Source organism: Bradyrhizobium neotropicale (assembly GCF_001641695.1).
GTDB lineage: Bacteria > Pseudomonadota > Alphaproteobacteria > Rhizobiales > Xanthobacteraceae > Bradyrhizobium > Bradyrhizobium neotropicale.
The window spans coordinates 56,441-99,313 of sequence record NZ_LSEF01000040.1; the positions used below are offsets into that span (position 1 = coordinate 56,441).

Here is a 42,873-nt window from a genome sequence, read left to right on the forward strand (position 1 = left end):
GATCTCGCGCATGCTGGAATTGAGACCGCCGGGCGTGTTCATTCTCAGAAGCACGATCTCGGCGTGCCGCTCACTTGCCTTGGCCAAGGCCTCCTTCACGTAGCTGGCCGATGCCGGACCAATGGCTCCGTCGATCGTGACAGTCAGTGCAAGACGGCCACCGCTCTCCTCCGCTGAGCCGGGAAGGAGGCAGAAGATCAAAGCCACGACGCCAATCGCCGCAACGAGGGTCGCCTTCATGGTCTGCACGGCAGGGGCTCCCTTGCCGAAGATATGGCGCTCCGTTCCGGAACCTCAATGCCAGGACAGCCACAAAGGGAATCATGGGCTTCGTTGTGCGATGCGATGAATGGAGGCGACCGAAGGGCGTTTGATGCGAGCGCGCCGCAGACAGCATTCACGACATCTTCTCAAGATCGGATTTGAGTGCGACCAAGAAGCGGGCAGCTTCACCGCCCGTCACGACGCGATGGTCAAAGGTGAGCGACAGCGGCAGCATGCGTCTTACGGCAGGCTGTCCCCGATGCGGGACGACGCCGGGCGAAATCCGTCCGGCACCAATGATGGCCGTCTGGGGCGGCACCACGATCAGATTTGCGAACCGGCCGCCGATCATCCCGAAGTTCGATAGGGTAATCGTCGCGCCACGCAACTCTTCAGGCGGTATCGAGCGCGCGATCGCGTCGGCCCGCAGCCGGTCAAGTCCCATCCGCAAATCCGACACGTTGCGCTCCGCGACATTGCGCAACACAGGAACAATCAGGCCGCCTTCGGTATCCACGGCAATGCCGAGATCGACACGCGCCATGAGGCGCCGTTCTCCTGCGCCGGGATTGTACCAGGCATTGAGCGCGGGCTCTGCCGTGCAGGCGGCAGCAATGGCCCGCACCAGACGGATCGTCACGTCCTCGCCCGTCGGCCAATCGTCGATGTCGGCTTCATCGGTCACCGAGGCGGGAACAACTTGCGCATGGGCTGTTGCCATGCGCTGGGCCATGGCACGCCGCGTGCCTCGCAGGGGCTCGGCGCAGCCGGCTTGGGACACAATCTTTGCAGCCCGCTCGACATCGGCCCGCGTGACGGTGCCGCCAGGTCCCGTGGGCACCACGCTCTCAAGATCGACGTCGAGCTTGCGCGCGAGTGCACGGACAGCCGGAAACACCTGCGGTCCAGTCGGGGGCTCGGAAGGCGTCCCTGGAGCAGGCCGATGTTCGCCGCCGCCGAGATCGCCAACGATGGTGCCGGTGTCCTGTTCGGCGCCCTCGGCAAATTCGACGAGCGGCGCGCCGACCTTGACGATATCGCCCTTGGCGCCAAACACGCGCGCGATGCGCCCGCTCGACGGAGACGGTATCTCAACCACCGCCTTGTCGGTCTCGACGGAAACGAGCGGTTGATCGGTGACGACGTGATCGCCCTCGCCAACGTACCAGCTCACGATCTCCGCCTCCTCGAGGCCTTCTCCGAGATCCGGCAACGTGAACTGGCGCATGGGCCCAAGTCCGATAAAATCCGGTCCGTCGACATCTAGCTGAACTGGCAGACCTTGCGGGCGGCAGTCATGATGCGTTCGACCGAAGGCATGTAGTATTGCTCCAGCCGTGCCATCGGAACGACTGTGTCGTAGCCTGTGACGCGGGTCACAGGCGCAAGCAGCGAGGACAGGCGGCGCTCGGCAATTGTCGCGGCTATCTCGGCGCCAAATCCGCCGGTCCGTGCTGCCTCGTGCACGATGACACAACGGCCGGTCTTGGCGACCGAACCGAGCACGGTGTCTTCGTCGTAGGGCTTGAGCGTGGCGAGATCGATGACCTCCGCCGCGATGCCTTCGGCGGACAGCGCCTTTGCCGCAGCCACGGTTTCCTTCAGCATGGCTCCCCAGCTAATCAGCGTGAGATCGCGACCTTCCCTCAGGACAAAAGCGGCATCCAGCGGCAAGGCTTCGCCATTGTCCTCTACCTCGCCTTTGGCCGCACGGTACAGGCGCGTCGGCTCCAGAAACACAACGGGATCTGGATCGCGGATGGCGGCAAGCAACAATCCATAGGCACGTTCGGGCGAGGAAGGCATGACGACGCGCAAGCCGGGAATATGGGCGAGCATTGCCTCGGTGCTTTCGGAATGATGCTCGGGCGCGCGGATGCCGGCGCCGTGCGGCGTGCGCAGAACCATGGGACAGGTGAGCCGTCCCTGGGTCCGATTGCGCAATCGGGACGCATGGTTCACGAGCTGATCCAGGCAGGGATAGATGAACCCCATGAACTGGATCTCGCCGACCGGTTTCAGTCCCTGCGCGGCCATGCCGACGCAGAGCCCAGAGATCAGGAGCTCGGCAAGCGGCGTATCGAGGACCCGCTCCGCCCCAAAGCGCTTCTGCAAGCCTGCGGTTGCGCGGAAGACGCCGCCGTTGGCGCCAACGTCCTCGCCAAGCACGACCACGTCAGGATCATCCTCCATCGCCCGAGCGAGCGCCAGGTTGATGGCTTCGACCAAAGTTACCTCAGGCATCGTGCTCTCCCGCAAGTTCGCGGCGTTGCGCGGCATAGGCCTCAGGCAGATCAGCAAAGAGATGATCGAATATGGTTTCGGGACGGCGCGGCACTGTCGCCAGGTAGCGTTCGGCCGCCGCCTCGACGCGCTCATGGCATTCGGCGGCGAGCCGCTCCTCGTCCGCCTTGCTCCACATTTTCTGGGCGACGAGATAGGTCCTCAGCCGCGCAATCGGCTCTTCCTTCCAATGCACCTGGACCTCCTCGGCCGGGCGATAGCGCGCCGCGTCATCGGATGTCGTGTGGTCGCCGAGCCGGTACGTGACCGCCTCGATGAACCGGGGTCCGTTGCCATCTCGCGCAGCGGCAACGGCCTCCTCAGCAGCGGCCCGCATCGCCACCACGTCACTGCCGTCGACCTGCTCACCGAGAAAGCCTGCGGCGATTGCCTTCTGTGCCAGCGTTTCGCAAGCGGTCTGCAGTCGCAACGGTACCGATATGGCCCATTGATTGTTTGCGACGACGAAGACGAGCGGCAGTTTGTGCACGCCGGCAAAATTCATCGCCTCGTAAACGTCGCCTTTCGAGGTGGCCCCATCGCCGAACAGGCACACGGCGACGCGCGGTTCCTTGCGCAGCTTGAGGGCGTAGGCGACACCAGCGGCATGTGGCGCCTGGGATCCGACGGGAACACAGAACGGGAAGTCATGGACAGGTCCAGAGAACTGGTTGCCGCGTTCGTCGCCGCCCCAAAACAGGAGGATCTCCTCCAGCTTGACGCCACGCCAGAGCAGCGCACCGTTGTCGCGATAGGAGGGCAACAGAACGTCCTCCTCACGCATCGCGCTTGCGATCCCGACCGACACAGCCTCCTGGCCGAGCGAAACGGCATAAGTCCCAAGCCGGCCCGTGCGCTGCAACGCAACAGCCTTCCGGTCAAACAGGCGCAGCAGCACCATCGACCGGTAAAGCTCAATCAGCAGCTTGGAATCGGAGGCGAAAGAAGGAAGCGGTCGCTGGATCGAACCATCTGGCGCGAGGTAATTGCGGTGACGCACCTCGAAGCGCGCGATGACGGGGAGATCCTGGTTTACCCTTCGGCTGGCCACGCCCTCACTCCCGGAGCGATTGTGCCATCTACAACTCATTTAGCTGGCGTTTGTGCCAAGACAGCGCAATAGCCCGGGAGGATTAGCTCTGGCGCGCCTGATCGTTGCTGCACCGCCGCTTTGGTGACGATCGATCGACACGATCGTGGAAAGGACGCGGCAACGGGGGTATAGGAGAGCATGGCAAATGGTCAGGTTGTCCTGGTTACAACTGAGCCGTTAGGCGGCGGCGCGCCCGTTCGCTCGGTTTTCTTTGTCGCCGAAGGAGATCCGGCAAGAGCCGCAGCAATCATCGCTACCATGATGGCTCCGAATGAACGGGTCGAAGCGTTCGGACCGCTTCCCGAAGCGGCCATCAAAGCACTCGGGTTGAAACCCGGTGACTTCACGCACGGGTGATGACGACGCGGAAGCGGACTCGCTCCGACTCCCCTCGTCTATCGAGGAGCGCTAAGCCGTCGCGCGCTGCCGTTCGACGAGCGCCTCGCCGAACGCCTCGAATATCTTCCGGTTGATCGGATTGCGCTGCGGGTCGTATTCGGCATGCCATTGCACGCCGAGCGCAAAGGTCGGAGCCTCAGCGATGCGGATCGCCTCGATGGTGCCGTCTTCGGCAACGCCTTCGATCATGACGCGCTTGCCCGGCTCCAAAATGCCCTGGCCGTGCAGCGAATTGACGCGGATCTTCTCGCAGCCGAGGATTTTGGCAAAGGCACCGCCCGGGGTGAGGTCTACCTCGTGGCGGTCGGCGAACACCACGGTCGGATCGGGATGGATCTCGCCGTTGTCCAGCCGCGGCATGCGGTGGTTCATGCGGCCGGGCAGCTCGCGTATCTCAGGGTGCAGCGAGCCGCCGAAGGCGACGTTCATCTCCTGCAGGCCCCGGCAGATGCCGAACAGCGGGATGCCGCGGGCGACGCAGGCGAGCGAGAGCGCCAGCGCCACCTCGTCGCGGTGAATGTCGTAGGGCTCGTGCTTCTCGCAGGGGTCGACGTTGAAGCGCGTCGGGTGGACGTTGGCGCGGGCGCCGGTGAGGATGACGCCGTCCACGGTATCGAGCAGCGCACTGATATCGGTGATGTCCGGCGAGCCCGCAAACATCAGCGGCAAGCCGCCGGAGACCTCGGCAATCGCGCGCAGATTGCGCTCACCGACCATCTGGACCTGAAATCGATTCTCGACGCGATGGGCATTCCCGATCACGCCGACGACCGGCTTTCTCATCTCCCGTTCCGACCTCCCCGCCGAAGAAGATTCTCTAAACATGCCCATCGGATGGAACAAATTCAACCGAGGAGACTGCGGGACGGCAATGCTATTTTCGCGTAAATGTCCCGCCCGACGGCAATCGAGGCCTTGGACACCCCTGCCGCCGGGCTGGGCGCGTCATCGCGGGACGTCGCGACCACCATCCCCGCTCCGGCCAGCATCCAACCGGCATCGGCGCCGGCTTGATCCCCGGCCGGATTTCGCGAAAGGTGCGTGCTGCCTTCTGACGAGGAAACGATGTGACCATGCCCGCAGACGAGCGTTCCCGGACCCGGAGCGATCTGGCCTGGGCGATCACGGTCGGCGGCATCGGCGTCGTGCTGTTTACCGCATCGCTCATCTTCACCTGGTATTTTGCCGCGACGCTGCTTCTGATCTTCACCGGCATGCTGCTCGGCGTCGGCCTCAACGCGCTGACCAACGCGCTCGGCCGGCGTGTTCATTGGCCACATCCGGTCCGGCTCGCGATCGTCTGCGTGGCGCTTGCGGTGATGCTCGCCGGGGTTGCCTATCTCGGCGGCGCGACCATCGCCGAACAGGCCTCGGCCCTCAGCAACACCATCAAGTCGCAGATCACGCATGTCCGGTCCTTCCTCGAGAACCACGGCATCGACACCAGCTTCTTCGACATCGGCAATGCGACGTCCACCGCCGCCAACGCGGCGTCGGACGCGCCGCCTGCCCCAAGCGCGGCCCCGCATGGCCAGTTGCCGGGCGCAGGCGCCCTCGCCTCCAGCGGCGGGGCGATCGTCAGCCAGACCTTCAAGCTGCTGCTCGGCACCATCAGTGCCGTCGGCAACATCTTCATCGTGCTGTTCCTGGGCCTTGCCTTCGCCGCCCAGCCCAGCATCTATCACGATGGCCTCTTGTTCCTCGCGCCGGCCAGGCAACGCACCCGTGCCGCCCTCATCATCGACCGCATCAGCGAGACGCTGGAACGCTGGCTGATCGCGCAGATCATCGTCATGATCGCAGTCGGCGTCGTCACCTGGATCGGGCTGGCCGTCATTGGCATCCCCGGCTCGTTCATCCTCGGCATTCAGGCCGGCCTGCTCGCCTTCATCCCGACGGTTGGCGCCATCATTGCCGGCGTCGTCGTCGTGCTGGCGAGTCTCGCCTCGGGCTGGATCCCGGCGCTATCGGCGCTGCTGCTGTTCCTCGGCGTGACGCGATGGAGAGCTATGTGCTGACGCCGATCCTCCAGCGCCAGGCGCTGGACATTCCGCCGGCCACGCTGTTCGCGTTCCAGATCCTGCTCGGCGTGGTCTTCGGAATCTGGGGCCTCGCGCTGGCGCTGCCGCTGGTCGCCATCGCCAAGGTGATGATCGACCATTTCAAGACCTATGAGACCGCGGCGCCCGCCCACGCCGAAGCGGCGTAAGGCCGCTCAGGTCGTCAGCACGGTCTCGGTGTGCTCGACCTCCGGAGGCGCAGCAAAGTACTGGCCGACCAGGCCGCGCCATTCGGTGAAATTCTCCGAGCCGCGGAAATCGACGGTGTGATTTTCCAGCGTCGCCCACTTCACCATCAGCCGGTAGCGCTGCGGCTTCTCGATCGACTTGTGCAGCTCGAAGCCGTGAAAGCCCTTGGCGCGGCCGAACGCGGCCTTGGCCTTGGCGACTGCAGCCTCGAAATCCTTCTCGCTGCCCGGCTTGACGTCGATTTGCGCGATCTCGGTGACCATCGGTTTCCACCCTTCTTGTTTGATGGGCCTGTCTACCGCAGCCAGCGACAAAGAAAAAGGCGCCGAAACGGCGCCCTCCTGACCGGAAAATGCAGCGCTCTCAGGCGAACAGGAGGACGGTGCCTGTCACGATGAGCGCGCAACCGGCGAACAGCGCGAGCGGCCAGTAGTTGCGGCTCTGGGTATAGCGCCCCTGCGCGCGGCGCTCGCTGATGACGGCGGTCTCGTATTCGTCGGCGGTGGAGAACAGACAGGCGAAACCGCCACGTGCCGAGGCCGCAGCGGCTTCGAGTGACATCAGGGCGGCCTGCGGATTCTGTCGACGGATCGATTCCATGACCGCAATGGTAGGGATCGAATGGTAAACAGGGGATTACCGCAGAACCTCCCGCGCTTCAGGCCGTGGCCGGCTGCGTCCGCGGCACACCGACGCGCGCTGCGCTCTGGCGGCGCCAGTTCTCCAGCGACAGCGGCAGCTCCTCCGCAGCCTCGACGCGGTTACGGCCGCCGCGCTTGGCCTGATAGAGCGCCGTGTCGGCGGCCGCCAGAAGCACTTCGAGCTCGGTGCCGGCCGGACCGCCGGCAACGCCGATGCTGACGGTGGTGTCGACCGGCCCCTCCTCGACCACGACGCCGGAGGTCTCGAACGCCTCGCGCACGCGCTCGGCGACCAGCACGCCCTCCTCCAGCGAGCACGGCAATAGCGCGGCGAACTCCTCGCCGCCGATGCGGCCCGAGAGATCCGAGATGCGCAGATTGCTGATGACGACGGTCGAGAACAGTTTCAGCATCTCGTCGCCGGCGGGATGGCCGAAGCGGTCATTGATCGACTTGAAGTGGTCGATGTCGAAGATCATCACGGTCACCGGGCGTCCGCCCTTGGCCTCACGTTCGATCACCCGCCCGCACGCCTCGGAGAAGCCGCGGCGGTTGAGCATGCCGGTCAGGGGATCGGTGGAGGCTGCGGTCCTGTGCGCCGTAACGGTACGCTCCGACACCAGCATGAAGATCACGAACACGGTGCCGACGGCATAGAGCACGAGTTCGACCGCGAAGACGGTGACCCAGATGCTGGCCGAGAAGCTCGCATCGTGCGGGCGCAGGAAGCCGCCGATCAGGATCGGCAGCATCAGCACGCAGCCATGCATCACCGGCACCACCAAGGCCGGCCAACGCCGTTGCAGGCTCTTGCGCCGCTCGACCCAGAGCTCGCTTGCGGTCAGCGCAGCATAGACCGAGACGATGCCGGCGCCGATCACCATGCGCAGCGTGGACGCGGCGGGATCGAGCAGCGTGACTGCCGCGACCCAGGCCAGCGCACCGATCAGCAGGCCCGGCCAGCTCGGCTTGCGGCCATGGAAAACCCGCGCAGCGTTCCACACCATGCCGCAGGCGACGAAGCCGACCGCATTTAACGCGAGATAGACTTGCGGACCTACCTTGTCGCCAGCCGCCGTCCACAACGCCACCGAGGCCGCACCGAGCAGGTATGCCGTGCCCCACCATTTCAGCGCGGGGCTGTTCTCCTGCTTGCCGAAAAACACCATCATGGCGCCGAGCAGTGCGGCAACCATGGTGGCGACCAAATAGAGCGTGATGCTATCGAGCGACATCATGTCGGCCCCCTTCAAAACATAGCAGTTACGCGATCGGCCCAGCCGACTTGCGCGCCCTTCCAGATGCGACGCTATGTCCCGCGAGTTCCATTCAGGTTTTCATCCAGGGCCAAGTTTTCGCGAAAGACTCCATGAATTTGCATACAAACGAACAACAAAAAGGGCGCTGAAATCAGCGCCCTTTTGCATCTCATTGAAGCCGCTTTCGCGACGAATGTTACCGAAGCGATTAACGCTTGGAGAACTGGAAGGACCGGCGGGCCTTGGCCTTGCCGTACTTCTTGCGCTCGACCACGCGGGAGTCGCGGGTGAGGAAGCCGCCCTTCTTGAGCACGGTGCGCAGCTCCGGCTCGAAATAGGTGAGCGCCTTGGAGATGCCGTGACGGACGGCGCCGGCCTGGCCGGACAGACCGCCGCCGGCGACGGTGCAGATCACGTCGTACTGGCCGGCACGCGCGGCCGCAACGAAGGGCTGCTGGATCATCATGCGCAGCACGGGACGAGCGAAATAGACCTCGACCTCACGCGAGTTGACCATGACCTTGCCGGCACCCGGCTTGATCCACACGCGGGCGACCGCGTCCTTGCGCTTGCCGGTGGCATAGGCGCGGTTGAGCTTGTCGACCTTCTTCTCGTGCTTCGGCGCATCGGGCGCGGCCGTCTTGAGCTGCGCGAGCTGGTCGAGCGACTGGATGGATTCGGCCATGTTATGCGGCCCTCGTGTTCTTGCGGTTCAACTTGGCGATGTCGATCTTCTCGGGCTGCTGCGCCTCGTGCGGATGATCGGCCCCGCCATAGACACGGAGGTTGCCCATCTGGACGCGACCGAGCGGACCACGCGGGATCATGCGCTCGACGGCCTTCTCGAGCACGCGCTCGGGATGACGGCCCTCGAGGATCTGGCGCGCGGTGCGCTCCTTGACGTGGCCGACATAGCCGGTGTGCTTGTAGTAGGTCTTCTGCTCACGCTTGCGGCCGGTGAGGACCGCATGCTGGGCGTTGATGATGATGACGTTGTCGCCGCAATCAACGTGCGGGGTGTAGGTCGGGAGGTGCTTGCCGCGGAGCCGCATGGCGACGATGGTGGCGAGACGGCCGACGACCAGACCCTTGGCGTCGATCAGCACCCACTTCTTCGTCACCTCGGCCGGCTTTGCCGAAAAGGTTTTCATGTCAGAATTTCCGTGGAGGGAGACATCGGCGCGAACACCGCACCGGACTGCGCGGCTTTCTAGAGAAGCGACGCGCAACGGTCAATGCCCGACAACGGAAATTAGATAAGTAAATTCAATAGTTTAAAAATATGGTATTTTGATACCTGCGAAAAGCTCAAATATTTGGAATGGAATAGGTCGACGTGACGTGCGCGATCGGATCGGGTGAGGTCCCAGACAACAGGTTCACCTCGCCCACCGCTAGGCGCTTGCCGAGCTTGAGCAGCCGGGCTTCGGCGAGCACGTCCTGCCCCGGCTGGCCTTTGCGCAGGAAATTGATGTTGAGATTGGTGGTGACCGCGAGCCCGACCGGGCCGATGGCGGACAGCAGCACCACATACATGGCGAAATCGGCAAGCGCCATCAGCGTCGGGCCCGACACGGTTCCACCCGGCCGCAGCATCCTTTCGCTGTAGCGCTGGCGCAGGAGGCAGGTCTGGCCGTCCGCGCTTTCGATCGTGATGTCGTCGCCGCTGAACGCCTGGGGAAACTCGTCGCGAAGAAACCGTTCGACCTCCGCCACGCTCATTTTCGCCAATGCCATGCTGTTCCCACCCTCGCTTCACTTCGCCTGTTACATTAAGTTATCTGCATCATCCAACTGGAATATCCGATGTCCGTCCAGCCCGCCCACACCCCTTCGCCGGAACCGCCGATTCTCTTGCGCGAAATCGTCGACACCGTTGCCGTGCTCACGCTGAACCGCCCCGCTGCGCGCAACAGCCTCTCGGAGGCGATGATTGGACAGCTGCATGCGAGCCTCAACGCGATCGCGGAGGACAAGCGCATCCGTGCGGCCGTCATCGCAGCCAATGGCCCCGCATTCTCCGCCGGCCACGACATGAAAGAGCTCACCGCGCGCCGCACCGATCCGGATCGTGGCCGCGCCTATTTTGCGCAGATCATGAACGCCTGTAGCGCGATGATGCAGGCGGTGGTGCGCCTGCCCAAGCCTGTGGTCGCTGCCGTGCAGGGCATCGCAACCGCGGCCGGCTGCCAGCTCGTCGCCAGCTGCGATCTCGCGATCGCCTCCGAAGCGGCCAGCTTCGCCACGCCCGGCGTCGACATCGGCTTGTTCTGCTCGACGCCGATGGTGGCGCTGTCGCGCAACGTGCCGCGCAAGCAGGCGATGGAGATGCTGCTGACGGGCGAGCCGATCCCGGCCGCGCGCGCCCGCGAGATCGGCCTCGTCAATCGCGTGGTCGCTGCGGGTGCCGAGCGCGACGCCGCGATCGCGCTGGCGCAGCAGGTCGCGCTGAAATCCGCCTACACCGTCAAGCTCGGCAAGGAGGCGTTCTATCGCCAGGCCGAGATGAGCCTTGCCGAGGCCTATCGCTATGCGGCAGGGGTGATGACCGAGAACATGATGGCGCGCGACGCCGAGGAAGGTATCGGCGCGTTCATCGAGAAGCGCGCGCCGAAATGGCGGGATGAATGAAATCGTCATTGCGAGCCAACGAGTCCGCGCGAAGCGCGGCCCGATGACAGGCTTCGCGAAGCAATCCAGGAATCCTACCGAGAAAACTAGACTGGATTGCTTCGTCGCTTCGCTCCTCGCAATGACAAGGAAAAAGACGAGATATGAACCACGACGCCTATCCCGACAATTACATCCGCGCCATCCTCAACAGCGTGAAGTCGATCGCGATGGTCGGCGCCTCGCCGGTCAACGTGCGGCCGAGCTATTTCGCGTTCAAATATCTGGCCCAGCGCGGCTACGACATGATCCCGGTCAATCCCGGCCATGTCGGCAAGGAGCTGCTCGGCAGGCCGTTCGTCGCCTCGCTGCGTGATCTCGGCCGCCCCGTCGACATGATCGACATCTTCCGCAACTCCAGCCACATCATGCCCGTGGTCGAGGAGGCGCTGACGCTCGATCCGCTGCCGAAGGTGATCTGGATGCAGCTCGGGGCGCGTGACGATGCGGCCGCGGAGAAGGCCGAGGCCGCCGGCATCAAGGTGGTGATGAACCGCTGCCCCAAGATCGAATATGGCCGCCTGTCGTCGGAGATCTCCTGGATGGGCGTCAACTCGCGCACGCTGAGCTCCAAGCGTCCGCCGGCACCGACGCAGGGCATGCGGCTATCCCTCAATCGGATGAGCGTCGGCGGCGGCGACACCGCCGCATCGGATCGTGCCGCCAAAAACAAGAGCGAGCAAAGCTGACGCACGCGCGAAGCATTCATTTCGCGAACGCGACAATGCGTAGCAAGTTCATCCTGATGTGACGCCCTGCCTTGACGGCAGGCGCGGCGCCGATCAGCATGCCGCGCGATTTCAGACCACAAGAAACAGGACGCCACGAATGAGCGATCGCCTTCCGGGATTTTCAACCCTCGCCGTGCATGCCGGTGCACAGCCCGATCCCACCACCGGTGCGCGCGCGACCCCGATTTATCAAACGACTTCTTTCGTCTTCAACGACGCGGACCACGCCGCCTCGCTGTTCGGGTTGCAGGCGTTCGGCAACATCTATACCCGCATCGGCAATCCCACCAATGCCGTGCTCGAGGAGCGCGTCGCCGCGCTCGAAGGCGGCACGGCGGCGCTCGCGGTGTCTTCGGGCCATGCCGCGCAGGTCGTGGTATTGCAGCAATTGCTCCAGCCCGGCGACGAATTCATTGCCGCGCGAAAACTCTATGGCGGCTCGATCAACCAGTTCACGCATGCGTTCAAGAGCTTTGGTTGGAACGTGGTGTGGGCCGATCCCGACGACATCGCAAGCTTCGAGCGCGCGGTCACCCCGCGCACCAAGGCGATCTTCATCGAGTCCATCGCCAATCCCGGCGGCAGCATCACCGACATCGAGGCGATCTCGACGGTGGCGCGCAAGGCGGGCGTGCCGCTGATCGTCGACAACACGCTGGCCTCGCCCTATCTGATCCGCCCGATCGATCACGGCGCCGACATCGTCGTGCACTCGCTGACGAAGTTTCTGGGCGGCCACGGCAATTCGCTCGGCGGCATCATCGTCGATGCCGGCACCTTCGACTGGTCCACGGGCGGCAAATATCCGATGCTGTCGGAGCCGCGGCCCGAATATCACGGCATCCGCCTGCAGGAGACCTTTGGCAATTTCGCCTTCGCGATCGCCTGCCGGGTACTTGGCCTGCGCGACCTTGGACCGGCGCTGTCGCCCTTCAACGCATTCATGATCCTCACCGGCATCGAGACGCTGCCGCTGCGCATGCAGAAGCACTGCGACAATGCGAAAGCGATCGCCGAATTCCTCTCCGGCCATCCGGCGGTGGCCTCGGTGAGCTATGCGGGTCTGGCGAACGACAAGTACAACCAGCTCGCACGCAAATACGCGCCGAAGGGCGCAGGTGCCGTGTTCACCTTCAGCCTCAAGGGCGGCTATGACGCCGGCGTCAGCCTGGTGTCGAAGCTGCAACTGTTCTCGCATCTTGCGAATGTCGGCGACACCCGCTCGCTCGTCATCCACCCCGCCTCGACCACGCACAGCCAGCTCGACGACGCCGCCAAGACCAAGTCCGGCGCCGGCCCCGACGTGGTGCGGCTCTCGGTCGGCATCGAGGACGAGGAAGACTTGATTGCTGACCTGGAGCAGGCGCTGAGCGCGTAAAATCCAGCGTCAATCCGGGGCGCGCGCAAGCGCGAACCCGGAATGACGGAGCCAGTTAACAGTCCTTAACCATATCTGCCGCATACATAGTCGCTGGATCGCCCCCTTTGATTCGGAGCCGACGATGCTGCGCTGGATAGTACCCGCCCTTGCGGCGATGCTGACGGTTTCGAGCGTCAGTGCAGCCGATCTCGCCGCCACACCGAGGCGGCGGGCGGTCGCGCCGCCACCACCGCCACAGGTCTATGTCGAGACCGATCCGGACGCGCTGATCTCGCCGGCCTATGGCGTCGGCAGCTACATCCGCAACCTGCCGGGCACGCCGCTGCTGCCGGGCTCGAGCACCCTGCCAGGTTATTACGGCCGCCCCTGGGACTACGACTATCAGGGCGCGTATTACGGCGGACCGCAGGTCGATTATTTCTGGCGACTGCCCTACGCCTGCGGCATCTACGGCTATTGTTAGCCGGGCTGAAAGTGTTCAGCCGGCCTGACCGAGCGGAACCGCGCGCGGCTGCGCCTCCGCCGATTGCCGCGAGGCCAGCCGCTCCGCCTGCATCACCGCAAGCGTCAGCACTACGATCGCGACCGTCTGGTGTGCGAGCGCCAGCCCAATCGGCACCTGATTGATCAGCGTCAGGATGCCGAGCACCGCCTGCAGGCTCACGGCCGCAAACAGCCACAGCGCCCCGCCTGCAGCCGCACCGGCGCGCGACCGCACCGCATCGAACGCATGCAGCGCCGCCAGCGCGAACAGCGCATAGGCAGTCATGCGGTGCTCGAACTGCACCGTCAGCACATTGTCGAACAAATTGCGCCACCACGGCGTCTCGAACCACAGGCGGTCCGCCGACGGAATGAACGCGCCGTCGATCGCGGGCCAGGTATTGTAGGCGCGCCCGGCGCGCAGGCCCGCAACGAGCGCGCCGAAATAGATCTGCACGAAGGTCGCGACCACGAGCAGCGCGCTCGTCAGCCGCAGCCGCGCGGGAGCCGTGATCTGCGGCCGGTCGGCAAGCCGCCGCACGGTCCAGACGATGCCGGCAAAGATCAGGAGCGCGAGTATCAGGTGCGTCGCCAGCCGATACTGCGACACCTCGACACGTTCTGTCAGGCCCGAGGCCACCATCCACCAGCCGACCGCGCCCTGTAGCCCGCCAAGTCCGAACAACAGCCACAGCCGCCGCTTCAGCTCGCCGGACAGGCCGCCGCGCCACAGGAAGAACAGGAACGGCAGGAGATAGGCGACGCCGATGAAGCGGCCGAGCAGCCGGTGGCTCCATTCCCACCAGAATATCTCCTTGAACTCGGAGAGTGTCATGCCCGCATTGAGCTCGCGATATTGCGGGATCTTCTTGTAGGCCTCGAACGCGTCGGTCCACTGCGCCTCCGTGAGCGGCGGCACGGTGCCCGTAACCGGCTTCCATTCGACGATCGAGAGCCCGGATTCGGTCAGGCGTGTCGCACCGCCGACCAGCACCATCAGCGCGATCAGCGCGGCCACGGAAACGAGCCACCAGCGCACGGCGCGATGCGGCTTGGTCGAGGCGGAAATCGTCGTCATTTCAGGAGCAAAACCAAGGCTTGAACCGGACTGCGTGCCCCTTATAGTCCCCCGCTCCCGCAGCGCAAGTTACGCAAGAAGCCGCAAAGCTCGCCTCATGACGATCCGCACCCGCAAGTTCCTCGGTACCATCCTGCTTCTGGTGCTGGCCGCCGTCTGGGCCCTGCTCGGCATGGCGCTGGCGCAGATGCCGTGGATCGCCGAATCCGGCTGGCGGCAGGCGATCTACTACGTGGTGGCGGGCATGGGCTGGGTCTTGCCGGCGATGCCGATCGTGAGCTGGATGCAGCGGCCCGACCGCGCCTAACCGGCTTGCGCGCTGCCGGTCGGTCTCACCGGGGCAAAGGCGACACCCGACACCAGCACCCGGAGAATGCGCAGCGAGCGCACCCGGCCATCCCAGGAAATCCGCGGCAGCGCGCGCAGATTGGTGCGCCCCTCGGCATCCACGATGCCCGGAATGGTCGACACCGCGCTGGCAAACCCCGCCTCCTCCGCCATCATGACGTGGCTGCGGCGGAACGATGAGCGATCGCCGAACGGGAATGCGAGGTGCCGGATCTCGCGGCGAAAGGCGGCTTCCGCCACCGCCTTGCCCATCGTCATCTCGCGCAGGGCCGCCGGATCCTTCATGTTGGCAAGAACCGGATAATTGACGGTCGCACTGCCGATCGTGACATTCGGATCGGCCGCGAGCTTCGCCAGGTCCTCCCAATTCATCGAGGCCTCGCGCGAGATGGCGGCGAGATCGACCCGGTGGCGTGTGCAGAGATCGTTGATCGCGACGGTCAGGTCCGCCGGCGACAGCGTGCGCAGCCAGCGCTCGATGAACGTGAACAGCGCCTGCTTGTCGGCGCTGCTGGTGACAACGAAGCGCTGCTCCCTCTCGCCCATCATGAAGCTGAAGCGGCTTTCGCGCGCGATCATCTGTTCGAGGGCGAGCCACCAGGCTTCGCCGACACCATCGGGAAAGGCGGTGGGAACGTAGACCGTGAAGGGCACGCCATGGCGCGCCAGCACCGGACAGGCGAAGTTGATCAGGTCCTTGCCGGCCCCGTCGAAGGTCAGCGCCACGAAGCGCCGCTTTTCCGGCAGCGTGACGGCGCGCCGACAGACGTCGTCCATGCCGAGGAAATCGTACTCCCAGCGCTTCAGCGCACGAATGGCACGGTCGAGGAATTGCGGGGTGACCTCGCTTGCACGCAGTGGCTGGAACGCCCCACTCCGCCGCGGCCGCACGCGCTCGAAGCGCAGGATCGCGCCAACGCCGCGCCCGCGCAGCAGGGGTTGGCCGGTGAACCAGGCCAGTTCAAGGCGCAGCCGCTGCAGCCATCTGTCGTCGGATGCCAATGTCCCACCTTCCCGCGCGTTCGCCGGCGGCGCCTCTCTGCCATTGTCCTTACCCTTTGTTGACATTTGTTTGCAAAGGTCGGCCAAGGGCCGAACTACGCATTTTTTGTTTCTCGACAGGTTTCGCGAATGACCATGGCTGCGGCGATGCAAAGCCGGACGGCAGAAGCGCCAGCGCGGTCGAAAGCGAGTCGCATCGCTCATGTCGGCGTCGTCAGTGACCTTGGAGAGGCCGAGCCGGTTTGGCGCGCCTTCGAGGAGCCGGGCCACCTCTCGACGCCCTATCAACGCTTCGATCTGTTGAGCCCGTGGCAGCGGCTGGTCGGCGAACACGAAGCCGCCCGCCCTTTCATCGTGATCGCCTACGACGCCGAGCACCGGCCGCTGGTGCTGCTCCCGCTCTCACTCCGCCAAAGCCATGGCGTGCGCACCGCCTGCTTCATGGGCGGCAAGCATACGACCTTCAACATGGGCCTGTGGAACGCCGAGTTCGCCGCGCAGGCCGTCGCAGCCGATCTCGACGCAATGTTTGCGCCACTGGGCCAACATGTCGACGTGCTGGCGCTGACGCAGCAGCCGCTGCGCTGGCACGACCAGCAGAACCCGTTTGCGCTGTTGCAGCGGCAGGGCTCGATCAACGGCTGCCCTCGGCTCGTGATGGAGCCGGGTGGCCCGCCGGCGTCGCGGATCAGCAACTCCTTGCGCCGCCGCCTGAAGAGCAAGGAAAAGAAGCTCCAGGCGCTCGCGGGCTATCGCTATCACCTCGCCTCTACCGACGAGGACGTCACCCGCCTGCTCGACTGGTTCTTCCGTATCAAGCCGGCGCGGATGGCGGAACAGAAGCTGCCGAACGTGTTCGCCGAGCCGGGCGTCGAGGAGTTCATCCGCGGCGCATGCCTGATGCCGCGCGGCGAAGGCCGCATCATCGACATCCACGCGCTCGAATGCGACGACGAGGTGATCGCGATCTTCGCGGGCGTAGCCGACGGCCAGCGCTTCTCGATGATGTTCAACACCTACACGCTGTCCGAAAACGCTCGCTACAGCCCCGGCCTGATCCTGATGCGCTACATCATCGACCGCTACGACGAGCGCGGCTACCACGCACTCGACCTCGGCATCGGCTCGGACGACTACAAGCGCATGTTCTGCAAGGACGACGAAGAGATCTTCGACAGCTTTGTCCCGCTGACTTCGCGCGGCAAGCTCGCGGCGATGGCGATATCATCGCTGAGCCATGGCAAGCGGCTGGTGAAACAGAACCAGATGCTGTTCGATGTCGCACGGAAACTGCGACGGGCGTTCGGGTAGCGCGCATCAGCGATCCAGGGCTATTGATAGGCTTGCACGGTTCTCGGAAGCCTGGCGCGGCGTGGATTGAACCGCACTTGTCGCGAAATATCGCGACATGACTTCTGACGGATTATTGAAGGTCAGGTTTTTCCAGGCTCATTCACAAAAATGAGACTGGTTTTCGTAGGCAAGAAGGTACAAGCTCCAACGCAGTAGCATCACGTCAGCCAGCATTCCAAAGTTGCAATCGCCATCCACTCGCTGGAGCAGCGTCATGCGACACGCTTTTGGGCCGACAGTATCTCCTCAAGACCAGCTCGCGAAATTCGCGAGGGAGCGCCGCGAGCAGGCGAAGACAATGCCTGGCCGGGAGCGGGAGGAGTTGTTGAGAAAGGCCAGCCAAGCTGACACGGCAGCTCATATCGACGAGTGGATAAACTCTCCCGGACTTCAACGGCCAACCTAGGTAACATGCTGTCTCAAGCCGCTTGCTCGCCGCGAAACGCCTGGCGCGCGTCGGCTTCTGGTTATTCCCAATGAACCTCATTCGTTCGGCTTCGACCGAACCTTGATGGGTTCGTCAATGAATTATTGTGCGCGACGGCAATGGGACCATCTGCGGATATCCCAACCCTGCCATTGTGATCGCGCTTGACCGACCATCGCCGGCCGTTCGCGATTGTTCGTACAACGCTACTCCACGGAACGGTACTCCATTCCGGCCCCGATCCTTGCCGGCGGGGACTCGTCGCAAGCAGAGTCGGTTCCAGCACGCGTCGCGGACGGGACGTGTGGTCCTTGGAAGCGTCAAAAGAGTCGCATGGACGGGGAACTCTTTGCACTATGTCGACATTCTTGGACGTAGACGGACACTTGCCACGTTAAGTTGCCCCTTCAACAACTTCCAAGGACGCGACTATGCCACGGGTAAATCAAACTGCGAAACAAGGGTCTGCAGCCGCGGCCGCCACCGTGACGGCACTGGCCGGACTAGGTCTGTCGCTGACTGGGAGCGCATCCGCAGCCACGACACCCACCGCGGCCAGCCCTCAATCTGATGATACATCGCCTAACCAGCGCTTCGTTCTTGGCGAAGAGGAAATGGCGGACGTCAGTCTCGCCACGTTCCATCTCTTCGACAAGGAAAGCGTCGGCGGCAACATGCAAATGGCCGTCGTTGTTGTTCGGGGCTGCCGGGGCTGCCGAGGTTGTGGCGGTTGCCGCGGCTGCCGGGTTTGGCGTGGCTGCGGTGGCTGCGGCTGTGGAGGGTGCGGTGGTTGCTGCGCGCGCTGGGGACGGTGCCGCTGGTGCTAAGTTCCGCAACTGGCGGATGAACAATAAGACCGACGAATGGCGCGAGCAGAGGTTCAGCGCGACCGCTCTTCCTTGCCAGAAATTAACAAGGCTTCGGCGCCCGGCCCGGATAGAAGGGCGAGGGCGGGGCCTCCTCTAATCCAAGACGACGATCGTGAAGTTTGACGAACAGGAGCGCGGTGTACTGAGGCGCGCTGGCTTTTCCGTTGCTGACGACCACGAAGCGGCTTACCTCGAAGGTCTCGTTGTGATCGGCGCGCATGACGACGAAACGTTGTGGCTGACGATCACGCTGCGAAATGACTATCGGGTCGTGTGTGCCCTGCCGCGCGACGAGACCATCGTCGCCATAACCGAGAACGACTGACGTCCGCGCAAGCGAACGCGCCCTCTTGGCATTGCCGCAATTTAACTGGCGGAGCCTGTCGGGTTGGGCAACACCCGGGTTCGCTGAGACTGCATTTCCATTCAAGCGATGCCGGATATCGAAATAACCGAGGAGTGTCGGGCCCTGATCGCGAGCGTCATCGAGCCGCCGACCGGACGACGCTTGCCGAACGGCAACTGGCGAACCGAGATCGACGCAGCAACGTGGCAGTGGCTGCAGCGGCTGCGACGGCAGGGCGAATCGATATCAGACTGCATCATCCGTATGGTGATCATCAGCCTGCACAAGCGCGGCTTGCAATGAGGCTTGCAGCGCGCGCGAACGACCCGTCTCGACAATTTGTGCTTCACCCGACGCGCGATCATCCGCGCCGCGCAGCTTCGGCGACGCTTCGCGGCAATGCTGGCGGCATTTCGGCGTAAGAATGCCTATGCCGCCACGACGCGCGGCGCCGCTTCCGGCGCATCCGACGGCTGCACGGGCTTGCTCAGCATCGTCACTTCGCTGAACCCCACCGCCCTGAGCTGCTCGCACATCAGCGTGCGCGCGTCCGCGGCCATCGATGCGTCTGGCACCACGACGGCGCGCGCATTGGTCGTCAAGAGTTCCGCCGGCAGGTCCGAGGCGCTGCCCGCGTCGAGCAGCACGTGATCGTAGACCCGGAGCAGCGCATCGATCGCGAGCGTCACCCGCGGCGACTGCAGCAGGCTGCGGTCGAAGCCGGGACGGCCGGCCATGACGAGGTGCAGCCGGGACAGCTTGTCCTTGGTGATGATCTGCGCAAACGATGCTTCGCCCTGCATCAGCTCGGCAAGGCCGGGCGCCGAGGCATCGACGGACACGGCGGCAATCGTCGGCGAGGATGCAGCAAGATCGACTACGACGACGCGGGCGTCGCGCGCCAGGTGCCGGGCAAGCGTCAACGTCGACAGCGTGATGGCCTCGCCCGCGGCGGTACCGAGCACCGTGACCTTCTTCGCCGCCGCGCCCGCGGCACGCAGGCGCTCGGCCAGTTGCTCGATCTCGGCAAATTCGGTGACGTCCGCTTCGGGGATCATTTCCGGCTGCAGCGGCGAGGGCTCAACAACCACGAAATCGTCCGCCACTATGGAATCGTCAGCCAATACGGGATCGATGACCGGCTCATGGCGCACCGGCTCCGGCGCCGGCGCCGATGGAGTGAGCGCGGCGATGGCGCGCGGCGCGGTCTGGCGCAGCAGCTCGCCGGTGACGACGATGCCGGAAGAGAGCAGCAGCGTTGCCAGCGTCGCGATCAGAACGATCGGCAGCTTCTTCGGATAGGCCGGCGTGTTCGACACGATGCCGCGCGAGATGATGCGGCCCTCCGCCGGCGCAGTGTCGATGGTCTCGCGGGTGTTGGCCTCGCGGTACTTGGCGAGATAGGTCTCGAGCAGGTCGCGCTGCGCCTTGGCCTCGCGATCGAGCGCGCGGAGCTGGACGTCCTGGCCGTTGGTCGAGGTCGCCTGCTTCTTGAGCTGCTCGAGGCTTGCGGTGAGGCTGTCGACCCGGCCGCCAGCGATACGCGCGTCATTCTCCAGCGAGCGCGAGATCTTGCCGGCCTCGTCGCGAATCTGAGTATCGAGATCGCCGAGCTGTGCCTTCAATTCCTTGATGCGCGGATGGTTACCAAGCAGCGTCGAGGATTGCTCGGCAAGCTGGGCGCGCAGGGTCACGCGCTGCTCGGACAGCCGCCGCATGAGTTCGGAGTTGAGCACTTCGGATGCCTCGATCGGCTTGCCGCTCTGGAGCATCTCGCGGATCAGGCGCGCCTTGGCCTCGGCATCGGCCTTCAGCGCGCGGGCATTGTTGAGCTGGGTGTTGACTTCGCCCATCTGCTGGTTTGACAGCGTCGTATTGTTGGTGCCGACGAACAGGCTCGACTTCGAGCGGAAGTCCTCTACCTTGACCTCGGCGTCGGAAACCTTCTTGCGCAAGCTCTCGATCTCGCCCGCGAGCCACTGGCTCGCATTGCGCGCCTGGTCCTGGCGCGCATTCTGCTGCAGCACGAGGTAGCCTTCGGCGATCGAATTGGCGACGCGCGCGGCGAGCTCCGGATCGGCCGATTGGAATTCGACCACGATCACGCGGGACTTGTCGACCGCGTAGGCCTGGAGGCGTTCGTAATAGGCGTCCAGCACGCGCTCTTCGGGCGTCATCGAGAACGGATCGCGGCCGATGCCGACCAGCGCAGCAAGCGATTTCAGCGGCGAGATGCCCTGCAGCACCGGATCGAATTCGGGCCGCTCCGCGAGCTTGTTCTTCTTGATGATCTCGCGCGCGAGATCGCGCGACAGCACGAGTTGCACCTGGCTGGTGACGGCTTCGGCGTCCAGCGCCTGCCGCTCCTCGGCGCGGTCGCTGTTCGGACGCAAGAAAACATTCTCGCGGCCATCGATCAGGATGCGCGCCTCCGACTTGTAGCGCGACGTCACCAGGTTGACTGCGGCCACCGAGGCAACGAGCGCCAGCACCGTCGGCACGATGATCCAACCGCGCTTGCGGGCGAGTGCGCCGCCGAGCGCGTGCAGATCGATGTCACCGGATTCGACTTGCGCCTGCTTCAGCGCGGCGGGTGCAGGCAGGGCTTCAGCTTTGGCGTTGGGCTCGGGCTTGATTTTGGGCTTGGAGACAGCCCGCTCGATCACCGCCTTGTCCTTGCCGGCACGCCAGAACGCCAAACGCATCTCACACTCCCGCAGGGCAACGCCGCGACTCTACCTCAACCGGCGCGATTACACTCCATTAAGGTTGCCGCTGGGTTAATCGCGCACTGCTGCGCGTGGCGCACGCCACGACAACACCTTTTGTTAACCACGAGGCCCCTTAATCCAGCATGTATTTCAGTGGACTGTTTGCCTTCGAGCGCTGGTTCTGAACATGCCCCCCTCTTCCAACCAGCCGCTTCGTATCCTGCACGCCGTGCGCGCCCCCGTCGGCGGAATCTTCCGCCACATCCTCGACCTCGCCAACGGACAGGTCGATCGCGGTCATCATGTCGGGATCCTTGCCGACAGCCTCACCGGCGGCGAGCGCGCCGAGAAGGCGCTCTCCGAGCTTGCGCCACGGCTGAAGCTCGGCGTGCACCGGCTGGCGATCCGCCGCGAGCCGTCGCCGGAAGATTTTCTGGTGTGGCTGCGCATGCGGCGCCTTGCCGCCAAGCTCAAGCCGGATGTCATGCATGGCCACGGCGCCAAGGCCGGCGCCTTCGTCCGCATGCGGCGGCGCTCGGACGACATCATCCGCATCTACACGCCGCATGGCGGTTCGCTGCACTATCCCCTCAACACCTTAAAGGGAGAGTTTTACGCGCGGCTCGAGCGCGCGCTGATGGATTCGACTGACCTGTGCCTGTTCGAGAGCGCATTTGCCCGCGATACCTATCAGCGCATCGTTGGCACGCCGAAGGGCGTGGTCCACTGCGTGTTCAACGGCGTCACGCCCGAGGAATTCGAGCCAGTCGTTACCGCCGATGATGCCACCGACCTCGCCTATGTCGGCGAGTTCAGGCACATCAAGGGCGCTGACCTCCTGGTCGATGCGGTCGCGCGCCTGCATGCCAACGGCAAAAAGGTCACGCTCACGCTCGGCGGCGACGGCGAGGAGACGGCGGCGCTGAAAGCGCAGGTGGAGAAACTCGGCCTGACCGGCGCGATCCGCTTCGCCGGCCACGTCAAGGCCCGCTATGGCTTTTCCAGAGGGCGGCTGCTCGTCGTTCCCTCGCGCGGCGATTCCATGCCCTATGTCGTGATCGAGGCGGGCGCGGCCGGCATTCCCATGATCGCGGCGCGGGTCGGCGGCATTCCCGAGATCTTCGGCGCCGACAGCCCAGCCCTGTTTACGCCCAGCAACGCGGACGCCATGGCGGAAGCGATCGCGGCCGCACTCGCAGATTCCGAGGCGACCGCGCAGCGTGCGGTGTCGCTGCGCGAGCGGATCTCGGCGCAATTCTCCCAGCAGGCGATGGTCGATGGCGTGCTCGCGGGCTACCGCGACGCATTTACCAATCATTAACCATTCTTAAGGGCGGCTTTAGAGAATCTTCCGATTTGTCCGATAAGCGAAGAGCCGGGGGATGCTCGCCCGGGTGCTAGGTCGCGCCGCGGGTTTTTGGAATGGACGTAGACACCCGTGGAACCGCTCAACGCACGCTCGATGCTCGATGCCGCGACCAGCGCTGCGGCGAAACCGGCTGAAAAGCCGTTCGTCGAACGCCGTCGCCGCCTTTCGCCGGCCGCGCTCGAGATCGTGAACCAGAAGGTCGCCCGCGCCTATTCACCGATCGTGATCGCCGGCTTCGTTCGCGTGGTCGATTTCGCGCTGCTGAGCCTCGTCGGCATCGCGCTCTATGTCGGCTATGTCATGCCGCTCTCGGGCTTCCGCTGGGAATATGTCGCAGCGATCGTCGGCGTTGCCGTCGCCACCGTGATCTGCTTCCAGTCCGCCGACATCTACCAGGTCCAGCTCTTCCGTGGACAGCTTCGGCAGATGACGCGGATGATCTCGTCCTGGTCGTTCGTCTTCCTGCTGTTCATCGGCGCCTCGTTCTTCGCCAAGCTCGGCAGCGAGATGTCGCGGCTGTGGCTTGCCGCCTTCTTCTTCCTCGGCCTTGCCGCGCTGATCGCCGAGCGCCTGGTGCTGCGTACGCTGGTGCGCCGCTGGGCGCGCGAGGGCCGGCTCGACCGCCGCACCATCATCGTCGGCTCCGACCGCAATGGCGAGGAACTGGTCGAGGCGTTGAACGCGCAGGAGGATTCCGACATCCACGTGCTCGGCGTGTTCGACGACCGCAATGACAGCCGCGCGCTCGACACCTGCGCGGGCGCGCGCAAGCTTGGTAAAGTCGACGACATCGTTGAGTTCGCCCGCCGCACCCGTATCGACCTCGTGCTGTTCGCGCTGCCGATCTCGGCCGAGACGCGCATCCTGGAAATGCTGAAGAAGCTCTGGGTGCTGCCGGTCGACATCCGCCTATCCGCGCACACCAACAAGCTGCGCTTCCGTCCCCGCTCCTATTCCTATCTCGGCGAGGTGCCGACGCTCGACGTATTCGAGGCGCCGATCACCGACTGGGATCTGGTGATGAAATGGCTGTTCGACCTCATCGTCGGCAGCCTCGCGTTGCTCGCGGCGCTGCCGGTAATGGCGCTGGTTGCAATCGCAATCAAGCTCGACAGCCCCGGCCCGGTGCTGTTCCGCCAGAAGCGTTTTGGTTTCAACAACGAGCGCATCGACGTCTATAAGTTCCGCTCGATGTATCACCACCAGGCCGACCCGACCGCCTCGAAGGTCGTGACCAAGAACGATCCGCGCGTCACCCGCGTCGGCCGCTTCATCCGCAAGACCAGCCTCGACGAGCTGCCGCAGCTCTTCAACGTGCTCTTCTCCGGCAATCTCTCCCTGGTCGGTCCGCGTCCGCACGCGGTGCAGGGCAAGCTCCAGAGCCGGTTGTTCGACGAAGCCGTCGACGGCTATTTCGCGCGTCACCGCGTCAAGCCCGGCATCACCGGCTGGGCCCAGATCAACGGCTGGCGCGGCGAGATCGACAATGAAGAGAAGATCCAGAAGCGCGTCGAGTTCGACCTCTATTACATCGAGAACTGGTCGGTGCTGTTCGACCTCTACATTTTCCTGCAAACGCCGATCTCGCTGCTGACCAAGAGCGAGAACGCGTATTGAGTTTCCGTCATGCCCCGCCTTGTGCGCACTTGCGCACTGGGCGAGGTATCCAGTAACGCGCAGCGCCAGCCAACTCCTGCAACATGCGCCGCGGAGTACAGGATCGCCCGGTCAAGCCGGGCGATGACAGCGTGAGTGAGTTGCGTAACGTGTGAGCGTGTGATGGCGTATGCGGCGACAGCCGGTGGAGTGAACCCAGTCGCGCCGGCTGCACCCGGTGTGCTCGTCCTCCAGCGCGCGCTGGTGTGGCTGGTGGGTGCCTCCGGCGCCATCGTCTTCATCGAGCCGAGCCCCTACGAGATCGCGACGCTGCTCGCCACCGTCATCTTCTTCGCCACCGGCCTGCGCCTGAGGCTCGCGCTCATGCCGCTGGTGCTGCTGCTGGTCGCGCTCAATGTCGGCTACACCATCAGCGCGATCCCCCTGTTCGAGCAGTCCGAGGTCGTCAGCTGGATCGCGACGTCCTGGTACATGGCGGTCACCGTGGTGTTCTTCGCCATGGTCACCTCCGAGGACACGGCGGCAAGGCTCGACATGCTCCGCCGCGGCCTCGTGGTTGGCGCGATGGTCGCCTCGCTCTCCGCCATCGCCGGCTATTTCAACCTAGTTCCCGGCGGGCACGACCTCCTGACGCTCTATGAACGCGCGCGCGGCACCTTCAAGGACCCCAACGTGCTCGGCGCTTTCCTGATCCTGCCGGCGCTGTTCTCGCTGCAAAGCGCGGTCTCAGATCGCCTGGCCAAGGCGTTCCGCAACGTCCTCGCGTTCGGCATCATGGCGCTGGCCATCCTGCTCGCCTTCTCCCGCGCCGCCTGGGGCGGCCTGATCCTGACCGCCGCCTTCATGCTGGTGCTGATGGTACTGACCAGCCGGAGCAACGCGCAACGCTCGCGCATCATCATCATGGCCATCGTCGCCGCGGTGCTCGGCCTCGCCCTGATCGCGATCCTATTGTCGTTCGACTCCATCGCGGACATGTTCAAGCAGCGCGCGAGCTTCGACCAGAGCTACGACGAAGGCCGTTTCGGCCGGTTCGGCCGGCACATCCTCGGCGCCGAGATGGCGCTCGACCTGCCGTTCGGCATCGGCCCGCTGCAATTCCACCGCTACTTCCCCGAAGACACCCACAATTCCTATCTGAATGCCTTCATGTCGGGCGGCTGGCTCTCCGGCATCTGCTATCCGGCGCTGGTTTTCACCACCGTGATCATGGGCTTCCGCCACATCTTCGTTCGCGTGCCCTGGCAGCGGGCATATCTGGCGATCTTCTCCGCCTTCGTCGGCACCGTCGGCGAAAGCTTCGTGATCGACACCGACCACTGGCGTCACTTCTGGATGATGCTCGGTGCCATGTGGGGCATGATCGCGGCGGCCCAGGTCTACAAGATCAGGGCTGGCGACGAAGCTTCTTCAGCTTGAGATCGGGACGCTTCTCCGGCGGCGTATCGAGAAGGCTCTTCAACGCTGACGTGGCCGCGAGCACGCCCTTGTACCCGTCATTGGCGAAGCGCAGCAGCAGGCGCAGTTCCTCGTCGGAATAGGCGCTCCAGACCTTTTCCATCGCCTGCTGCATCGGCACGTAAAGTTGCCCGATCTTCATCGCCGCCTCCGGCACGACGGTGATGAAGACCTTGCGCCGGTCAGTCTCATCCCGCTCGCGGCGCACGAGACCCGCTTTCTCGAGCCGGTCCACCACGCCGGTGATCGCGCCAGTCGTGAGCCCGGTGACCTCGGCCAGCCGCCCGGCGGTCACGCGCCCTTCGAGATGCAGGATATCCATGCATTCGAGGTCGGAATTGGCAATTCCGGCAACGTTGGCAACGGTCTGGCCATACAGCACGCCCTGCGCCGACGACCGCCGCATCGCCTCTTCCAGTTCCCCTAACAACGCCGCGCGCGCCTTCGTCCTTGACAAGGCCGACCTCTTCTCTTACTCGATATATATCTTAGTCACTAAGAGATTTAGCGACCGTAATTTCTCCTAGCACCACGGAAACGTCTGGAGCAAGCCATGTCCAACCGTCCCCGCAAGGCCCTGATCATCGGCGCCGGCATCGCCGGGCCTGTCGCCGCCGTCCTGCTGCGCCGTGCCGGCATCGAGTCCGCGATTTACGAGGCCTGGCCCTATTCCAAGGGCATCGGCGGTGGATTGCAGATCGCTCCGAACGGCATGCAGGTGATGGACGAGATCGGCCTTGCTGGCGAGCTGATCAGCCGCGGCTCGGTCGCGGAATCCTTCGACTTCTGCTCGCAGAGCGGCCAGAGGCTCGGTTCGCTCAACCGCGACATGGAGCGGCGCTTCGGCCAGCCCGCGGTCAATGTCTGCCGCGCCACGCTGAACGAGATGCTGGTCGACAAGGCCTGGTGCTCCTGCGTGTCGCTCTATTTCGAGAAGCGGCTGACCAAGATCGAGGACCGCGGCGATCAGCCCATCATCGCCTATTTCGCCGACGGCTCCACCGCCGAGGGCGACTTCCTGATCGGCGCGGATGGCGTGCACTCGATGGTGCGCCGTCAGGTGATCCCGGACGGGCCGGCCCCCTTCGACACCGGCCTGATCGGCTTCGGCGGCTTCGTGCCGCGGGCGGTTCTCGACGGCACCGCGATCGGCCAGCGTGTGATGACCACGTTCGGTCAGAGCGGCTTCTTCGGCTACGGCTTTTGCAGCCCAGACCCTAATGACGGCGCGATGTGGTGGAGCACGCAGCCCGCGCACGGCATCGATGCCGCCGCGTTCCGCGCGCAGGATCAGGCAACGATCAAGCAGCACCTGCGCGACTTCCACCGGGGCTGGCACGATCCCATTCCGGCCATCCTCGAGGCGGCCGAGAACATCGTCGTGACGGATACGCTCGATGTCGCGACGCTGCCGACCTGGTCGCGCAAGCGGTCCCTGCTGATCGGCGACGCCGCGCATGCGACGAGCCCGCATGCCGGCCAGGGCGCCTCGCTCGCGCTCGAGGACGCGATGCGGCTGGCGCGGCTGATGCAGGACGGCCAGGAGCTCGGCGTCACCTTCCAGAATTTCGAGGCCGAGCGTCGCCCGCGCGCCGAGAAGATCGTCGCGATCGCCCGCCGCAACGGCAACAGCAAGCGCGAATTCAGCGCCACCGGCGCGTTCATCCGCAATCAGATGATGAAGTGGCTGCTGCCACTGGGATCGAAGAGCATGGAGTTCATGTACGCGTACGACGCGCGGGCGGCGTAGTTGCGAGCTGCCGTAGCCGTAGGGTGGGCAAAGGCGCGAAAGCGCCGTGCCCACCATCTCTCCGCAATCTCGCTTGCGAATGGTGGGCACGCTTCCGCCTTCGCTCTCCGAGCTACGGCGGACAGGTCGCTTTGCCCACCCTACAATTTGCGGCTACTTCTCCACCACAAACGTCAGCCCGGCGTAATCGACCAGGCGCTTGATCAGCTTGTGCTGCATGGCCGCACCGGGCGTCCAGAAGCCGGCCGGGACATCCGTCGCATCGCGCAACAGGCAGATCGCGCATTCGGAGATGATCTTCGCCGTTGATGCGTAGCCCGGGTCGAGATCTCCCTTGATCGCCGCGCGAACCTGTCGGCCGTCGGGCGCAATCGCGACATAGAGCAGGTCGTAGTGACCGGCGTCGCGCTCTTCCTTCGACGGCCCCTCGCCCGGCTTGAGCGCCTCGGGGCCAGTCTTCTCGCTGTTGGCAGCCATGACGAGCTTCGCGTTGGCCTGCCCTTCGTCCCCCGCTCCCGTCAGCACCATCTCGTCGTAGACGAAATCCCGGCCATAGGGGAATCCCATCAGCATGTTGGAGCGATGGACATTGCGAGTGTTCAGCGTCGCCATCGCGAACGGGGCGGACCAGGATTGCAGGTCTTCCTCGAAAACAGGCTTGTTGCCGCGCGGCTGCTTGGGCCCCTCGAATCCGGGCGTGAAAGCAAAGGGGTCCTTGAGGATCGACACCAGGCTGAGATCCTGCGCAACCGCTTCGAAGGTGAGCCTTGCGCTGGCCGAAGTGCCACCGGAGAACTTCCAACTGAGGTCGCGGACGCGCCCCTTGACGCGGGGCACTGGCGCTCCGAACACGCGCCTTGCTTCCTCCTGCACGAAGAACGCGCCGAGCTCGAACGGGATGGAATCGAAGCCACAGGAGAAGATGATGCGCGCGCCGCTCACCTTGGCTGCCGCCTCGTGCCGGTCGATCATCTGCTTCAGCCAGATCGGCTCGCCGCAGAGATCCATATAGTCGGTGCCCGATGCGACGCAGGCGGCGAGCAGATCGGAGCCATAAAGCTGGTATGGACCGACAGTGGTGATTACGAGCTTGGCTTGATCGATCATCGCCCGCAACGACGCGGGGTCGGCGGCATCGGCAAGGATCAGCGGCGTATCGCCGGGTGCGCCAATGGCGTCGCGAACGGAAGCGAGCTTGTCTCTGCTGCGCCCAGCCATCGCCCATGTCGGCGCGCCGTCGCCCATGTATTGCGCAGCGAGGTATTCGGCGACGAGCTGGCCGGTGTATCCGGTTGCGCCATAGACGACGATGTCGAACTTCGACGACACGGATCACGTTTCCTGCAAGACCGCGGACCTTACGCCTCTACCGCAAACGTCAACCCGGCATGTTCTTGAAGACGCTTGATCAGCTTGTGCTGCATGGCCGCGCCCGGCGTCCAGAAACCGGCCGGCACATCCGTCGCATCGCGCAGCAAGCAGATCGCGCATTCGGAGATCATCTTCGAGGTCGAGCCGTAGCCGGGATCGCGGTCGCCGGTAACGCCGGCGCGAATCTGCCGGCCATCGGGCGCAATCGCGACGTAGAGCAGATCGAAGCGGCCGTTTTCCCGCTCCTCTTTCGACGGGCCCTCACCCGGCTTCGGTGCGCTCGGGCCGGTCTTCTCGGCGTTCGCAGCCATCACGCGCTTCGCGTTCGCCTCGCCCTTCTCGCCGGGACCGGTCAGGACCATCTCGTCGTAGACGAACTCCTTGCCGTAGGGAAAGCCCATCAGCATGTTGGAGCGATGGACGTTGCGCGTGTTGATCAGCGCCATCATGAAGGGTGCGGCCCAGGACTGCAGGTCCTCCTCAAGGATAGACCTGTTGCCCTTGGGCTGCTTCGGACCGGAAAAGCCGGGCGTGAGCGCGAACGGATCGTTCAGGATCGCGACGAGGCTGATGTCTTTCGCCACTGCATCGAAGGTCGCCTTCGCGCTCGCCGCAGTGCCGCCGGACAGCGTGCCGCGCATGTCGCGCACACGTCCCTTCACGCGCGAGGCGGGCGCACCGAACACGCGCCTGGCCTCTTCCTGCACGAAGAACGCACCGAGCTCGAATGGCACGGAATCGAAGCCGCAGGAAAACACGATGCGCGCGCCGCTCTCTTTGGCCGCCGCATCATACTTGTCGATCATCTGTCGCATCCAGACCGGCTCGCCGCAGAGGTCGAAATAATCCGTGCCGGTGGCAACACAGGCTGCGAGCAACTCTTCACCGTAGAGCTGATACGGTCCGACGGTCGTGATCACCGACATCGTCTGCTCAACCATCGCCTTCAGCGATGCGGCGTCAGACGCATCCGCCACGATCAGCGGCGTATCCGCGGGCGCGCCGATTGCGTCGCGCACCGATTTGAGCTTGTCGAGGCTGCGCCCGGCCATCGCCCATTTGAGTGCCTTGTCGCCCTTGTAGTGCGCCGCCAGATATTCGGCGACGAGCTGGCCGGTGAAACCGGTCGCGCCGTAGACGACGATGTCGAATTTCGCAGAGCTCATGTGCGACCCTTACTTCTTTCCGTAACTCACGCCCATGCCGGCACGGACGTCGCTTTGAATACCATAGGGCGGGATCGGATAGCGCAGGCCGTTCCTGGCCAGCGCCTTCATGCCCTCAATCGCCTTGGCGAGATGCTCCGGCTTCAGTGCCATCAGCATCTCCTCGTCCGGCACGCCGCCATAGCGCCGTTCGGCATAGCATGGCAAGGACAGGCTAGGCTCTCCGGTCTTGAGCGCCCGCCCCCAGGAATCCGCGCACGCGGTCTCACCGACCACACCCCATTCGAATTTTCTGTAGCCGGTATATTGCAGCCCGTTGATCAGGATGATCATCTGCCCCGGCGTCGCGTAGACGAGGCAGATGTCGGGCGGATCGAGCCGGCCGCTCGCGAGCGGGCTGACCGCGAGCGCCTGGTACTGGCCGAACGGCACCACATCGAGCGCCTCCTGACGCTTGCGCGCATCCTCCGCCGTGCCGTGCCAGACGCCGACATAATTCTCACCGGCGAGCCATTTCTCGTCCTGCGGCGCAAGGCCGATCACCGCGCGGCACTGCGCGCCGACGAGATCGTCCGCGGTGATGCCGACGGTCCATCCCAGCCGCGCCGCCATGCTGACGATCTGGTCGGTGGTGTGGATCGAACTCGGCCGCCGGATTTTCGGGATCGCCTCCATGTCGGCGGCGCGTGCGAACAGCTTCATGCCGATCACCGTCGTCTTCAGCCGCAACAGGCTGTTGAGATCGGCAACGAGGCCGGCAAGATCGATCGTCTCTGCACTCGCTTGCTGCATGGCGTCCTCCGGACCGGCGCTTGCTGCGCCGGTGATTGTCATTTCGTCCTCGTTTCTAATCCCTGGTCGGGCCCGGAAGCAAATCGGCGGTCCGGCCCATCAGGCGGTAAGCGACGAGCCCGATCCATTCGCGCATGGCAACATCGGTGCGGCTCAATCCGTCGCGGCCCGAATTGCTGAAGCTGAAGAGATCTTCGCGTCCTCCCATCCGCCAGTCCACCGGATAGGCCTCGACATCAAATCCAACCTTGCGGAACAGTCCGACCGAACGCGGCATGTGGAAAGCCGAGGTGACGAGGAGCCAGCGCTCGCCGGGCTTCGGAGCAACGAGCTGCTTCGTGAGCAGCGCATTCTCATAGGTATTGCGCGAGTTTCGCTCCAGGATCAGGCGCTCCTTGGGGATGCCGATATTCTCGAGGGCGATGCCGGACCAGTCGGCCTCCTTGGCGTCGCCCGAGATCAGGTCGGAGTTGCCCCCGGTGAAGACGATGCGGGCGTTCGGGTAGCGCCGCGCCAGCTCGGCCGGTGCCAATATGCGATCGGCGGCGTGGCGCACGATCGGCGTACCATGCGTTGCCGACAAATCCGGATCGACCGAGCCGCCGAGGATGATGATCCCGTCGGGCGCGCCCCGCGACGGATCCCACGGTGGAAAACGCGACTCCAGCGGATAAAGCAGGAGATTGCCGAGCGGCGAGAAAGCAGCGAGCGCCAGCAGAACCAGTGCGGTAGCCGCGAGCTTGCGGCCGAGCGCCGCATAGCGCGTCGACAGCAGAATGAGCGACAGAATTCCGAGCTCGACGATGAAATTGATCGGCAACAATGCCACGCCGAGCGTCTTGGACAGGACGAAAAACAGGGGGAGCCTCGCTGGAATGATCGATGAGGTCACGTGCGGGCTTGACCGGCCCATCCATCTTCAGAAATCTTCTTGAAAGAGGATCGATTGCCGGGTCAAGCCCGGCAGTGACGAGTTCTGATGAAACCGGGACGTGGCCAATGACCCATCACCACCTGCATTCGAGCGCCGAAACCTGCCACTGGGGCTTCTTCGAGGCGAAACTCAGGCCGGCGCTGACGATCCAAAGCGGCGATGAAGTCACGGTCGACACCATCAGCGGCGGGCCCGACGTGATGCCTGACCGCGACCGCTTTCACGTCCCGCCCGAGATGCTCGACGTGCATGCGAAATGCGAACGCATGTTGCCCGGCCACATCCTCACCGGCCCGATCGCGGTCGGCGGCGCCGAGCCCGGCGACGTGCTCGAAGTCGATATCCTCGACATTCAGCTCCGGCAGGATTGGGGCTGGAATCTGATCAAGCCGCTGTCCGGCACCCTGCCCGACGATTTCCACGAGACGCGCATCCTCAACATCCCGCTGGATCGGACGCGCATGGTTGGTCGCCTGCCCTGGGGCCTCGATTTGCCGCTAAAGCCGTTCTTCGGCGTGATGGGCGTGGCGCCGCCGCCGGCCTGGGGCCGCATTTCCTCGCTCATTCCGCGCGCGATGGGCGGCAATCTCGACAACAAGGAGCTGGTCCCGGGCGCGAAGCTCTATCTGCCGGTGTTCGTGCCGGGCGCGCTGTTCTCCTGTGGCGACGGCCATGGCGTGCAGGGCGACGGCGAGGTCTGCGTCACCGCAATCGAGACCGCGCTGCAAGGCCGCTTCCGCCTCACGCTGCGCAAGGACATGAAGCTCGACTATCCGCGCGCGGAGACGCCGTCGCACTACATGACCATGGCGATGGACCCGGACCTCGACCAGTGCGTGGTGCGGGCGCTGCGCGACATGATCGCGCTGCTCGGCGAGAAGCGAAACCTGTCGCGCGCAGACGCCTACACGCTGTGCAGCCTGGCCGCCGATTTGCGCGTGACGCAGACGGTCAATGGCTCCAAGGGCATCCATTGCATGATCGCCAAATCGGTCGTGCACGGCTAGGCCCGCACCGCCTCTTTCCCCTTGTCCAGCTTGTCCGCCGCCCGGAGCCTCCGCGCGGCGCGGCTGGCGCGTGAGGATTTTTCCAAGCGATTCCAACGGCCTCTGGCTCTGCTGTGGTCCGGATTTGACTCCCAGGCTCAAACCTAAATAGAGTCTTAATCGTTACTTTTATGTACCCGAGTAAGAGGCTAGCGTTCGGGCCATGGCCACCGAAAAAGCCGAGACTGACCGCATTCCAGTTACCTTGGCGCTCTCGACCATCACGTATCTCGAAAAACTGGTGAGACAGGGCACCCACGGCACCAGCGTTCCCGGCGTCGCACGTACATTGATCGAGGAAGGCATCCGTCTCGCCATCAAGGACGGGCTGCTCTCGATTCGCGACAATGGCAGGACGTGAGGCGCAGGAGCGAGGGAAGCTGACGGATCTTGGACGGCGGCCGGCGATCATCTGCAACCTGGGACCGTCACCGATGCCTGCTCTTTCACCGACCTGGACCGACGAACGAATTGCACTCCTGAGACAACATTTCGAAGCCGGCCTCTCCTGCCGCGAGATCGCCGCCGACATCGGCGTCAGCCGCAATGCCGTGATCGGCAAGCTCTCCCGGCTCAATCTCACGCGCGGCAGGACCAGCGACGAGCGCAAGCTCCAGGACAGGAGCTTCGCGCCGGCACGCGCACCGAAGGCAGTGCCGCGACTGCAATATCAGATGCTCGCCACGATCTACGGCGAGGCCGAACCGCCCGTGATCCTGGAGGCAATCGACGAAGCCAATCGCTGCTCGCTGATGGAGCTCGGCGAGAACCGCTGCCGCTGGCCGATCTCGACGCCGGGCGCGGACGATTTCTGCTTCTGTGGCAATGCGTCGCCCGATGGCCAGCCCTATTGCGCCGGTCACAGCCGCCTCGCCTACCGGCCGAATTCACGCGCGCGCTTGATGCGCGGCTGAGGCGAACCGCGATCTGCCAAAACTTAAAAACCTCCGGCAGGGCATTGCCGGAGGTTTCTGGAGGCTTAGCATGAAGCCAAGAGCCGTGACTTTCGTAATCGGCTAAGAGCTATATAGCTTAGTAACTCAGGTAAGTAAATAAGTTTGAAGACGATCGAATCGCATAGCTCGTCTTCGTCGCTTGCGTAGAGACGCTGCCGGATTTTCCGAACGTCCCCCCCCTGGAAAAAGCCCCGGCGGTTTCCCGCCGGGGCTCGCGTCAGATCCGAATGTCAGGACTTACCAATTGCGCTGGGCGCGCAGCAGCAGGCTGTAGGTGTCCTGGTCCTTCAGCTCGTAGGTAGCCGCGGGCTTGGCGACCGACGTCAGAGCGGTCGTCGTGATGAAGCCCGAGTACTTCTGGTCGAGATGGCTGTAGGTGAAGTCAGCCGAGAAGGTCAGCCCCTTCACCGGCGTCCAGCGGGTGATGACACCCACCTGGCCGATGTTGAAGTCCGGGTTGCAGGTGCCTGTCAGGGTGGCGAACGCGGCACTGCCGCAGATCAGGCCCTTCGCCGTGCCGCTGTAGCTGACCGCAGCCCAGGCACCGTACAGCGCTGTGTTCCAGTACGGATCCCAGTTGTGGGTGTAGGCACCGCGGAAGCCGTAGGTCTTGGTCAGCTCGAGGTTGCCGTTCGGGCCGAACACCGCATCCGACACACCGGCGAAGCCGATGCTCTGATAGGCGGCATTGGAGCTGCCGAACATCGAGTAGCTGGTCGCCGCCAGCTCCTGGAAGTTGTAGCGGCTCGCGCCCTCGGTGTAGACGCCCGACACGTTGATCACGTCGCCTGCGCCGGTCGGGATGTTCTTGATCGACAGAGCGAGCTGAACGGCCCAGCCCCACTTGTCTTCCGGATGGCCCGTCGCCTCGGTCGCGCCATAGTAGGCGGCGTGGTTGTCGTGCGCTGCGACCGAGGCCTGGAACAGACCCCAGGCCTGGTCGACGCGAACCATGCCGACGATGTCGGGCGATGTGGTGCCGGCCAGGTTGTTCGTGCCGTAAGCGCCGCCGAGGACGCCCGTGGTCGACATGCCGGCGGTGTTCCAGATCGCGGTCTGGTAGACCTGGGTCGGGTCCTGCACGGAGATCGCGGCCGTGATACCCTGACCGAAATCGGCCGTGTAGGTGAACTGATTGACGCCGTTGGTCGAGCCGCTGCCGCCGACCAGCTGGTCGAAGTTGTTGCCGGGATAGTTGATCCAGGGCGCGTCGAACTGCGACACCGACTTACCCATCGTGAAGCCGGCGAACTGGATGAACGCGTAATAGACGCCGAGCGCGCCGCCCGAGAGATTGCCGTCGGTGCCGTTGACGTTGCCGCTGGTCGAGCCCACGAGGCCGTTATTGGCGGCGTTGAGACCGAGCGTGCCGCTGTACTGGGTGGCGCCCGTCGCGCTGCCGGTGCCGACATAGTTGCCGGTCGTCCAAGTGAAGACCGCATCGAAATAGGTGCGGACCACGCCGTACTCGGTCGCCGTGCGCGTGTCGATGTTGAGATCTTCACGAGCGCGCATCGAGTAGTAGTTGACCAGGCGGTTCTTCGCCGCGAACACGTTGCTGTACTGGCCGTTGTAGTTGCCGCCCGCGTTGAGCGCGACTTCCGCACGCAGATAGCCGCCCAGCTTCACGCAGGTGTCGGTGCCCGGGATGTAGTAGAAGCCCGCGCCGTACAGCGAGCAGACCTTCACGTATTCGACCGCCTTGGCCTTGACCGGAAGATCGGCCGCCTGGGCTCCGCCGACGGCGATCAGACCCGCCGCAGTGCCGAGCAAAAGGCTCTTCGCCACTCTCATTTAAACCTCCAAGTTGCTCATTTTTGCGGAGACAGGACCGTCAGGCCCCCCAGATCCCCGCCTCTAAAACCGCTCGGCCGCTTCGCGCCTTCGGACACACCCGCTTGAACGCGAGGGACTTGAGCGAACCACCTGCAACGGGACGATTGAGTACCCCCCACCGTCGAAGTCGAATATGCCTGCGCCGTTCCATTAATCAAAATAGTTTATTAGATCAGCTTTGTGGTTTCACTACCTCTGTGCTCCCAGGGCAACACTTCCCCTTGAGTCAATCCGCTGAGCTGATCACCTGTGTAATTTTCGTGACACAATTACTTTGCTCTGCACTTGCGTCAGGGCAGACTTGCGTGAAGTATGCGGTCGATGACAATGACACCGACCAGAAGAATCAGTTCACGGGAGTGAGGCAGTGTCCGCGACGAGGAAGGAGGGAGCGCGCCTGCGCTCCATCGGAAATCTGGATATCATCAGGCGCTTCACCTGGGAGATATCGTCGATCAACATGTACCTCGAGGAGCTGCGACAGTTCTGGGCCAGGACGCTCGGCATCAGCGGACCGCAATGGCTGATCCTGATGGCCATCTCCGACCTCGACAAGGACGACGGCGTACCCGTCAACGTGGTCTCGAAACTGCTCCACGTCGATCCGTCGTTCGTCACCACCCAGTCCAAACTCCTGGAAAAGAAGGGCCTCTTGCGCCGCCGGCCGTCACCGACCGACGCCCGGGTAGTGCGGCTCTCGCTGGTCGAGAAGACCCAGAAGCACATCGCCAGCCTGAACGAGCAATACAAGACGATCCGCGAATTCGTCTTTCAGGAGTTCGACGAGCACGAGCTGACCGAATTCACCGCCAAGCTTGCGACGTTGAAGATGCGCCTGGAAAAGGCCTGCGTCCGGATCTCTCACGACCTCTGACGACGCCGCAGCCGACATCTTAGATGTGCCGGCCGGCCAGCCCGAGCCGTGATTCGAGCCAATCGAAGATGTACTCGTTGGCCAGCGTCGGATTGTCGGCATGGGCCTGCGCCGCGCCGGTCTCCTCCGACGAAAACACCTTCAGCATGATGTCCTGCGAGCCGGGACGGGATTGCCGGACGATCTGGCGCGCCCGCTCCGGCTTCAGCCAGCCCTCGTCGCCTATTGTAATCAGCACCGGACAATCGAGGCTGCTTGCCATCAGCGGCGAATGCGGCACCGGGACGATGCTCACATCGCTCATCGCGAAACGGCTCGCCAGGAACGCGCGCTCATGAAGGTCCCACAGGCCGCCATCGCACACCGCTGCGGCGAGCCGCGGCTCCTGCAGCACCGCACGGGCCACGAAGGACGAGCCCCAACCGTCGGCGACGATCGCGACGCGGCCGAAATCGACGTCGCTCCGCGTTGCCAGATAGTCCATCGCGCTGGCGATCGAGCTCTCGAGGTCGCGCCGGCGCAACAGCTCGTCCAGATAATCGTCGCGCTGCTCACCGAAGAGATCGATCGCAAGCAGAGACAATCCACGCTCGCGCGCATGCGGCGCAAGCTTGTACAGGAACTCTTCTTTGCGATGACCGGGCTCACCGATGCAGATCACGGTCGGCGTCGGCCCCTTCGCCGCGGGCGGCGGCAGGAAATAACCCTGTAATGAATGACCGTCCGTCCAGGGCAGCGTCACGACCTCGCCGGCCGGATCGCGCGCAGCGAGATAGCTTCGGGCGCATTCCTGCATCGCGAGCACCGCGACCCAGCGGCGATCGTCGGCCGGATCGAGCGGCATGGCCGCGGCGCTGTAGTAGTTGATCGCCCGCAGCCAGTTACGCTGTGCGCTCGCCCTGTGGCCTTCGGCGAACGCCGCCTCGGCGCGCTGGCGATTGACCCGCGCGAGCTTCTTCCACTCGCGATGCCAGGATAATTCATCGCCCCGCCGCAAGCGCCGCGCGATCAGCAGGCATTCCGCGATCGTGGCGCCGCCTTCCTGAGCTGCCGTCAGCAGCCGCGTGAATTCGGCGGAGAGGTCCTCCCTCTCCGGCCACAGGGTCCAGTCATCGGAGAGGCATGCGGGTATCATCGGGAGCGCTTCATCGCTGGTATTTCGATTGATTGACTAAACTATTCTAGTTCAACAACCAAGCTGGCTCCGTTCAACAGAAGCTCGTTTGAGATCACCATCGCTTGAACGCACGGATGATGTCGCATGCGTGACATTCCGTTTCTTCATACGAAGACACACGCGTCTTCATACGAAGACACACGCGCGCGACATTCAGCAAAGATATTCACGGGCGAGCCTCTTGCCATGATGAACATCATTCCTATATGGCGCGCAGACTCATCCCAGCCGCCAGCCCACCTCCTGCGTAAAACTTTCGTAGAAGGCGCGATCATAGGCTTGCTCGGGCGTGGCGCGCACGCGTTCGTCGAGACGCTTCGCATCCTCGCCGACCAGGATACGCCACCTCTCTGCCTTCACCCCGTCGAGAATGGTTCGCGCTGCCTCCGCGGCGGTCGTCGGCGCGTCCTCGAGGAAGCTGCGAGCACGTTCGGCGAACGCCGCCTGGATGTCCTCGTCCGCCATTTTGTCAGCATCTGGCACGCCAGCCGCGACCATGCGCTTGCGCGTCAGCGCGACCTCGTCGGAGTTGAGACGCTCGGAGCCGTCGGCGCTCTGCACCTTGCGCGAATTGGAGACGATCGAGGTGCCGACGTGACCGGGCATCACCACCGAGCATTTGACGTGCGGGGCATGCAGGCGAAGATCGTTGATCAGCGCCTCGGTAAATCCCTTCACCGCGAACTTCGCCGAGCTGTAGGCGGTGTGCGCCTGGTTCATGCCGATCGAGGCCCAGAAGCCGTTGACGCTGGCGGTGTTGACGATATGGGCTTCGTCAGCCTTGACCAGCATGGGCAGGAAGGTGCGCACCCCCAGATAGACGCCGCCCCAGCAGATGTTGAAGGTGCGCTCCCACTGTTCGCGCGTGTTGGTGAACAGGCTGCCGCCGCCGCCGATGCCGGCATTGTTGAACAGAAGATGGATCCTGTCGGTCATCTGCTGCTCGCCGAGCTCGTCGCGAAAGCGCGTCAGATGATCCTCGATCGAGACGTCGGCCACATGCGTCGTGACACGCAGGCCCTGCGGCAGCTTCTCGGCCTCGCATAGCCGCCTGGTCTCGGCCATCGCGGCCTCCGAGACGTCGCACATCGCGACGTTGCAGCCCTCGGCCACAAGCTGGCGCGCGAGCTCGCGCCCCATCCCCGTTCCGCCCCCGGTGACGACTGCGATCTTTCCTGCAAAATTCTTCATGGGACGTCTGCCCCTCCCTTATCGGTTTGTTTCTTCGTCCTGTTGCGTCCGCACGGGCCGTGCCGGATCACGCGTAAAATGTAGCAGCGCCGCATCCGCAGGTAAAAGCGGATCGGCGCGGCATCGGACCATCGGTTATTTCGACAGGCGGACTATTGTCGACAATGATCGCGTTCCACAGCGTCAAGAGCCGCTTGTGGATCGCGGCGATCGAGCCATGAGCACCGAGCGTGCAGGAGGAATCCATCAACGCACCGACGGCGCTGTAGATCGGCTTGTCGGGTGCCATCATCACGGGATCTGCGAACTGTTGAAGCGCGGCGACATTCATGTCGCGCACCAGCTTGCCGCGGCGGATCGCATCGTGCGTGGCATCGGCGATGATGCCGGCGATCACGGGAATGCGTCCCCTCACCGTCTCAACCGTCACAGCCATCAGGTCCCGGTCGGACCTACTTCCACGGGGACCCTCGCGTTTCCTGATCATTCGTGGCGGCCCACTCTTTTGGCGGGTATCCGCAGCATCGAGCCTGACGGCTGTCCGCAAGAAGCACAGTCCCCGCGACGCAGCTCTCACGAACGCTCATTCCTGTGGGCTCCCCGTATTTGTCCGGCTTCGGGTTGAGAGGCATTCCTTTGCGATCCGAATCGTCAAATGGACTGGAAGCTGGCTCATGTCCGCATGGCCGGCGTGTCACCGCAGACACAGGCTGTGGCACTCCGCTTGCATCTTCCTCGTGGCCTGAAACAACCCGAGAGGTGACATGCATGTTTGTGACCGTCGTAGCAGTACTCTGCCGACTTGGCGCGGCTGCCTCGGGCAGCTGCGTCGAGGAAATCGTGACCGATAGCAACATGACGCCCGAGATTTCGATGATGCAGTGCGCGACCGGCGCACAGGCAGGCCTTGCGAAATGGATGGACGAGCATCCGATCTATCACGTCAACTGGCGCATCGAGCGCTACAAATGCGTGCCCGGCCACTACGAGATCAAGGGCCACGCATAAGCTTAGGCCCGCAAGAATCCGGGTCGGAGGAAACGCCCCAAGGGGCTTCAAGGGGAGACGGCCCCATCTCGCCGCCGCGCGGCGGTCGATGCCGTCACGTCACCCGACAGACCGCTCCGTTCTGATCGCGATCGCGCCGGCCGCTAGGCCACCATGCGCAGGATGATCTTGCGCGCCTGTCGCCCTTCCCGCGTCGGCATCAGCACAAAATTATGCGGCTGGTCGCGCAAAAGATACAGCTCGGCCGAAACGCCCGCCGCCCTCGCTCTTGCCGCGAGATCGACGCCGTCGGGATAGAGCAGATCGCGCGTCCCCGAGAAAATAGTCATCGCCTTCGCGCATCTGCTCCATCGACAAAATCTTCGCCACGCTCATGCCCATATCCTCGCCCGGTCGCGCTGGCGCGCAAGCCGCTCACAAAACCCCCGAAGAATGCCTCGCAAGACCGATCGCGCGCGACCGTCGACGCGCTGGTCGAGGCAACCGCTCGCATTCTGGTCCGCGAAGGCCAGCACTAACCGCATCGCCGAGCTGGCGGGCGTCAGCGTCGGCTCGCTCTACCAGTATTTTCCGAGCAAGGAGGCGCTCGTCGCCGCCGTGATCGATCGTCACAATCAGGAGATCATGGCGATCGTCCGCGCGGCACTCGCGGAGGCGATCGCGCTGCCGATCGAGAAGGCCGTGCGCAAACTCGTTGCGGTCGCGGTCGAGGCGCACCGCATCGACCCGAAGCTGCATCGCGTGCTTGCCGAGCAGATCCCGCGCACGGGACAGCTCAGGGATGTCGAGGCCTTCAACGCGAGATTCTCGCACTCGTCCGCGCCTACCTCGAGAGCCGCGGCAAGAAGCTGCGCAACATCGATCCGGAGCTAGCGGCCTTCGTCTGCGTCAGCGCGATCGAGGCGGTCGCGCACAACGCGGTCCTGAACCAGACCGACACGCTGTCGGACAAGGTGGTCAGGACCCTCGTTGATGAGACGACGCGGATGGTGGTCAGGTATCTGCGCTAACCCCCAATATCCCGGTCGAGCTACTCAAGCGGCTCGCTTCGTCTTGCCCCGCTCCGCAAAGGCCTCGAGGATCTGGATGCGGAGTTCTTCCGCCGCAGGGCCCTCGACCTTCCTGAGCTGATTCCAGAGCCGTATCACTTCACGCTGCTTCTCGATGTCCATGAGTCACCTCCAAGGATCATCATCACTAGAACATAACGAGAACATTGAGTCCAGACGCCGAATATTGGATCCAACGAAATCATTTCAATCAGCGCCCTAGTGGTTCATCACAGTGATTTTGACGTTTTGATACCGAGCCATCCGAGGATAGGCAACTTTTCGGGTGGCAAGAGGATCTCGATGCTTCGAGCGACGCCGGGCTGGCGACGAATGAACCCGTTGCGTTCGAGGGTGAGGATCATCTGGTGGACTGACGGCGGGCTGACGCGGAAATGCCGCTGGATGTCGGCCTCGGCGGGCGGCTGTCCGAACATGTACGAGTAGGTATGGATGAAAGCGAGATAGTGTCCCTGCTTCTCGGTGAAGTGCGCGCCTGATTTTTGACTCATAGCTGGATTCGTCCCGGCCTCCGACAAGGAGGCGAAGCATGAATGTACGTTATCGGGTCGAATTGAGCCAAGCCGAGCGGGACGAACTGACGGCAATGCTCGGCGGCGGCACGCATTCCGCCCGCAAACTCAAACGGGCTCAGATTGTGCTGGCGGCCGATTCAGGCAGCTGCGACGCGGAGATTGCCCGAACCGTCCGGGTCAGCCTTTCCACCGTCGGCCGGACCAAACGCCGTTTCGTAGAAGGCAATCTGGAGCGGGCCTTGAGTGAGGAGCCGCGTCCGGGCGCGGAACGCAAGCTGACAGGCAAGGAAGAGGCCCTGCTGGTGGCGACGGCATGCGCCAAGCCGCCCGCCGGCCGCAAACGCTGGACGCTGACATTGCTGGCCGACGCGATGGTCAAGCTCACCGATCACGCCAGCCTGTCGGGCGAGACCGTGCGCCGCCGGCTGGCCGACAACGACCTCAAGCCGTGGCGCCGGGATATGTGGTGCATTCCTCATGTCGACGGCGAATACGTCGCCCGGATGGAGGATGTGCTCGATCTCTACGCCGAGGCGCCGGATCCCGAGCGGCCCCTGGTTTGCTTCGACGAGACCCCAGTCCAGCTGATCGGCGAGGTACGCCAGCCGATCCCTGCCCAACCGGGACAGCGCGAGCGCTACGATTACGAATATCGCCGCAACGGTACCGTCAATCTCTTCGTCACCTTCGATCCGCATCGCGGCTGGCGCAATGTCAAGGTTACAGACCACCGCGCCGCGGTCGACTACGCGCACTGCATGCGCGAACTCGTCGACGTCCACTATCCCAATGCCGCCTGCATCCGTGTGGTGCAGGACAATCTGTCGATTCATACGGCCGGCGCGCTATATCAGGCATTTGCGCCTGCCGAGGCCCGTCGCATCCTGCGCCGCCTCGAGTTCCACTACACCCCGAAACACGCCAGCTGGCTCAATATGGTCGAGTGCGAGATCAGCGTGCTGCAGCGCCAGTGTCTCGGCCGTCGCATCGACGATCCCAAAAGGCTTCGAAAAGAAATCGCAGCATGGCAACGGCAGCGAAACAAGGCGCGAGACCGCATCAAATGGATGTTCACAACCGACAAAGCCCGCGCCAAACTCGGTCGCGCCTATCCAGTTGCCGCCAAAGAGTCAAAACCACTGTGATGAACCACTAG

At 64.0% G+C, this 42,873-nt stretch carries 47 protein-coding genes and 1 pseudogene (1 of these 48 running past the window's edge); 22 read left to right on the forward strand and 26 right to left on the reverse strand.

Annotated elements, in window-relative coordinates:
- The 4 genes from AXW67_RS12410 to pdhA form a co-directional block, all read right to left on the reverse strand.
- A protein-coding gene (locus AXW67_RS12410) for an NfeD family protein (protein WP_063678116.1) crosses the window boundary here: on the reverse strand, positions 1 to 249 show its beginning. It extends 1,152 nt beyond the left edge of the window; only the first 249 of its 1,401 coding nucleotides appear in the window; it begins with the start codon at positions 247 to 249; the stop codon falls past the left edge of the window.
- A 148-nt stretch (positions 250 to 397) separates the two neighbouring features.
- Positions 398 to 1,492: a dihydrolipoamide acetyltransferase family protein gene (locus AXW67_RS12415; RefSeq protein ID WP_063678117.1), complete on the reverse strand. Its 1,095-nt coding sequence runs from the start codon at positions 1,490 to 1,492 to the stop codon at positions 398 to 400.
- A gap of 35 nt (positions 1,493 to 1,527) precedes the next feature.
- Positions 1,528 to 2,508 (reverse strand): alpha-ketoacid dehydrogenase subunit beta, encoded by a 981-nt coding sequence (locus tag AXW67_RS12420; RefSeq protein ID WP_063678145.1) that lies wholly within the window; start codon positions 2,506 to 2,508, stop codon positions 1,528 to 1,530.
- Positions 2,501 to 3,547 (reverse strand): pyruvate dehydrogenase (acetyl-transferring) E1 component subunit alpha, encoded by a 1,047-nt coding sequence (gene pdhA, locus AXW67_RS12425; protein ID WP_245315527.1) that lies wholly within the window; start codon positions 3,545 to 3,547, stop codon positions 2,501 to 2,503. The genes AXW67_RS12420 and pdhA overlap by 8 nt, the downstream gene beginning before the upstream one ends.
- Positions 3,548 to 3,778: 231 nt before the next feature.
- Between pdhA and AXW67_RS40410 the strand changes: the two genes are divergently transcribed.
- On the forward strand, positions 3,779 to 3,997 hold the full coding sequence (locus AXW67_RS40410; RefSeq protein WP_082907867.1) for a hypothetical protein: 219 nt from the start codon (positions 3,779 to 3,781) through the stop codon (positions 3,995 to 3,997).
- A gap of 51 nt (positions 3,998 to 4,048) precedes the next feature.
- On the opposite strand, the gene AXW67_RS12430 is transcribed toward AXW67_RS40410, so the two are convergent.
- Positions 4,049 to 4,822, reverse strand: coding sequence for a gamma-glutamyl-gamma-aminobutyrate hydrolase family protein (locus AXW67_RS12430; RefSeq protein ID WP_063678118.1), 774 nt, complete (start codon positions 4,820 to 4,822; stop codon positions 4,049 to 4,051).
- A gap of 284 nt (positions 4,823 to 5,106) precedes the next feature.
- Between AXW67_RS12430 and AXW67_RS12435 the strand changes: the two are divergent.
- Positions 5,107 to 6,248 (forward strand): annotated as a pseudogene (locus tag AXW67_RS12435) (AI-2E family transporter).
- A gap of 6 nt (positions 6,249 to 6,254) precedes the next feature.
- Here the strand turns inward: AXW67_RS12435 and AXW67_RS12440 are convergent.
- From AXW67_RS12440 to AXW67_RS12465, 6 genes are all read right to left on the reverse strand, one after another.
- Positions 6,255 to 6,551, reverse strand: a complete 297-nt coding sequence (locus AXW67_RS12440) for an antibiotic biosynthesis monooxygenase family protein (RefSeq protein WP_063678119.1) — start codon at positions 6,549 to 6,551, stop codon at positions 6,255 to 6,257.
- A gap of 100 nt (positions 6,552 to 6,651) precedes the next feature.
- On the reverse strand, positions 6,652 to 6,888 hold the full coding sequence (locus AXW67_RS12445; RefSeq protein WP_027550568.1) for a hypothetical protein: 237 nt from the start codon (positions 6,886 to 6,888) through the stop codon (positions 6,652 to 6,654).
- 58 nt (positions 6,889 to 6,946) lie between these two features.
- Positions 6,947 to 8,167 (reverse strand): GGDEF domain-containing protein, encoded by a 1,221-nt coding sequence (locus AXW67_RS12450; protein ID WP_063678120.1) that lies wholly within the window; start codon positions 8,165 to 8,167, stop codon positions 6,947 to 6,949.
- 229 nt (positions 8,168 to 8,396) lie between these two features.
- The gene (rpsI, locus tag AXW67_RS12455; protein ID WP_027550566.1) at positions 8,397 to 8,873 is read right to left on the reverse strand and encodes a 30S ribosomal protein S9; all 477 of its coding nucleotides are present in this window, start codon (positions 8,871 to 8,873) and stop codon (positions 8,397 to 8,399) included.
- Position 8,874: 1 nt separating this feature from the next.
- Positions 8,875 to 9,339, reverse strand: a complete 465-nt coding sequence (gene rplM / locus AXW67_RS12460) for a 50S ribosomal protein L13 (protein WP_018642440.1) — start codon at positions 9,337 to 9,339, stop codon at positions 8,875 to 8,877.
- A 157-nt stretch (positions 9,340 to 9,496) separates the two neighbouring features.
- Entirely contained in the window at positions 9,497 to 9,925 is a 429-nt protein-coding gene (locus tag AXW67_RS12465; protein WP_063678121.1) for a PaaI family thioesterase, read from the reverse strand.
- Positions 9,926 to 9,994: 69 nt separating this feature from the next.
- On the opposite strand from AXW67_RS12465, the gene AXW67_RS12470 reads away from it, so the two are divergent.
- The 4 genes from AXW67_RS12470 to AXW67_RS12485 all read left to right on the forward strand — a co-directional run bounded on the left by AXW67_RS12470 (position 9,995) and on the right by AXW67_RS12485 (position 13,433).
- A complete protein-coding gene (locus AXW67_RS12470) occupies positions 9,995 to 10,819 on the forward strand; it encodes an enoyl-CoA hydratase (protein WP_063678122.1) in 825 nt (274 codons plus the stop codon).
- A 143-nt stretch (positions 10,820 to 10,962) separates the two neighbouring features.
- Positions 10,963 to 11,547, forward strand: a complete 585-nt coding sequence (locus AXW67_RS12475; protein ID WP_063678123.1) for a CoA-binding protein — start codon at positions 10,963 to 10,965, stop codon at positions 11,545 to 11,547.
- Positions 11,548 to 11,686: 139 nt separating this feature from the next.
- The gene (locus tag AXW67_RS12480) at positions 11,687 to 12,967 is read left to right on the forward strand and encodes an O-acetylhomoserine aminocarboxypropyltransferase (protein ID WP_063678124.1); all 1,281 of its coding nucleotides are present in this window, start codon (positions 11,687 to 11,689) and stop codon (positions 12,965 to 12,967) included.
- 124 nt (positions 12,968 to 13,091) lie between these two features.
- Positions 13,092 to 13,433 (forward strand): hypothetical protein, encoded by a 342-nt coding sequence (locus AXW67_RS12485; protein ID WP_063678125.1) that lies wholly within the window; start codon positions 13,092 to 13,094, stop codon positions 13,431 to 13,433.
- Between the two features lie 15 nt (positions 13,434 to 13,448).
- On the opposite strand, the gene AXW67_RS12490 is transcribed toward AXW67_RS12485, so the two are convergent.
- Positions 13,449 to 14,531 (reverse strand): COX15/CtaA family protein, encoded by a 1,083-nt coding sequence (locus AXW67_RS12490; protein ID WP_063678126.1) that lies wholly within the window; start codon positions 14,529 to 14,531, stop codon positions 13,449 to 13,451.
- Positions 14,532 to 14,628: 97 nt separating this feature from the next.
- Here AXW67_RS12490 and AXW67_RS12495 point away from each other — a divergent pair, with 97 nt between their 5' ends.
- Entirely contained in the window at positions 14,629 to 14,838 is a 210-nt protein-coding gene (locus AXW67_RS12495; protein ID WP_027550559.1) for a DUF2842 domain-containing protein, read from the forward strand.
- Here the strand turns inward: AXW67_RS12495 and AXW67_RS12500 are convergent.
- Positions 14,835 to 15,881, reverse strand: coding sequence for a polysaccharide deacetylase family protein (locus AXW67_RS12500; RefSeq protein ID WP_063678127.1), 1,047 nt, complete (start codon positions 15,879 to 15,881; stop codon positions 14,835 to 14,837). The two genes, AXW67_RS12495 and AXW67_RS12500, sit on opposite strands and share 4 nt — an antisense overlap.
- 129 nt (positions 15,882 to 16,010) lie before the next feature.
- On the opposite strand from AXW67_RS12500, the gene AXW67_RS12505 reads away from it, so the two are divergent.
- From AXW67_RS12505 to AXW67_RS12520, 3 genes are all read left to right on the forward strand, one after another.
- Positions 16,011 to 17,192, forward strand: coding sequence for a GNAT family N-acetyltransferase (locus AXW67_RS12505; protein WP_063678128.1), 1,182 nt, complete (start codon positions 16,011 to 16,013; stop codon positions 17,190 to 17,192).
- A 1,450-nt stretch (positions 17,193 to 18,642) separates the two neighbouring features.
- A complete protein-coding gene (locus AXW67_RS12515; protein ID WP_027550555.1) occupies positions 18,643 to 18,855 on the forward strand; it encodes a hypothetical protein in 213 nt (70 codons plus the stop codon).
- 108 nt (positions 18,856 to 18,963) lie between these two features.
- On the forward strand, positions 18,964 to 19,179 hold the full coding sequence (locus AXW67_RS12520; protein ID WP_063678130.1) for a hypothetical protein: 216 nt from the start codon (positions 18,964 to 18,966) through the stop codon (positions 19,177 to 19,179).
- 125 nt (positions 19,180 to 19,304) lie between these two features.
- On the opposite strand, the gene AXW67_RS12525 is transcribed toward AXW67_RS12520, so the two are convergent.
- The gene (locus AXW67_RS12525; RefSeq protein WP_063678131.1) at positions 19,305 to 21,581 is read right to left on the reverse strand and encodes a GumC family protein; all 2,277 of its coding nucleotides are present in this window, start codon (positions 21,579 to 21,581) and stop codon (positions 19,305 to 19,307) included.
- 193 nt (positions 21,582 to 21,774) lie between these two features.
- On the opposite strand from AXW67_RS12525, the gene AXW67_RS12530 reads away from it, so the two are divergent.
- The 3 genes from AXW67_RS12530 (at position 21,775) to AXW67_RS12540 (ending at position 25,992) form a co-directional block, all read left to right on the forward strand.
- Entirely contained in the window at positions 21,775 to 22,908 is a 1,134-nt protein-coding gene (locus AXW67_RS12530; RefSeq protein ID WP_063678132.1) for a glycosyltransferase family 4 protein, read from the forward strand.
- Between the two features lie 117 nt (positions 22,909 to 23,025).
- Positions 23,026 to 24,573, forward strand: a complete 1,548-nt coding sequence (locus tag AXW67_RS12535; RefSeq protein WP_063678133.1) for an undecaprenyl-phosphate glucose phosphotransferase — start codon at positions 23,026 to 23,028, stop codon at positions 24,571 to 24,573.
- Between the two features lie 162 nt (positions 24,574 to 24,735).
- Positions 24,736 to 25,992: an O-antigen ligase family protein gene (locus AXW67_RS12540; protein ID WP_063678134.1), complete on the forward strand. Its 1,257-nt coding sequence runs from the start codon at positions 24,736 to 24,738 to the stop codon at positions 25,990 to 25,992.
- On the opposite strand, the gene AXW67_RS12545 is transcribed toward AXW67_RS12540, so the two are convergent.
- The gene (locus AXW67_RS12545) at positions 25,961 to 26,437 is read right to left on the reverse strand and encodes a MarR family transcriptional regulator (RefSeq protein WP_063678135.1); all 477 of its coding nucleotides are present in this window, start codon (positions 26,435 to 26,437) and stop codon (positions 25,961 to 25,963) included. The genes AXW67_RS12540 and AXW67_RS12545 overlap by 32 nt on opposite strands.
- A gap of 147 nt (positions 26,438 to 26,584) precedes the next feature.
- Here AXW67_RS12545 and AXW67_RS12550 point away from each other — a divergent pair, with 147 nt between their 5' ends.
- On the forward strand, positions 26,585 to 27,781 hold the full coding sequence (locus tag AXW67_RS12550; RefSeq protein WP_063678136.1) for an FAD-dependent monooxygenase: 1,197 nt from the start codon (positions 26,585 to 26,587) through the stop codon (positions 27,779 to 27,781).
- Between the two features lie 153 nt (positions 27,782 to 27,934).
- Here AXW67_RS12550 and AXW67_RS12555 read toward each other — a convergent pair whose 3' ends face one another.
- The 4 genes from AXW67_RS12555 to AXW67_RS12570 are packed head-to-tail and all read right to left on the reverse strand — an operon-like array spanning position 27,935 to position 31,933.
- Positions 27,935 to 29,110, reverse strand: coding sequence for a saccharopine dehydrogenase family protein (locus AXW67_RS12555; RefSeq protein ID WP_063678137.1), 1,176 nt, complete (start codon positions 29,108 to 29,110; stop codon positions 27,935 to 27,937).
- A gap of 29 nt (positions 29,111 to 29,139) precedes the next feature.
- Entirely contained in the window at positions 29,140 to 30,318 is a 1,179-nt protein-coding gene (locus AXW67_RS12560; protein WP_063678138.1) for a saccharopine dehydrogenase family protein, read from the reverse strand.
- Between the two features lie 9 nt (positions 30,319 to 30,327).
- Positions 30,328 to 31,110, reverse strand: coding sequence for a DUF169 domain-containing protein (locus AXW67_RS12565; RefSeq protein ID WP_063678147.1), 783 nt, complete (start codon positions 31,108 to 31,110; stop codon positions 30,328 to 30,330).
- Positions 31,111 to 31,165: 55 nt separating this feature from the next.
- Positions 31,166 to 31,933, reverse strand: coding sequence for a YdcF family protein (locus AXW67_RS12570; RefSeq protein ID WP_082907870.1), 768 nt, complete (start codon positions 31,931 to 31,933; stop codon positions 31,166 to 31,168).
- A 176-nt stretch (positions 31,934 to 32,109) separates the two neighbouring features.
- On the opposite strand from AXW67_RS12570, the gene AXW67_RS12575 reads away from it, so the two are divergent.
- The 3 genes from AXW67_RS12575 to AXW67_RS12585 all read left to right on the forward strand — a co-directional run bounded on the left by AXW67_RS12575 (position 32,110) and on the right by AXW67_RS12585 (position 34,004).
- Positions 32,110 to 33,051: an acetamidase/formamidase family protein gene (locus AXW67_RS12575; protein ID WP_027550543.1), complete on the forward strand. Its 942-nt coding sequence runs from the start codon at positions 32,110 to 32,112 to the stop codon at positions 33,049 to 33,051.
- Between the two features lie 202 nt (positions 33,052 to 33,253).
- A complete protein-coding gene (locus tag AXW67_RS12580) occupies positions 33,254 to 33,451 on the forward strand; it encodes a hypothetical protein (RefSeq protein ID WP_007603456.1) in 198 nt (65 codons plus the stop codon).
- 73 nt (positions 33,452 to 33,524) lie between these two features.
- Positions 33,525 to 34,004 carry a GcrA family cell cycle regulator gene (locus AXW67_RS12585; protein ID WP_027550542.1) on the forward strand — a complete coding sequence of 160 codons (480 nt, stop codon included), beginning with the start codon at positions 33,525 to 33,527 and terminating at the stop codon, positions 34,002 to 34,004.
- Between the two features lie 279 nt (positions 34,005 to 34,283).
- On the opposite strand, the gene AXW67_RS12590 is transcribed toward AXW67_RS12585, so the two are convergent.
- Positions 34,284 to 35,840: a porin gene (locus AXW67_RS12590; protein WP_063678139.1), complete on the reverse strand. Its 1,557-nt coding sequence runs from the start codon at positions 35,838 to 35,840 to the stop codon at positions 34,284 to 34,286.
- Positions 35,841 to 36,249: 409 nt separating this feature from the next.
- On the opposite strand from AXW67_RS12590, the gene AXW67_RS12595 reads away from it, so the two are divergent.
- Positions 36,250 to 36,756 carry a MarR family winged helix-turn-helix transcriptional regulator gene (locus AXW67_RS12595; protein WP_063678140.1) on the forward strand — a complete coding sequence of 169 codons (507 nt, stop codon included), beginning with the start codon at positions 36,250 to 36,252 and terminating at the stop codon, positions 36,754 to 36,756.
- 19 nt (positions 36,757 to 36,775) lie between these two features.
- On the opposite strand, the gene AXW67_RS12600 is transcribed toward AXW67_RS12595, so the two are convergent.
- From AXW67_RS12600 to AXW67_RS12610, 3 genes are all read right to left on the reverse strand, one after another.
- Positions 36,776 to 37,891 carry an alpha/beta hydrolase family protein gene (locus AXW67_RS12600; RefSeq protein WP_027550539.1) on the reverse strand — a complete coding sequence of 372 codons (1,116 nt, stop codon included), beginning with the start codon at positions 37,889 to 37,891 and terminating at the stop codon, positions 36,776 to 36,778.
- Between the two features lie 261 nt (positions 37,892 to 38,152).
- The gene (locus tag AXW67_RS12605) at positions 38,153 to 39,124 is read right to left on the reverse strand and encodes an SDR family NAD(P)-dependent oxidoreductase (protein ID WP_063678141.1); all 972 of its coding nucleotides are present in this window, start codon (positions 39,122 to 39,124) and stop codon (positions 38,153 to 38,155) included.
- Between the two features lie 67 nt (positions 39,125 to 39,191).
- Positions 39,192 to 39,560 carry a hypothetical protein gene (locus AXW67_RS12610; RefSeq protein ID WP_063678142.1) on the reverse strand — a complete coding sequence of 123 codons (369 nt, stop codon included), beginning with the start codon at positions 39,558 to 39,560 and terminating at the stop codon, positions 39,192 to 39,194.
- A 332-nt stretch (positions 39,561 to 39,892) separates the two neighbouring features.
- Between AXW67_RS12610 and AXW67_RS12615 the strand changes: the two genes are divergently transcribed.
- Entirely contained in the window at positions 39,893 to 40,132 is a 240-nt protein-coding gene (locus AXW67_RS12615) for a hypothetical protein (protein WP_063678143.1), read from the forward strand.
- A 143-nt stretch (positions 40,133 to 40,275) separates the two neighbouring features.
- Here AXW67_RS12615 and AXW67_RS40425 read toward each other — a convergent pair whose 3' ends face one another.
- Entirely contained in the window at positions 40,276 to 40,461 is a 186-nt protein-coding gene (locus tag AXW67_RS40425; protein WP_245315528.1) for an alpha/beta hydrolase, read from the reverse strand.
- Positions 40,462 to 40,564: 103 nt separating this feature from the next.
- Between AXW67_RS40425 and AXW67_RS12620 the strand changes: the two genes are divergently transcribed.
- Together AXW67_RS12620 and AXW67_RS45020 are read left to right on the forward strand one after the other, a co-directional pair.
- On the forward strand, positions 40,565 to 41,005 hold the full coding sequence (locus tag AXW67_RS12620; protein ID WP_245315529.1) for a TetR/AcrR family transcriptional regulator: 441 nt from the start codon (positions 40,565 to 40,567) through the stop codon (positions 41,003 to 41,005).
- Positions 40,936 to 41,142, forward strand: a complete 207-nt coding sequence (locus AXW67_RS45020) for a hypothetical protein (RefSeq protein ID WP_430648711.1) — start codon at positions 40,936 to 40,938, stop codon at positions 41,140 to 41,142. Before AXW67_RS12620 ends, AXW67_RS45020 begins: the two co-directional genes overlap by 70 nt.
- A 24-nt stretch (positions 41,143 to 41,166) precedes the next feature.
- On the opposite strand, the gene AXW67_RS43140 is transcribed toward AXW67_RS45020, so the two are convergent.
- Positions 41,167 to 41,304 (reverse strand): hypothetical protein, encoded by a 138-nt coding sequence (locus tag AXW67_RS43140; RefSeq protein WP_198024661.1) that lies wholly within the window; start codon positions 41,302 to 41,304, stop codon positions 41,167 to 41,169.
- A 107-nt stretch (positions 41,305 to 41,411) separates the two neighbouring features.
- Entirely contained in the window at positions 41,412 to 41,693 is a 282-nt protein-coding gene (locus AXW67_RS12625) for a LexA family protein (RefSeq protein WP_063675745.1), read from the reverse strand.
- Positions 41,694 to 41,731: 38 nt separating this feature from the next.
- On the opposite strand from AXW67_RS12625, the gene AXW67_RS12630 reads away from it, so the two are divergent.
- Positions 41,732 to 42,862: an IS630 family transposase gene (locus AXW67_RS12630; RefSeq protein WP_063675747.1), complete on the forward strand. Its 1,131-nt coding sequence runs from the start codon at positions 41,732 to 41,734 to the stop codon at positions 42,860 to 42,862.
- Positions 42,863 to 42,873: the final 11 nt, after the last annotated feature.

What these genes read in the sequence shown, in the direction of transcription:
- AXW67_RS12540 (WP_063678134.1), top strand. Translation starts at nt 24,736, where the DNA reads ATGGCGTATGCGGCGACAGCCGGTGGAGTGAACCCAGTCGCGCCGGCT.
- AXW67_RS12580 (WP_007603456.1), top strand. Translation starts at nt 33,254, where the DNA reads ATGGCCACCGAAAAAGCCGAGACTGACCGCATTCCAGTTACCTTGGCG.
- AXW67_RS12625 (WP_063675745.1), bottom strand. Translation starts at nt 41,693, where the DNA reads ATGAGTCAAAAATCAGGCGCGCACTTCACCGAGAAGCAGGGACACTAT.
- AXW67_RS12610 (WP_063678142.1), bottom strand. Translation starts at nt 39,560, where the DNA reads ATGGCTGTGACGGTTGAGACGGTGAGGGGACGCATTCCCGTGATCGCC.
- AXW67_RS12630 (WP_063675747.1), top strand. Translation starts at nt 41,732, where the DNA reads ATGAATGTACGTTATCGGGTCGAATTGAGCCAAGCCGAGCGGGACGAA.
- AXW67_RS12480 (WP_063678124.1), top strand. Translation starts at nt 11,687, where the DNA reads ATGAGCGATCGCCTTCCGGGATTTTCAACCCTCGCCGTGCATGCCGGT.
- AXW67_RS12470 (WP_063678122.1), top strand. Translation starts at nt 9,995, where the DNA reads ATGTCCGTCCAGCCCGCCCACACCCCTTCGCCGGAACCGCCGATTCTC.
- AXW67_RS12520 (WP_063678130.1), top strand. Translation starts at nt 18,964, where the DNA reads ATGCCGGATATCGAAATAACCGAGGAGTGTCGGGCCCTGATCGCGAGC.
- AXW67_RS12565 (WP_063678147.1), bottom strand. Translation starts at nt 31,110, where the DNA reads ATGCAGCAAGCGAGTGCAGAGACGATCGATCTTGCCGGCCTCGTTGCC.
- AXW67_RS12585 (WP_027550542.1), top strand. Translation starts at nt 33,525, where the DNA reads ATGCCTGCTCTTTCACCGACCTGGACCGACGAACGAATTGCACTCCTG.
- AXW67_RS12430 (WP_063678118.1), bottom strand. Translation starts at nt 4,822, where the DNA reads ATGAGAAAGCCGGTCGTCGGCGTGATCGGGAATGCCCATCGCGTCGAG.
- AXW67_RS12420 (WP_063678145.1), bottom strand. Translation starts at nt 2,508, where the DNA reads ATGCCTGAGGTAACTTTGGTCGAAGCCATCAACCTGGCGCTCGCTCGG.
- AXW67_RS12450 (WP_063678120.1), bottom strand. Translation starts at nt 8,167, where the DNA reads ATGATGTCGCTCGATAGCATCACGCTCTATTTGGTCGCCACCATGGTT.
- AXW67_RS12440 (WP_063678119.1), bottom strand. Translation starts at nt 6,551, where the DNA reads ATGGTCACCGAGATCGCGCAAATCGACGTCAAGCCGGGCAGCGAGAAG.
- AXW67_RS12485 (WP_063678125.1), top strand. Translation starts at nt 13,092, where the DNA reads ATGCTGCGCTGGATAGTACCCGCCCTTGCGGCGATGCTGACGGTTTCG.
- AXW67_RS40410 (WP_082907867.1), top strand. Translation starts at nt 3,779, where the DNA reads ATGGCAAATGGTCAGGTTGTCCTGGTTACAACTGAGCCGTTAGGCGGC.
- AXW67_RS12465 (WP_063678121.1), bottom strand. Translation starts at nt 9,925, where the DNA reads ATGGCATTGGCGAAAATGAGCGTGGCGGAGGTCGAACGGTTTCTTCGC.
- AXW67_RS12560 (WP_063678138.1), bottom strand. Translation starts at nt 30,318, where the DNA reads ATGAGCTCTGCGAAATTCGACATCGTCGTCTACGGCGCGACCGGTTTC.
- AXW67_RS12505 (WP_063678128.1), top strand. Translation starts at nt 16,011, where the DNA reads ATGACCATGGCTGCGGCGATGCAAAGCCGGACGGCAGAAGCGCCAGCG.
- AXW67_RS12530 (WP_063678132.1), top strand. Translation starts at nt 21,775, where the DNA reads ATGCCCCCCTCTTCCAACCAGCCGCTTCGTATCCTGCACGCCGTGCGC.
- AXW67_RS12550 (WP_063678136.1), top strand. Translation starts at nt 26,585, where the DNA reads ATGTCCAACCGTCCCCGCAAGGCCCTGATCATCGGCGCCGGCATCGCC.
- AXW67_RS12605 (WP_063678141.1), bottom strand. Translation starts at nt 39,124, where the DNA reads ATGAAGAATTTTGCAGGAAAGATCGCAGTCGTCACCGGGGGCGGAACG.
- AXW67_RS12490 (WP_063678126.1), bottom strand. Translation starts at nt 14,531, where the DNA reads ATGACGACGATTTCCGCCTCGACCAAGCCGCATCGCGCCGTGCGCTGG.
- AXW67_RS12495 (WP_027550559.1), top strand. Translation starts at nt 14,629, where the DNA reads ATGACGATCCGCACCCGCAAGTTCCTCGGTACCATCCTGCTTCTGGTG.
- AXW67_RS43140 (WP_198024661.1), bottom strand. Translation starts at nt 41,304, where the DNA reads ATGGACATCGAGAAGCAGCGTGAAGTGATACGGCTCTGGAATCAGCTC.
- AXW67_RS12600 (WP_027550539.1), bottom strand. Translation starts at nt 37,891, where the DNA reads ATGATACCCGCATGCCTCTCCGATGACTGGACCCTGTGGCCGGAGAGG.
- rpsI (WP_027550566.1), bottom strand. Translation starts at nt 8,873, where the DNA reads ATGGCCGAATCCATCCAGTCGCTCGACCAGCTCGCGCAGCTCAAGACG.
- AXW67_RS12475 (WP_063678123.1), top strand. Translation starts at nt 10,963, where the DNA reads ATGAACCACGACGCCTATCCCGACAATTACATCCGCGCCATCCTCAAC.
- AXW67_RS40425 (WP_245315528.1), bottom strand. Translation starts at nt 40,461, where the DNA reads ATGACTATTTTCTCGGGGACGCGCGATCTGCTCTATCCCGACGGCGTC.
- AXW67_RS12575 (WP_027550543.1), top strand. Translation starts at nt 32,110, where the DNA reads ATGACCCATCACCACCTGCATTCGAGCGCCGAAACCTGCCACTGGGGC.
- AXW67_RS12590 (WP_063678139.1), bottom strand. Translation starts at nt 35,840, where the DNA reads ATGAGAGTGGCGAAGAGCCTTTTGCTCGGCACTGCGGCGGGTCTGATC.
- AXW67_RS12525 (WP_063678131.1), bottom strand. Translation starts at nt 21,581, where the DNA reads ATGCGTTTGGCGTTCTGGCGTGCCGGCAAGGACAAGGCGGTGATCGAG.
- AXW67_RS12445 (WP_027550568.1), bottom strand. Translation starts at nt 6,888, where the DNA reads ATGGAATCGATCCGTCGACAGAATCCGCAGGCCGCCCTGATGTCACTC.
- rplM (WP_018642440.1), bottom strand. Translation starts at nt 9,339, where the DNA reads ATGAAAACCTTTTCGGCAAAGCCGGCCGAGGTGACGAAGAAGTGGGTG.
- AXW67_RS12415 (WP_063678117.1), bottom strand. Translation starts at nt 1,492, where the DNA reads ATGCGCCAGTTCACGTTGCCGGATCTCGGAGAAGGCCTCGAGGAGGCG.
- AXW67_RS12615 (WP_063678143.1), top strand. Translation starts at nt 39,893, where the DNA reads ATGTTTGTGACCGTCGTAGCAGTACTCTGCCGACTTGGCGCGGCTGCC.
- AXW67_RS12620 (WP_245315529.1), top strand. Translation starts at nt 40,565, where the DNA reads ATGCCTCGCAAGACCGATCGCGCGCGACCGTCGACGCGCTGGTCGAGG.
- AXW67_RS12545 (WP_063678135.1), bottom strand. Translation starts at nt 26,437, where the DNA reads ATGCGGCGGTCGTCGGCGCAGGGCGTGCTGTATGGCCAGACCGTTGCC.